At 68.9% G+C, this 54,478-nt stretch carries 54 protein-coding genes (2 of these 54 cut by a window edge); 19 read left to right on the top strand and 35 right to left on the bottom strand.

Annotated features, from left to right (window positions below; translation table 11 throughout):
* The 3 genes in view from AC0IWM_RS04030 to AC0IWM_RS04020 are tightly spaced (at most 9 nt apart) and all read right to left on the bottom strand, a layout consistent with a single transcriptional unit that may run on beyond the window.
* Nucleotides 1–99 carry the 5' portion of a molybdopterin-binding protein gene (locus tag AC0IWM_RS04030; protein WP_471753191.1) on the bottom strand. Its footprint begins 927 nt before the window's first position, so the window shows 99 of its 1,026 coding nt (coding positions 1–99); it begins with the start codon at nucleotides 97–99; its stop codon lies off the left edge, out of view.
* Complete coding sequence (locus AC0IWM_RS04025; RefSeq protein WP_471753190.1) at nucleotides 96–797, bottom strand: XdhC family protein; 702 nt, start codon at nucleotides 795–797, stop codon at nucleotides 96–98. Before AC0IWM_RS04025 ends, AC0IWM_RS04030 begins: the two co-directional genes overlap by 4 nt.
* A 9-nt stretch (nucleotides 798–806) precedes the next feature.
* The gene (locus tag AC0IWM_RS04020; RefSeq protein ID WP_056466075.1) at nucleotides 807–1,130 is read right to left on the bottom strand and encodes an XdhC family protein; all 324 of its coding nucleotides are present in this window, start codon (nucleotides 1,128–1,130) and stop codon (nucleotides 807–809) included.
* 197 nt (nucleotides 1,131–1,327) lie between these two features.
* Here AC0IWM_RS04020 and AC0IWM_RS04015 point away from each other — a divergent pair, with 197 nt between their 5' ends.
* The 4 genes from AC0IWM_RS04015 to AC0IWM_RS04000 all read left to right on the top strand — a co-directional run bounded on the left by AC0IWM_RS04015 (nucleotide 1,328) and on the right by AC0IWM_RS04000 (nucleotide 3,942).
* Nucleotides 1,328–2,500 (top strand): branched-chain amino acid ABC transporter substrate-binding protein, encoded by a 1,173-nt coding sequence (locus tag AC0IWM_RS04015; RefSeq protein ID WP_471753189.1) that lies wholly within the window; start codon nucleotides 1,328–1,330, stop codon nucleotides 2,498–2,500.
* A 326-nt stretch (nucleotides 2,501–2,826) separates the two neighbouring features.
* Nucleotides 2,827–3,099 carry a translation initiation factor IF-1 gene (gene infA, locus AC0IWM_RS04010; RefSeq protein WP_055947419.1) on the top strand — a complete coding sequence of 91 codons (273 nt, stop codon included), beginning with the start codon at nucleotides 2,827–2,829 and terminating at the stop codon, nucleotides 3,097–3,099.
* Nucleotides 3,100–3,304: 205 nt separating this feature from the next.
* Complete coding sequence (locus AC0IWM_RS04005; protein ID WP_471753188.1) at nucleotides 3,305–3,631, top strand: type II toxin-antitoxin system RelE/ParE family toxin; 327 nt, start codon at nucleotides 3,305–3,307, stop codon at nucleotides 3,629–3,631.
* An 11-nt stretch (nucleotides 3,632–3,642) separates the two neighbouring features.
* Entirely contained in the window at nucleotides 3,643–3,942 is a 300-nt protein-coding gene (locus AC0IWM_RS04000) for a helix-turn-helix domain-containing protein (protein WP_471753187.1), read from the top strand.
* Nucleotides 3,943–3,978: 36 nt separating this feature from the next.
* Here the strand turns inward: AC0IWM_RS04000 and parC are convergent, their stop codons facing one another.
* Both parC and recO read right to left on the bottom strand, forming a co-directional pair.
* Nucleotides 3,979–6,228: a DNA topoisomerase IV subunit A gene (gene parC, locus AC0IWM_RS03995; RefSeq protein ID WP_471753186.1), complete on the bottom strand. Its 2,250-nt coding sequence runs from the start codon at nucleotides 6,226–6,228 to the stop codon at nucleotides 3,979–3,981.
* A 53-nt stretch (nucleotides 6,229–6,281) separates the two neighbouring features.
* Complete coding sequence (recO, locus tag AC0IWM_RS03990) at nucleotides 6,282–7,022, bottom strand: DNA repair protein RecO (protein ID WP_471753185.1); 741 nt, start codon at nucleotides 7,020–7,022, stop codon at nucleotides 6,282–6,284.
* A gap of 130 nt (nucleotides 7,023–7,152) precedes the next feature.
* Between recO and AC0IWM_RS03985 the strand changes: the two genes are divergently transcribed.
* From AC0IWM_RS03985 to AC0IWM_RS03975, 3 genes are all read left to right on the top strand, one after another.
* Nucleotides 7,153–7,575, top strand: a complete 423-nt coding sequence (locus AC0IWM_RS03985; RefSeq protein ID WP_471753184.1) for a hypothetical protein — start codon at nucleotides 7,153–7,155, stop codon at nucleotides 7,573–7,575.
* A gap of 178 nt (nucleotides 7,576–7,753) precedes the next feature.
* Complete coding sequence (locus AC0IWM_RS03980) at nucleotides 7,754–8,380, top strand: gamma-glutamylcyclotransferase (protein WP_471753183.1); 627 nt, start codon at nucleotides 7,754–7,756, stop codon at nucleotides 8,378–8,380.
* 383 nt (nucleotides 8,381–8,763) lie between these two features.
* The gene (locus tag AC0IWM_RS03975) at nucleotides 8,764–10,761 is read left to right on the top strand and encodes a methyl-accepting chemotaxis protein (protein ID WP_471753182.1); all 1,998 of its coding nucleotides are present in this window, start codon (nucleotides 8,764–8,766) and stop codon (nucleotides 10,759–10,761) included.
* Nucleotides 10,762–10,839: 78 nt separating this feature from the next.
* On the opposite strand, the gene dnaE is transcribed toward AC0IWM_RS03975, so the two are convergent.
* The 22 genes from dnaE to AC0IWM_RS03865 form a co-directional block, all read right to left on the bottom strand.
* Entirely contained in the window at nucleotides 10,840–14,349 is a 3,510-nt protein-coding gene (gene dnaE / locus AC0IWM_RS03970) for a DNA polymerase III subunit alpha (RefSeq protein WP_471753181.1), read from the bottom strand.
* A gap of 409 nt (nucleotides 14,350–14,758) precedes the next feature.
* Nucleotides 14,759–15,484 (bottom strand): ABC transporter ATP-binding protein, encoded by a 726-nt coding sequence (locus AC0IWM_RS03965; protein WP_471753180.1) that lies wholly within the window; start codon nucleotides 15,482–15,484, stop codon nucleotides 14,759–14,761.
* A 13-nt stretch (nucleotides 15,485–15,497) separates the two neighbouring features.
* The gene (locus AC0IWM_RS03960) at nucleotides 15,498–16,802 is read right to left on the bottom strand and encodes a lipoprotein-releasing ABC transporter permease subunit (RefSeq protein WP_471753179.1); all 1,305 of its coding nucleotides are present in this window, start codon (nucleotides 16,800–16,802) and stop codon (nucleotides 15,498–15,500) included.
* 8 nt (nucleotides 16,803–16,810) lie between these two features.
* A complete protein-coding gene (proS, locus tag AC0IWM_RS03955) occupies nucleotides 16,811–18,136 on the bottom strand; it encodes a proline--tRNA ligase (RefSeq protein WP_471753178.1) in 1,326 nt (441 codons plus the stop codon).
* A 718-nt stretch (nucleotides 18,137–18,854) separates the two neighbouring features.
* Nucleotides 18,855–19,190, bottom strand: coding sequence for a DUF1467 family protein (locus tag AC0IWM_RS03950; RefSeq protein ID WP_471753177.1), 336 nt, complete (start codon nucleotides 19,188–19,190; stop codon nucleotides 18,855–18,857).
* 5 nt (nucleotides 19,191–19,195) lie between these two features.
* Entirely contained in the window at nucleotides 19,196–19,600 is a 405-nt protein-coding gene (gene mce, locus AC0IWM_RS03945; RefSeq protein ID WP_056466035.1) for a methylmalonyl-CoA epimerase, read from the bottom strand.
* Nucleotides 19,601–19,897: 297 nt separating this feature from the next.
* On the bottom strand, nucleotides 19,898–21,571 hold the full coding sequence (locus AC0IWM_RS03940) for a ribonuclease J (protein ID WP_471753176.1): 1,674 nt from the start codon (nucleotides 21,569–21,571) through the stop codon (nucleotides 19,898–19,900).
* A 14-nt stretch (nucleotides 21,572–21,585) separates the two neighbouring features.
* On the bottom strand, nucleotides 21,586–22,365 hold the full coding sequence (locus AC0IWM_RS03935) for a biotin--[acetyl-CoA-carboxylase] ligase (RefSeq protein WP_471753175.1): 780 nt from the start codon (nucleotides 22,363–22,365) through the stop codon (nucleotides 21,586–21,588).
* A 4-nt stretch (nucleotides 22,366–22,369) separates the two neighbouring features.
* Nucleotides 22,370–23,812, bottom strand: coding sequence for an NADH-quinone oxidoreductase subunit NuoN (nuoN, locus tag AC0IWM_RS03930; protein WP_056466028.1), 1,443 nt, complete (start codon nucleotides 23,810–23,812; stop codon nucleotides 22,370–22,372).
* Nucleotides 23,813–23,824: 12 nt separating this feature from the next.
* The gene (locus AC0IWM_RS03925) at nucleotides 23,825–25,348 is read right to left on the bottom strand and encodes an NADH-quinone oxidoreductase subunit M (protein ID WP_471753174.1); all 1,524 of its coding nucleotides are present in this window, start codon (nucleotides 25,346–25,348) and stop codon (nucleotides 23,825–23,827) included.
* A gap of 31 nt (nucleotides 25,349–25,379) precedes the next feature.
* Entirely contained in the window at nucleotides 25,380–27,503 is a 2,124-nt protein-coding gene (gene nuoL / locus AC0IWM_RS03920; protein WP_471753173.1) for an NADH-quinone oxidoreductase subunit L, read from the bottom strand.
* Between the two features lie 149 nt (nucleotides 27,504–27,652).
* Entirely contained in the window at nucleotides 27,653–27,958 is a 306-nt protein-coding gene (nuoK, locus tag AC0IWM_RS03915; protein ID WP_055947368.1) for an NADH-quinone oxidoreductase subunit NuoK, read from the bottom strand.
* 43 nt (nucleotides 27,959–28,001) lie between these two features.
* Nucleotides 28,002–28,622, bottom strand: coding sequence for an NADH-quinone oxidoreductase subunit J (locus AC0IWM_RS03910; RefSeq protein WP_471753172.1), 621 nt, complete (start codon nucleotides 28,620–28,622; stop codon nucleotides 28,002–28,004).
* A 182-nt stretch (nucleotides 28,623–28,804) separates the two neighbouring features.
* Complete coding sequence (gene nuoI, locus AC0IWM_RS03905) at nucleotides 28,805–29,293, bottom strand: NADH-quinone oxidoreductase subunit NuoI (protein WP_055947361.1); 489 nt, start codon at nucleotides 29,291–29,293, stop codon at nucleotides 28,805–28,807.
* A gap of 24 nt (nucleotides 29,294–29,317) precedes the next feature.
* The gene (gene nuoH / locus AC0IWM_RS03900; protein WP_447677799.1) at nucleotides 29,318–30,340 is read right to left on the bottom strand and encodes an NADH-quinone oxidoreductase subunit NuoH; all 1,023 of its coding nucleotides are present in this window, start codon (nucleotides 30,338–30,340) and stop codon (nucleotides 29,318–29,320) included.
* Nucleotides 30,341–30,352: 12 nt separating this feature from the next.
* Nucleotides 30,353–32,434, bottom strand: a complete 2,082-nt coding sequence (gene nuoG, locus AC0IWM_RS03895) for an NADH-quinone oxidoreductase subunit NuoG (RefSeq protein ID WP_471753171.1) — start codon at nucleotides 32,432–32,434, stop codon at nucleotides 30,353–30,355.
* Between the two features lie 45 nt (nucleotides 32,435–32,479).
* Nucleotides 32,480–33,781 carry an NADH-quinone oxidoreductase subunit NuoF gene (gene nuoF, locus AC0IWM_RS03890; protein ID WP_447677801.1) on the bottom strand — a complete coding sequence of 434 codons (1,302 nt, stop codon included), beginning with the start codon at nucleotides 33,779–33,781 and terminating at the stop codon, nucleotides 32,480–32,482.
* Nucleotide 33,782: 1 nt separating this feature from the next.
* Nucleotides 33,783–34,883: an NADH-quinone oxidoreductase subunit NuoE gene (gene nuoE / locus AC0IWM_RS03885; protein ID WP_471753170.1), complete on the bottom strand. Its 1,101-nt coding sequence runs from the start codon at nucleotides 34,881–34,883 to the stop codon at nucleotides 33,783–33,785.
* A gap of 19 nt (nucleotides 34,884–34,902) precedes the next feature.
* The gene (locus tag AC0IWM_RS03880) at nucleotides 34,903–36,093 is read right to left on the bottom strand and encodes an NADH-quinone oxidoreductase subunit D (RefSeq protein WP_471753169.1); all 1,191 of its coding nucleotides are present in this window, start codon (nucleotides 36,091–36,093) and stop codon (nucleotides 34,903–34,905) included.
* Between the two features lie 16 nt (nucleotides 36,094–36,109).
* Nucleotides 36,110–36,757, bottom strand: a complete 648-nt coding sequence (locus AC0IWM_RS03875) for an NADH-quinone oxidoreductase subunit C (RefSeq protein WP_471753168.1) — start codon at nucleotides 36,755–36,757, stop codon at nucleotides 36,110–36,112.
* 15 nt (nucleotides 36,758–36,772) lie between these two features.
* Nucleotides 36,773–37,360 (bottom strand): NuoB/complex I 20 kDa subunit family protein, encoded by a 588-nt coding sequence (locus AC0IWM_RS03870; protein ID WP_056465993.1) that lies wholly within the window; start codon nucleotides 37,358–37,360, stop codon nucleotides 36,773–36,775.
* Nucleotides 37,361–37,420: 60 nt separating this feature from the next.
* Nucleotides 37,421–37,786, bottom strand: coding sequence for an NADH-quinone oxidoreductase subunit A (locus AC0IWM_RS03865; protein WP_056465990.1), 366 nt, complete (start codon nucleotides 37,784–37,786; stop codon nucleotides 37,421–37,423).
* A 425-nt stretch (nucleotides 37,787–38,211) separates the two neighbouring features.
* On the opposite strand from AC0IWM_RS03865, the gene AC0IWM_RS03860 reads away from it, so the two are divergent.
* Together AC0IWM_RS03860 and AC0IWM_RS03855 are read left to right on the top strand one after the other, a co-directional pair.
* Nucleotides 38,212–39,345 carry a glycosyltransferase family 4 protein gene (locus AC0IWM_RS03860; protein ID WP_471753167.1) on the top strand — a complete coding sequence of 378 codons (1,134 nt, stop codon included), beginning with the start codon at nucleotides 38,212–38,214 and terminating at the stop codon, nucleotides 39,343–39,345.
* A gap of 162 nt (nucleotides 39,346–39,507) precedes the next feature.
* Nucleotides 39,508–41,853 (top strand): amylo-alpha-1,6-glucosidase, encoded by a 2,346-nt coding sequence (locus AC0IWM_RS03855; RefSeq protein WP_471753166.1) that lies wholly within the window; start codon nucleotides 39,508–39,510, stop codon nucleotides 41,851–41,853.
* 145 nt (nucleotides 41,854–41,998) lie between these two features.
* Here AC0IWM_RS03855 and infC read toward each other — a convergent pair whose 3' ends face one another.
* Together infC and AC0IWM_RS03845 are read right to left on the bottom strand one after the other, a co-directional pair.
* Entirely contained in the window at nucleotides 41,999–42,520 is a 522-nt protein-coding gene (infC, locus tag AC0IWM_RS03850; protein WP_238280755.1) for a translation initiation factor IF-3, read from the bottom strand.
* A gap of 186 nt (nucleotides 42,521–42,706) precedes the next feature.
* Entirely contained in the window at nucleotides 42,707–43,939 is a 1,233-nt protein-coding gene (locus tag AC0IWM_RS03845) for a glycosyltransferase family 4 protein (RefSeq protein ID WP_471753165.1), read from the bottom strand.
* A gap of 183 nt (nucleotides 43,940–44,122) precedes the next feature.
* Here AC0IWM_RS03845 and AC0IWM_RS03840 point away from each other — a divergent pair, with 183 nt between their 5' ends.
* Nucleotides 44,123–44,914, top strand: a complete 792-nt coding sequence (locus tag AC0IWM_RS03840; RefSeq protein ID WP_471753164.1) for an alpha/beta hydrolase — start codon at nucleotides 44,123–44,125, stop codon at nucleotides 44,912–44,914.
* Here the strand turns inward: AC0IWM_RS03840 and AC0IWM_RS03835 are convergent.
* Nucleotides 44,901–45,185 (bottom strand): BQ00720 family protein, encoded by a 285-nt coding sequence (locus AC0IWM_RS03835; protein WP_471753163.1) that lies wholly within the window; start codon nucleotides 45,183–45,185, stop codon nucleotides 44,901–44,903. The two genes, AC0IWM_RS03840 and AC0IWM_RS03835, sit on opposite strands and share 14 nt — an antisense overlap.
* A 75-nt stretch (nucleotides 45,186–45,260) precedes the next feature.
* Nucleotides 45,261–45,698, bottom strand: coding sequence for an Hsp20 family protein (locus AC0IWM_RS03830; protein ID WP_056214570.1), 438 nt, complete (start codon nucleotides 45,696–45,698; stop codon nucleotides 45,261–45,263).
* Nucleotides 45,699–46,267: 569 nt separating this feature from the next.
* On the opposite strand from AC0IWM_RS03830, the gene AC0IWM_RS03825 reads away from it, so the two are divergent.
* The 7 genes from AC0IWM_RS03825 (at nucleotide 46,268) to AC0IWM_RS03795 (ending at nucleotide 50,416) form a co-directional block, all read left to right on the top strand.
* Complete coding sequence (locus AC0IWM_RS03825) at nucleotides 46,268–46,669, top strand: Tat pathway signal protein (RefSeq protein ID WP_471753501.1); 402 nt, start codon at nucleotides 46,268–46,270, stop codon at nucleotides 46,667–46,669.
* 67 nt (nucleotides 46,670–46,736) lie between these two features.
* On the top strand, nucleotides 46,737–47,429 hold the full coding sequence (locus tag AC0IWM_RS03820; protein WP_471753162.1) for a MotA/TolQ/ExbB proton channel family protein: 693 nt from the start codon (nucleotides 46,737–46,739) through the stop codon (nucleotides 47,427–47,429).
* Between the two features lie 133 nt (nucleotides 47,430–47,562).
* On the top strand, nucleotides 47,563–48,057 hold the full coding sequence (gene tolR, locus AC0IWM_RS03815) for a protein TolR (RefSeq protein ID WP_471753161.1): 495 nt from the start codon (nucleotides 47,563–47,565) through the stop codon (nucleotides 48,055–48,057).
* 3 nt (nucleotides 48,058–48,060) lie between these two features.
* The gene (locus AC0IWM_RS03810; RefSeq protein WP_471753160.1) at nucleotides 48,061–49,161 is read left to right on the top strand and encodes a TonB family protein; all 1,101 of its coding nucleotides are present in this window, start codon (nucleotides 48,061–48,063) and stop codon (nucleotides 49,159–49,161) included.
* Nucleotides 49,162–49,183: 22 nt separating this feature from the next.
* On the top strand, nucleotides 49,184–49,714 hold the full coding sequence (locus AC0IWM_RS03805) for a metallophosphoesterase family protein (protein ID WP_471753159.1): 531 nt from the start codon (nucleotides 49,184–49,186) through the stop codon (nucleotides 49,712–49,714).
* Nucleotides 49,715–49,871: 157 nt separating this feature from the next.
* Nucleotides 49,872–50,183, top strand: coding sequence for a hypothetical protein (locus AC0IWM_RS03800; protein ID WP_471753158.1), 312 nt, complete (start codon nucleotides 49,872–49,874; stop codon nucleotides 50,181–50,183).
* Nucleotides 50,184–50,275: 92 nt separating this feature from the next.
* Complete coding sequence (locus AC0IWM_RS03795; RefSeq protein ID WP_200929990.1) at nucleotides 50,276–50,416, top strand: hypothetical protein; 141 nt, start codon at nucleotides 50,276–50,278, stop codon at nucleotides 50,414–50,416.
* 19 nt (nucleotides 50,417–50,435) lie between these two features.
* Here the strand turns inward: AC0IWM_RS03795 and AC0IWM_RS03790 are convergent, their stop codons facing one another.
* Nucleotides 50,436–50,681, bottom strand: a complete 246-nt coding sequence (locus tag AC0IWM_RS03790; protein ID WP_056465956.1) for a hypothetical protein — start codon at nucleotides 50,679–50,681, stop codon at nucleotides 50,436–50,438.
* Between the two features lie 171 nt (nucleotides 50,682–50,852).
* On the opposite strand from AC0IWM_RS03790, the gene flaF reads away from it, so the two are divergent.
* Entirely contained in the window at nucleotides 50,853–51,212 is a 360-nt protein-coding gene (gene flaF / locus AC0IWM_RS03785; protein ID WP_055947312.1) for a flagellar biosynthesis regulator FlaF, read from the top strand.
* 95 nt (nucleotides 51,213–51,307) lie between these two features.
* Here the strand turns inward: flaF and AC0IWM_RS03780 are convergent, their stop codons facing one another.
* On the bottom strand, nucleotides 51,308–51,715 hold the full coding sequence (locus AC0IWM_RS03780) for a flagellar biosynthesis repressor FlbT (RefSeq protein WP_056465953.1): 408 nt from the start codon (nucleotides 51,713–51,715) through the stop codon (nucleotides 51,308–51,310).
* Between the two features lie 244 nt (nucleotides 51,716–51,959).
* Here AC0IWM_RS03780 and AC0IWM_RS03775 point away from each other — a divergent pair, with 244 nt between their 5' ends.
* The gene (locus AC0IWM_RS03775; protein ID WP_471753157.1) at nucleotides 51,960–53,624 is read left to right on the top strand and encodes a flagellin N-terminal helical domain-containing protein; all 1,665 of its coding nucleotides are present in this window, start codon (nucleotides 51,960–51,962) and stop codon (nucleotides 53,622–53,624) included.
* 117 nt (nucleotides 53,625–53,741) lie between these two features.
* On the opposite strand, the gene AC0IWM_RS03770 is transcribed toward AC0IWM_RS03775, so the two are convergent.
* Both AC0IWM_RS03770 and modC read right to left on the bottom strand, forming a co-directional pair.
* Complete coding sequence (locus tag AC0IWM_RS03770; protein ID WP_471753156.1) at nucleotides 53,742–54,137, bottom strand: hypothetical protein; 396 nt, start codon at nucleotides 54,135–54,137, stop codon at nucleotides 53,742–53,744.
* Nucleotides 54,138–54,285: 148 nt separating this feature from the next.
* Nucleotides 54,286–54,478, bottom strand: the 3' portion of a protein-coding gene (gene modC / locus AC0IWM_RS03765) for a molybdenum ABC transporter ATP-binding protein (RefSeq protein ID WP_471753154.1). It continues 917 nt past the right edge of the window; the window shows 193 of its 1,110 coding nt (coding positions 918–1,110); the start codon falls outside the window, past its right edge; the stop codon is at nucleotides 54,286–54,288.

Below are 54,478 nucleotides of genomic sequence, written 5' to 3'. Positions count from 1 at the left end.
GATCACCCGGCCCTTGCGCAGGGTCACGTCGTGGGACCGCACCGTATGGGCGGCGATCAGACCGGCGGCCTCGCCGGTGGGGACGGCGCCGAACTTCACGGGGCGGCTCCGGCACGGGGGGTACGCTGCGCGGCGATGATCTGCGCCAGGATCGAGACGGCGATCTCGGCCGGGCTGACGGCCTGGATGGGCAGGCCGATCGGTGCCGCGATCCGCCCGATCTCGGCCTCCGAGAACCCGGCCTGGGTGAGACGGGCGACGCGGGCCGCGTGGGTTTTGCGCGAGCCGAGGGCGCCGACGTAGAAGCAGCCGGCCCGGAGCGCCGCCGCCAGGGCGGGGTCGTCGATCTTCGGATCGTGGGTCAGGGCCGCCACCGCGCAGTAGCGATCGAGGGGCGGGACCGGCCCCGCCAGGGCGTCGTCCGGCCATTCGGCGACGAGATCGATGCCGGGGAAGCGCTCCGGCGTCGCGAAGGCGGTGCGCGGATCGATGACGGTGACGGCCAGGTCGAGGGTACGCGCCATCGGGCACAGGGCCTGGCTGATATGCACGGCGCCGATGACCACCAGCCGCACCGGGGGCGCCTGCACGGTGAGGAAGACGGAGCGCCCGCCCGCCTCGGCGAGGCCGCTCTTGCCGGAGGCGAGATGGCGGGCGAGGAGGTCGGCCAGGGGGTCGCCGGCGATCTCGGCCTCGCGCACCACGCGCTGCACCCCGCCGTCGAGCTCCGTCACCAGGATGGCGGCCCGGCGCGCGGCGCGCTCGGCATTGAGGACCGCGAGGGTTTCGAGCTGCATGGCGCCGACTCAGGCCACGGGCTCGACGAAGACGCGGATGCGCCCGCCGCAGGACAGGCCGACCCGCCAGGCGGTCTCGTCGGCCACGCCGAATTCGATCACCCGCGCCTGGCCGTCGGCGATCGCCTCCAGGCCTTCGGTGATCACCGCGCCCTCGACGCAGCCGCCGGAGACAGAACCGAGGAAATTGCCCTCGCCGTCGACCACGAGATGGCTGCCCACCGGCCGCGGCGCCGAGCCCCAGGTCTCGATGACGGTGGCGAGCGCCACCGCGCGACCCTCGCGCCGCCAGGCTTCGGCCGCGCCGAGGATGTCGTTGTCGGTGGAAAGCATGGCCCTGACGAACTCCGGCGCGGGCTCGGACCCGCTGCGTGGAACATGGATGGAAACCCGGGAGAAGTAGGTAAGGTCCCGCGCAGCCGCGGCAATGCGAGCCTCATGGGGCCGACATCCGGGGCGTGACTTCCCGCACCGGCCGGGCACCCCTATCGTGGGGCCACGTCACCTGCCTCGATGGACCCCGCGCCCCGATGCCCAGCCTCCGTGCCACCGCCTGTGCCCTCGCTCTCGCCGGCCTGCTGATGGGTTCGACGGCCGGCTCCGTGGAGGCCCAGGTCCGGATCGGGCTGTCGGCCCCGCTGACCGGCCCGGATGCCGCCTTCGGAGAGGGGCTGCGGCTCGGGGCCGAGCGGGCGGTGGCCGATCTCAACCGGGGCGGTGGCGTCAACGGGCAGCGCCTCGTCCTCGTGGTGGCCGACGATGCCGGCGACGGCAAGCAGGGCCTGGTCGTCGCCCGGCGGTTCGCCGCCGAGCGGGTCGGCCTCGTCGTCGGCCCCTTCGGTGCGGGCGTCGCGGCCCTGGCCATGCCGGTCTACGAGGAGGCCGGCATCGTCGCCGTGACGCCGGGCACCGGCTATCCCGGGCTGACGGCCAAGGGCCTGTGGAACGTGTTCCGCACCGTGCCGAACGAGGCCGAGCAGGGGCGGCTCGCCGGCGCCTACCTCCTCGGCCGTCATGGCGGCCAGCGCATCGGCCTCGTGCACGACAAGAGCCCGTTCGGGCGCGGCCTCGCGGAGGGCGTGAGCCGCGCCCTGAAGGCCGCCGGCCAGCCGGAGGCCGCCTTCGAGGCCCTGACCCGCGGCGAGCGGGACGTCTCCGGGCTGGCCGCGCGCCTGAAGCGGGCGCGGGTCGAGGTCGTGTATTTCGGGGGGCTCGCTCCGGATGCCGCCGTGCTCCTGCGCGGCCTGCGCGACGCCGGCGTAACCGCGCCCCTGGTGGGCAGCGACGGCCTCCTCGACCCGGCCTTCCCGCAGGCGGCCGGCCCGGCGGCCGAGGGCACGGTGATGACCCTGACGCCCGAGCCGCCCAGGCTCTCCGAGTCGAAGCTGCCCGAGCCCAGGCTGCCCGACGGGAAGGCCGCCAGGGTGCCGCGCACCCCGGAGGCGAACGCCGTGGCCGCCCAGGCCTACGCGGCCGTCGAGGTCCTGCGCCAGGGCATCCTCGGCGCCGGATCGGGGGACGGCCGGGCGGTAGCCGCCTACCTGCACCAGGGCCGTTCCCTGCGGACGATCCTCGGCGACCTCGCCTACGATGCCAGGGGCGACCTCAAGCCCGATCCCCGCCGCCCGGCCACCATCCTGCAGGCCTGGAAGCGGACCCCGGACGGGCGGATCGACTACGTCGGCAACGACGTCACGCCCTGACGGGGCGCCGCGGCCGTCGGCGGCACGGCCGGAGGCGGACCGCGGCGATCTCGCGGGCCGCGATGTGCGAAAGCGCGCGCCGAATCCTGGTCTTTCCGAAACCTTGTCGAATCCTCGCCGAATCCTCGCGCGGATTGTGCCGGCTTGCTCACCGGTCCGAATCGGGAAAAGCTTGCTTCCGGCCGGCCCGGACATTATGTCGGGGCAACGCTCGCCGGTGTTGCGCATCCGATGGGATCGGACCCGCCGCCCGCCGCGTTTTGCCGAACGGCTTCGTTTTGTGTCCCGGGTCGCCCCTTTTCAGGCCGTCCGGCTGGAGAGTGTGGATGGCGAAAGAAGAGTTGATGCAGTTCGACGGTCTCGTGATCGAGATCCTGCCGGACGCGCGCTACCGCGTGCAGCTCGATCAGGGCCACGAGATCGTGGCCTACACGGCCGGCAAGATGAAGAAGAACCGCATCAAGACTCTGGCCGGCGACCGTGTCACCGTCGAGATGTCTCCCTACGACCTGGAGAAGGGCCGCCTCGTGTTCCGGCACAAGGACGAGCGCTCCGCCGGTCCGCGTCCGCCGATGCGCGGCCAGTTCCGCCGCCGCTGACCCGAGCGGCGCGACTGGACTTCCCAAATCGCAATGATCCAGGCGCGGCAAGGCTTTCTACGCGGCAAGACTCGGTTCCCCGGGCCTTGCCGTCCGTGTTTGGCGCGGACGGCAACGGGCCTGCAGTCGCATGGCGGACGTTCACCGGAGCCCGCGGCCGATACCTTGCCGTTGACCCACGTGCGCCAACGGCGCAGTCTGAGGTATGGCGAGCGCCCTTCATACGGTCATCGAGACCGAGATCTACCTGCGCTCCGCCGAACGCGTGATGACCGAGGCCGAGCGCAGCGCGGTCGTGAATTTCTTCGCGGCGCATCCGCAGGCGGGTGATGCGATCCCGGGGACTGGTGGCCTTCGGAAGGTTCGTGTTCCCTTGGCAGGACGTGGCAAGCGCGGCGGCGCCCGCGTGATCTCGTACTTCGTCGGCCCCAAGGGCGTGTACCTGCTCCTGGCCTACGCGAAGAATGACCAGGGCGACCTGACACCCGATCAGGCCCGCACCCTTGCCCGTCTCGTCGAGACCTTGTTCTAAGGAGTAGAGCGATGGACGAAGCGATGTTCGCCGAGTTGACGCTGAGCCTGACGCAGGCGGCCGCCCATGCGCGCGGGGATATCGCAGCCGGGTGCGCCATCCACGTTCCGCAGGACATCGACGTCGCCGCGATCCGAAAGGCGACCGATCTCTCGCAGGATGCCTTCGCCCGTCGGATCGGTGTCGCCGTCGGCACCCTGCGGAACTGGGAACAGCGCCGGCGCCAGCCCGAAGGACCGGCCCGCGTGCTGCTGGCGCTCCTTCAGCGCAATCCTCGCCTCGTCGAGGAAACCCTAGGCCAGGCGACCTGAGGTCCACGTCCCAGGCGCCTGGGGCGACCGCTCCGCCTACTTCCCGAACCGCTCGAATTTCGGGAAGCTCCGGGTCATCAGCGTGCCGGCCTCGGCCCGGTGGCCGATCCACTTCTCCAGGATGCCCGCATTGGCGAGCCGCGCCTCGCCGCCCGCTTCGCGCCAGGGCAGGCCCTCGGCCAGGGCGAAGACGTGGGCGTCGGTGAGGGTGGTCTGGCGGCAGCGCTGCAGGCGGACGCCCTTGCCGCGCACCATCTCGGGCAATTCGCTCAACGGGAAGACCAGCATCAACCGGTCGGCGCTGCACACCGCCACGTGGTCGCCCGCCGCCGGCACCAGCACGGCCGCGGTGGCCGGTGCGTCGAGGCCCATGATGCCCTTGCCCTTGCGGGTGTTGGCGACCAGCGCGTCGGCCGGCGCCAGGAAGCCGCGCCCGTCCGTGGCCGCCAGGAGGACCTTCGCCCCGGGCTGGTAGGGCATGGCCGCCACGATCTCGGTGCCGTCGTCGAAATCCACCATCAGGCGGATCGGGTCGCCGAAGCCGCGCCCGCCCGGCAGCTTGGCGGCCTCCAGGGTGAACACCTTGCCGTTCGAGGCCAGCACCAGGATCTTGGCCGTGGTCTCGCTCGGAAAGGCGAGCTTGAGGCCGTCATCGCCCTTGAAGGCGACGCCGGACAGGTCGGCGACATGGCCCTTGAGCGCCCGGATCCAGCCCTTGTTCGAGACGATCACGGTGATCGGCTCGCGCTCCACCATGGCGGCGGTGAAGTCGATGCCGGCCGTATCGGGCGGGTTCTCCAGGGTGGTGCGCCGGGCGCCGATCTTGGTCTCGGGGCCGAAGGTCTTCTTCACCGCGCGGATCTGCTTGGTGATGTCGGCCCATTGCAGCTTGTCGGAGCCGAGCAGGCCCTCGATCCCCTCCTTCTCCAGGGTCAGCGCGTCGAGCTCGCGTTTCATCTCCATCTCCTCGAGCTTGCGCAGGGAGCGCAGGCGCGTGTCGAGGATGGCGTTGGCCTGGATCTCGGTGAGCTCGAAGCGCTTCATCAGGGCGGGCTTTGGCTCGTCCTCCTCGCGGATGATGCGGATCACCTCGTCGAGGTCGAGATAGACGATGAGCAGGCCGCCGAGGATCTCCAGGCGGCGGTCGATCTGGCCGAGGCGGTGGCGCGAGCGGCGCTGGAGCACGACGCGGCGGTGGTCGAGCCACTCGCGCAGGGCCTCGGCGAGGCCGATGACCCGGGGCACGAGCCCGCCCACCAGCACGTTCATGTTGAGCGAGATGCGCGATTCGAGCTCGGTGAGCCGGAACAGCGATTCCATCAGGATGACCGGGTCGACGTTGCGGGCGCGCGGCTCAAGAACGATGCGCACGTCCTCGGCCGATTCGTCGCGCACGTCGGCCAGGAGCGGCAGCTTGCGCTCCTGCAGCAGCTCCGCGAGCTTCTCGATCAGGCGCGCCTTCTGCACGCCGTAGGGGATCTCCGTGACCACGATGGTCCAGGTCCCGCGCCCGAGATCCTCCTTGGCCCAGCGCGCCCGCACGCGAAAGCCGCCGCGCCCGGTGCGGTAGGCCTCGGTGATCGATTCGGCGCTGTCGATCAGGATGCCGCCGGTGGGGAAGTCCGGTCCCTTCACGAAGGTGAGGAGCTGGGCGGAGGTCGCCTCCGGATGGGTGATGAGGTAGAGCGCCGCGTCGCAGAGCTCGGCCGCGTTGTGGGGTGGGATCGAGGTCGCCATGCCGACCGCGATGCCCTGGCTGCCGTTGGCGAGCAGGTTCGGGAAGGCGGCGGGGAGCACCACCGGCTCCTCCTCCTGCCCGTCGTAGTTCGGGCGGAAATCCACCGAATCGTCGTCGAGGCCTTCGAGGAGGAGGCGCGCCACCTCCGTCATCCGGGCCTCGGTGTAGCGCTGGGCGGCGGCGTTATCGCCGTCGATGTTGCCGAAATTGCCCTGGCCGTCGACGAGCGGGTAGCGCTGCGCGAAATCCTGCGCCATGCGCACCAGGGCGTCGTAGGCCGCCGTGTCGCCGTGCGGGTGATACTTGCCGATGACGTCGCCGACGATGCGGGCGCATTTCTTGAAGGCCGAGGTCGGGTCGAGCTTCAGGAGCCGCATGGCGAACAGGATGCGGCGATGGACCGGCTTCAGCCCGTCGCGGGCATCGGGCAGCGCCCGGTGCATGATCGTCGAGAGCGCGTAGGCGAGGTAGCGATCCTCCAGCGCGGTCTTCAGCTCGACGCTCTCGATGCCATCGGGATTCGATGGCGGCTCGAAGGGCTGGCCCATCACGAACTCCCGGGCCGCAACCGACCCAAATCAGAACAAAGCACGAACAGAATTTAGGCGTTCCGCGTGCCCAATGCAACGAAGCGTGCGCGCTCCTCGGGCACGGGGATCGCGCGCGGTCCCCAGATGTGCTGATCGAGGAAATACCCCGTCAAGGTAAACCCCTCGGTAACGTCTCGGGCGTCCGGAGTCATCGGCAGCCCCGCGCCGGGCGGGCGGGCGCGCAGGAAGTCCGGCAGCGCCAGCAGCCTGTCGCGATAGGGCTCGCCGGCCGAGGCGCTCACCGCCCGCCCGCTGCGGGGCGAGACGTAGATCAGGGCGTCGTTGCCCCCCGTGGCGGCGCAGGCCGCGAGGTCGAGCCCGAAGCCGAGCTCGGCCAGGATGGCGAGCTCGAAGCGCACCATCAGCGGCGGGGCGATGTCGGGGTCGTGCAGGTGCGCGACGAGGAGGCCGGCGGCCTCGAACAGCTCGGGATGGGGCTCGCGCTCGGGCAGCAGGCGGAGCAGGCCGGCGAGGTGGCTCATGCCGTAGAGGGCGAGCCCGGAGCCCATCAGCCGGGCGGCGACGGATTCCACCGGCTCGACCGCGAAGGCGCCCAGGCTCTCGTCGAGGCGCGCCCGCCAGGTGGCCTGCACCCGATTGCCGGCCTGGAGCACCGGCTGCATCCGGCGCGAGCGGCCGCCATGCACGAGCCCGAGATGGCGGCCGTGCTCCCGGGTCAGGAGTTCGAGGATGACGCTGGTCTCGCCCTGGCGGCGCAGGCCGAGAACCAGGGCCTCGTCGGTCCATTGCATGGCCGTGTCTTACGGCGCCCGCCGGGCGATGCAAACGCGACGCGATGGCTTCGGTTGCATGCTGAGCGCCGTTCCCGCCCTGCGAGAATCCGGCTAGGCTCGATGCGACGCCGAATCGAGGTCGCCCGCAATGTCCTTTCCCGTGCCCGCACGCCGCGGCACCCGCGCTCGGGCCCTCGCCGCCCTGGTGCCCCTCGTCCTCGCCGGCTGCAGCCCCCGTACGCCGGTCCCGACGCCCGCCGCGACCGCCCCGATCCGGGAGCGCCTCGCCGCCCTCGCGCTGAGCCGGACCGAGTTCGGTTCGGTTTCGCTGATCCCGGTCCGCTTCGTGCAGAGTCGGGTCTCCGGGCCCTTCCTCGACGAGGGACGCACCCTCTACTGCGTGTCGAGCCGGATGCGGGGCCGCACCTTCGGCAAGGCGGAGCGGGTCAAGATCGTCATCCAGGAGAAGGCCGGAATCCTGACCGTCATCGACGAGGACAAGGAAGCCTGCGACTACCACCGCACCGAGCCGCTGCCCGAACTCGAGGCGATGGCCGCCGCCAAGACCTGAAGGCCAAGACCCGAAAGCCAAGACCCGAAAGCCAAGACCCGAAAGCCGGCGCGGGAGACCGCCGCCACGGCGTGTCGGATCTCGCGAGGGGCCACGTCTTGAGGGGCCACGTCTTGAGGGGCCACGTCTTGAGGGGCCACGTCTTGCGCCCCGGGCCGCCCGGTGGTTCGCTGCGACCATGCCGGACCCGTCCCTCGACCTGACCCTCGACCTGATCGCCCGCGCCCATCCCACGCCGGTGGCGGACGACGCCACCGCCCTGGCCCTGATGACCGATGCCGAGCTGGCGCCGGGCCTCGCGGCCGCCTTCGCCGCCCGGCCGCTGCCGGCGGAGGGGCTCTGGGTGTTCGGCTACGGCTCGCTGATCTGGCGGCCGGAATTCACCTATTCGGAGCGCCGGGTCGGCACCGTCCACGGCTACCACCGGCGCTTCTGCCTCCTGCAGCGGCGCTTCCGCGGCAGCGTCGACCATCCCGGCCTGGTCCTCGCCCTCGACGCAGGCGAGTCCTGCGACGGGGTCGCCTTCCGGCTCACCGGCGACGAGGCCGCCGAGACCCTGCTGCCGGTCTGGCGCCGCGAGATGCGGGGCAACGGATACATCGGCCGCTGGGTGACGGTGGAGACGGCCGCAGGCCCGATCCAGGCGCTCACCTTCGTGGTGAACCCGGACAGCGACCGCTATACCGGCCCGATCTCGGACGCCGCGATCGCCGACCGGATCGCCTCCGGCGCCGGCCATCTCGGTCCCAGCGCCGAGTACCTGTTCCGCACGGTCTCCGCCTGCCTCGCGGAAGGGATCCGCTGACCGCACCTGCTGACCCTGCAGCGGATGGTGGCCGAGCGGCTCCGAGCGCGGCTCCCTGCCGGAGAACCGGTGGGGGCGCCCGGCTCCTGAGATCCGGGCGTTCGGACCGGCCCGGCAACCGCGGACGGGATCCCGAGCGAAACCGCCGTGAACGCCGGATCCCGGCGGGTCGCGGGGCGGGTCACGCGCGACGCCGCAGGCCCTGACCTCGGATCGTCCTGAGGCGACGCTTCGCGAGACTATGTGCGTCGCGGCAGGATATTGAATGAACTAAATCAGCTCAACATGCCTGCAGAGAGAGGTTCGTCTCTGATTTCATACTTATTTATCCGTTTGCGCATACAGGTGAGAGGGCAAACTATTCCCCCGATCGGACCACGTCGATGAAACTCGGTATCCGCGCTCGCCTCTATGCAGGTTTCGGCAGTCTGATCGTCATCACCGGCGGGATCGGCGTCACCTCTCAGTATCAGCTCGGCTCCGTCACGGAGGATTATGCGCGGCTCACCCGCCTCGAGGAGGGGGCACGCAACGTCTTCTCGGTGAACGGCCTCGGAGAACGCCTCTCCGGCCAGGCCCTGGAGTTCCAGGCGCACCAGAAGCCCGATCAGGTCGGCCAGATGGAGCAGACGCGCCAAGCCATCACCACCCTCCTTCAGCGGCAGGTCGACATCGCCGTCTCCGACGAGCGCCGCGCGATCTATGCCGGCATGCGCGACGAGTCCGCGGCCCTGAAGGACGATATCCAGCGCCTCGGCCAGGCCGGCCAGGCCCTGGCCGAGAGCAAGGCCAAGCTGTTCAAGACCGGAGACGAGCTGACCCGCGCGACCGGCCTGCTGATCACCGGCATCCGGCAGGGCGGATCGGCGGCGCTGGTCACCCAGGCGGCGAACGTCGACAGCGCGGTGCTGCTGATGCGGGTCGCGAACTGGCGTTTCCTGGCCACCCGCGACCCGCAGGGTCCGGCGACCTTCGCGGCGAACAGCCTCAAGGCCGATGCCGCCCTCAAGGCCCTGCGGGATCTCGATACCGGCGGCGAGTTCGCGCGGCCGATCCGCCAGCTTCAGGACACGGTCGGCGCCTATATCGGCGCCTTCAATGCCGCCGCCGCCGCGCTGGAGTCGATGCGGACCGCCTACGACGACAACCTCAAGCCGCATGCGACGACCCTGATGCAGACCGGGCTGAGCGTCCGGGCCAAGATCGAGGTGGCGGTCACCGAGATCACCGCCGCCACGCAGGCGAGCGTCGACCGCGCCCGCACCCTGCAGATGGGCCTCGTCGCCCTCGCACTGGCGCTCGGCGGCGCCCTCGCCTTCCTGATCGCGCGCAGCATCATCGGTCCGATCTCCGGCATGACGGGGGCGATGAGCCGGCTCGCCGCCGGCGAGACGGCGGTCACCGTGCCCTCGCAGGATGCGGTGGACGAGATGGGCCAGATGGCCAAGGCCGTCGACGTGTTCCGCCAGAACGCCATCGCGCGCATCGACCTGGAGGCGCAGCAGGTCGCCGCGCAATCGGCGCGCCAGCGCCGGGCCGACCGGGTCGACGGGCTCGTCCGGAGCTTCGAGCACACCATCTCGGGTGCGATCGGCATCGTCACCTCCGCGGCGACCGAACTCGACGCGACGGCGCGCTCGATGACCGAGGTGGCGGCGAGCACCAACGGCCAGGCCGTCGCCTCCAGCGCCGCCGCCGAGGAGACCTCGGCGAACGTACAGACCGTGGCGGCGGCCGCCGAGGAGATGGTCGCCTCCCTGCAGGAGATCGAGCGCCAGGTTCAGCAATCCAATGCGGCCGCCGGGGCCGCCGCCCGCGACGCGGAGGCGACGGACGTCGCCATGGGCAGCCTGATGCAGGCCGCCGACCGCATCGGCGAGGCCGTGACGATGATCTCCAGCATCGCCGGGCAGACGAACCTGCTGGCGCTGAACGCCACCATCGAGGCCGCCCGGGCCGGCGAGGCGGGCCGCGGCTTCGCGGTGGTCGCGGCGGAGGTCAAGGAACTCGCCGGCCAGACCGCGCGGGCCACCGACCAGATCGGCGGCCAGATCACGGCGATCCAGCAGGCCACGGCCCAGGCCGTCTCGGCGATCCGCCAGATCGGTCAGACCATCGTCTCCGTGAACGCGATCACCGAGAGCATCGCCGCGACGGTGGTGGAGCAGACCGCGGCCACCGGCGAGATCTCGCGCAACGCGGCCGAGGCGGCGCGCGGGACCCAGGACGTCTCGATGAACGTGGCCCGGGTCCTGGCCTCCTCCGGCGAGACCGGTTCGGCGGCCCAGCAGGTGCTGATGGCGGCGGGCGAACTCTCGGTCCAGTCGGTGAACGTGCGCCAGGAGGTCGAAGGGTTCCTCGCGGCGATCCGCGCGGCCTGAGGCACCGCGTCGGTCGGGTTCTGTCCCCGGCCGACGCGCCCGTCCGGAAAGTCCGGGCGCCCGCCTCGGGACGGCGCCTCAGTTCACCTCGACCTGCACCACCCCCGGCACGGCCCGGAGCGCCCCGGCGATCTGGGGCGTGGCCTGGTAGCGGCCCGGCAGCTTGACCTCGACCTCGCGGGCGCCGTCGAGGAGCAGGATGAGGGAGACCTCGCCCTCGCCGCGCACCTGAAGGCGCTGCTGCACGCTGGGGATCGGGCGCTCGTCGCGCAGGTAGACGCGCATGCCCTTCTGGTGGCGGGCCACCGCCACGTCGAGGGGCTCGGCGGTCATGATGCGGGCGCGCACGTCCTCGCCCTCCAGGTTGGCCTGGAGCTGGAGCACCAGGGGGCGCCCCGGCTCCAGGATCTCGCGGTACTGGCCGAGGCCTTCCGAGAAGATGATCGCCTCGAAATGCCCGGTCTGGTCCGAGAGGATGACGATGCCGAGCTTGTTGCCGGTCTTGGTCCGGCGCTCCGAGCGGTCGAGGACCGAGGCCGCGACGCGGCCCACGCTGGTGGTGCCGGCCCGCACCGCCCGGCAGAACTCGGCCCAGGTCTGGACCCGCAGCTTGCCGAGGAGGTCGCCGTACTCGTCCAGCGGATGGCCCGAGAGGAAGAATCCGATCGCGTCGTATTCCTTCTTCAGCTTGTCGGCCATCGGCCAGGGATCGTAGGGCGGCACCCGCAGGGTGACGTCCGCGGCGGTGATCCCGCCGAACATGTCGTCGATGCCGGTGCTGGCCGCCTCCGCGGCCCCCTGGGCGAGCTTCATCATCGGCTCGATGGCGGCGCAGGCCCGGGCGCGATCCGGCTCGATGGTGTCCATGGCCCCGGCCGCCACGAGGTTCTCCAGGGTGCGCTTGTTGAGCATGCGCGGGTTGAGGCGGCGCGCGAGGCAGGCGAGATCCTTGAAGGGCCTGTCGCCCCGGGCCTCGATCAGGGCCTCGACCGCGCCCCGGCCCACGCCCTTGATCGCCGCCAGCGCGTAGTGGATGCAGCCGTCCCGCACCTCGAAGCCGACGCCCGAGGTGTTGATCGAGGGCGGCTCGACGGTGATCTTCAGCCGCTGGGCGTCCTGGCGGAACTCGGCGAGCTTGTCGGTGACGTCGATGTCGAGCTGCATCGCGGCGGCCAGGAACTCCACCGGATGGTTCGCCTTCAGGTAGGCGGTCTGGTAGGTCAGCAGGGCGTAGGCGGCGGCGTGTGACTTGTTGAAGCCGTAATCGGCGAACTTGGCGAGCAGGTCGAAGATCTCGTTGGCCTTGGCCTTGGTGAGGTCGCGCTCGACGCAGCCCTTCACGAAGCGGTCGCGCTGGGCGTCCATCTCGGCCTTGATCTTCTTGCCCATGGCGCGGCGGAGCATGTCGGCCTCGCCGAGCGAGTAGCCGGCGAGCACCTTGGCCACCTCCATCACCTGTTCCTGGTAGACGATGATGCCGAAGGTCTCCTTGAGGATCGGCTCCAGCTTCTCGTGCGGGTACCAGCTCGCCTCGTTGCCGGCATCGCGCCCGAGCTTGCGCTCGCAATAGACCGGGATGTTGGCCATCGGGCCCGGGCGGTAGAGCGCCACCAGGGCGATGATGTCCTCGAAGCGGTCGGCCTGCATCTCGACCAGCGCCTTGCGCATGCCGGCCGATTCCACCTGGAACACGCCCACCGTCTCGCCGCGCTTCATCGGCGCGTAGGTCGCCGCATCGTCGAGGGGCAGCGAGGCCAGGTCGACGATGATGCCGCGCTTGGCCAGGAAGTCGGTGCAGCAGCGCAGCAGGGTCAGCGTCTTGAGGCCGAGGAAGTCGAACTTCACGAGGCCCGCGGCCTCGACCCACTTCATGTTGAACTGGGTCACCCGCATGCCGGTCTTCGGATCGCGGTAGAGCGGCACCAGCTGCTCCAGCGGTCGGTCGCCGATGACGACGCCGGCGGCGTGGGTCGAGGCGTGCCGGTGCAGGCCCTCGAGCTTCTTCGAGATCTCCATGAGGCGGGCGACGATCGGCTCCTCCTCGATCGCCTGCTGCAGCTTCGGCTCGCCCTCGATGGCCTGGACCAGGGTGACGGGGTTGGCCGGGTTCTGCGGTACGAGCTTGGTAAGCTTGTCGACCTGCCCGTAGGGCATCTCCAGGACGCGGCCGACGTCGCGCAGCACGCCGCGGGCCAGCAGGGTGCCGAAGGTGATGATCTGCGCCACCTGCCGCTCGCCGTAGCGCTGCTGCACGTACTGGATCACGCGCTCGCGGCCCTCGACGCAGAAGTCGATGTCGAAATCCGGCATCGAGACGCGCTCGGGGTTGAGGAAGCGCTCGAAGAGCAGGCCGAAGCGGAGCGGGTCGAGATCGGTGATGAGGAGCGACCAGGCCACCAGGGAGCCGGCGCCGGAGCCGCGGCCCGGACCCACCGGGATGTCGTGGTCCTTGGCCCACTTGATGAAGTCCGACACGATCAGGAAGTAGCCGGGAAACTTCATGCCCACGATGACGTCGAGCTCGAAGGCGAGGCGGTCGCGGTAGACCTGCTCGGACATGCCCGGCGCGGTGCCGTGCTGGGCGAGGCGCAGTTCGAGGCCGGCCTCCGCCTGCCGGCGCAGCTCCGCCGGCTCGTCGAGGGGCGGCGCCGCCGCGACGGCGGGAACGGCCTCGGGCGCGGCGGCGTCGAGGGCGGCGACGACGCCGAAATTCGGCAGGATCGGCTTGCGGGTGCGCACGCGGTAGGCGCAGCGCATGGCGATCTCGACGGTGGCGTTCAGGGCGTCCGGCAGGTCGGCGAAGAGCGCGGCCATCTCGGCCCGGGTCTTGAAGCCGTGGCGCGGGGTCAGCCTGCGGCGGCGGTCGTCCGAGACGAGGCGGCCATCCGCGATGGCCAGCAGCGCGTCGTGGGCGTCGTAGTCGCCCTCGCGGGCGAAGAACGGCTCGTTGGCCGCCACCACCGAGAGGCCGTGGCCGTCGGCGAGCCGCAGCAATTCCCGCTCGACCACGCGCTCGTCGGCGAGGCCGTGGCGCAGGATCTCCACGTAGAGGGTGTCCTCGCCGAAGGCCGCGCGCAGCTGCGCCAGGCGGCCGGCGGCGAGCTCGGCCCGGCCCATCCTGAGGGCGCTGTCGAGGGGTCCCGTGGAGCCGCCGGTCAGGGCGATCAGGCCGGCGCTCGACTCGGCGAGCGCCTGGACGGTGACCCGGGGCGCGTCGCCCAGAGCGACGTCGAAATAGGCCCGGCTCGCCAGCCGCAGCAGGTTGCCGTAGCCGGTCTCGTCCTGGGCCAGCAGCACGACGTTGGCGCAGGACGCCTGTGCCTGCCCGATGCGCGCCATCGGGTCGGGCGCCTCGAAGGCCACGGTGAGCTGGAGGCCGGGGATCGGCTGGATGCCAGCGCCGGCGGCCTTCTCGGAGAATTCCAGCGCGCCGAACAGGTTGTTGGTGTCGGTGAGCGCCAGCGCCGGCTGCCGGTCGGCCAGGGCGGCCTTCACGATGTCGCCGACCTTCAGGGCCCCTTCGAGCAGGGAGAACGACGAATGGACGTGGAGGTGGACGTAAGCCGGGTCTTTGAGGATGCGCGCCATCCCTGCACCAGAGCGCCTCGCCGTGAAGGAATCCATGCCGGACCGCCGGCCGCCCGCGGTTTGGCTGTGGAGAGTTCCGGTCTGTGCCCGGACCGCAACGCTATCGCAAGGGCGCCAATGCGACAGCCCAGGCGGCGATGGACACCGCCAGGAGCCCGAAGGCCATGAACTCGACCGCACCCGTCAGGATCATCCGCTTGAACATGGGCCTCGCCTTTCGTTGACGTCCCGAGTTTTGTTCTTGTTTTGTTCTATGTAAAGCGAAAGTCTTCGAGCTTCTGAATCGTAGTTAAGGCTTGGTCAATATCGTCGACTTGGCCCAGGATCACAGATCGGCCCAGAACGCTCAAACAAGGCGTCGGACTCTCGATCACCAGAGATCGTCCGCGTGGAGCGCCCATCCGCCCCGTCAGGGCAGTTGCTCGATCAGCCCGTCCCGGATCGTCACCCGCCGGTCCATGCGGGCGGCCAGATCCATGTTGTGGGTGGCCACGAGGGCGGCGAGGCCGGAGGCGCGCACCAGCGAGACCAAGATGCCGAAGACGTGGGCGGCGGTGTGCGGGTCGAGATTGCCGGTGGGCTCGTCGGCGAGCAGCAGGCGGGGTCCGTTGGCCACCGCGCGGGCGATGGCGACGCGCTGCTGCTCGCCGCCCGAGAGCTCGGCCGGACGGTGCAGGAGGCGCTCCTTCAGGCCGAGGAAGCCGAGGAGCTCGCTCGCCCGCGCCCGCGCCTCGCGCTGCGAGAGCCCGCGGATGAGCTGCGGCATGACCACGTTCTCCAGGGCCGAGAACTCCGGCAGGAGATGGTGGAACTGGTAGACGAAGCCCATCTCCTCGCGGCGCAGGCGGGTGCGCTCGGCATCCACCATCGCGGCGGTCGGGCTGCCGCCCACGTAGATCTCGCCGCCATCGGGCCGCTCCAGCAGGCCGGCGAGGTGCAGGAGCGTGCTCTTGCCGGCGCCCGAGGGCGCCACCAGGGCGACGAGTTCGCCCGGCCAGATCGCGAAATCCGCCCGACGCAGGATCTCGAGGGCGCCGGCCCCTTCGCCGGCCCCTTGCGCGTAGCGCCGCTCCACCTTGGCGAAGAACAGGGCCGGGACCGGCTGCGCGCCGGGCGCCTCGGCTTTCGTGGTCATGGATGTTCGGGCCTCAGCCGTAGCGCAGGGCCTGCACCGGATCGAGCCGGGCGGCGCGCCACGAGGGATACAGCGTCGCGATCAGCGACAGGGCGATGGAGGTGACGACCACCACGGTGATCTCGTTGGCGTTCATCTCGGCCGGGATCTCGGCGAGGAAACGCACGGTGGGGTCCCAGGCGGAGGGGAACAGCACCCGCTGGATGCCCTTGATGTTCATCGTGATCAGGATGCCGAGCGCCAGGCCGCTCAGGGTGCCGACCACGCCGATCAGCGCGCCGTTGATCAGGAACACCCGCATGATGGTGCCGGGCGTCGCCCCCATGGTGCGCAGGATGGCGATGTCGCTCGACTTGTCGCGCACCAGCAGGATCAGCCCCGAGATGATGTTCAGGGTCGCCACCACGACGATCAGGCTGAGGATCAGGAACATCACGTTCCGCTCCACCTCCAGGGCGCCGAAGAAGGTTCGGTTGCGCTGGCGCCAGTCGGTGAGGAGAACCGGTCGCTCGGCCGCCATCTCGAGGTCGGGCCGCATCGCGCCCACCGCCTCGGCATTGTCGAGGTAGATCTCGATCAGGCTGACATCGGCGTCCCGGTTGAAGAAGGCCTGGGACTCGGTGAGCGGCATGAACACGAAGGTCGAGTCGAACTCGGTCATGCCGATCTCGAAGATCGCCTTGATGGTGTAGCCCTTGGTGCGCGGCGCCGTGCCGAAGGGGGTCGAGGCGCCCTTCGGCGTCAGCAGGTTGATCTGGTCGCCGGCCTGGACGCCGAGGGATTCGGCCAGGCGCCGGCCGATGGCGACGCCCGAGCCGTCGTCGAAGCCCTCCAGGCTGCCGCCCTTGATGTTGCTCGCGATGGCGCCGATCTTGTCGAGGTCCTCGCCCCGGATGCCGCGGACCAGCACGCCGCTGCCGGCGCCGCCATAGGGCGACGAGGCGAAGGCCTGTCCTTCCACCAGGGGGATCGCGGCCCGGACCCCGGCGACCTTCGACAGGCGCTCGGAGAGGTCGGAATAATCGGTGAAGAGCTTGTCGATCGGGGCGACGAAGACGTGGCCATTGATGCCGATGATCTTCGACAGGAGCTCCGTGCGGAAGCCGTTCATCACCGAGAGCACGATGATCAGCGTGGCGACGCCGAGGGCGATGCCGAGGAGCGAGAAGAACGCCACCACGGAGACGCCGCCGCCCCGGCGCCGGGCCCGCAGGTAGCGCCCGGCGATGATCCACTCGAACCCGGCGAAGGGTGGCGTGCTTCCGCGCCGGAAGCGGGCGCGAAGGCCCGCGAGCCTGTCCGTCAGGGTCGCCACCATGGGGGGCCTCAGAGCCGCTTCAGGCGGGCGAGAAGGTCGATCGGGGCGACGCTCTCCCGCTCGCCGCCGGCCCGGCGCTTCAGCTCGACCTTGCCCTCCGCGAGGCCGCGCGGTCCGACGATGACCTGCCAGGGCAGGCCGATGAGGTCGGCCGTGGCGAACTTGGCGCCCGGCCGCTCGTCGCGGTCGTCGTAGAGCACGCTGAGGCCGGCCGCCTCCAGGGTGGCCTGGATCTCGCCGCAGGCGGCGTCGGTGGCGGCATCGCCGGTCTTGAGGTTGATCAGGGCCACGTCGAAGGGCGCCACCGCGTCGGGCCAGATGATGCCGGCCTCGTCGTGGCTCGCCTCGATGATCGCCGCCACGAGGCGGCTCGGGCCGATCCCGTAGGAGCCCATGTGGACCGGGCGCTCGACGCCGTCGGGACCGGTGACCTTGGCGCCCATGGGCTCGGAATACTTGGTGCCGAAGTAGAAAATGTGCCCGACCTCGATGCCGCGCGCGGCCATCTGCTTGTCGCCCTGCACCTCAGCGAAGGCCGCCGGCTCGTGCATCTCGGAGGTGGCGGCGTAGAGCGAGGTCCAGCGGTCGACGGTGCCCTGGAGGGCGGCGACGTCCTCGAAATCGGTGGTGATCGGGGGGATCTCGAAGTCGAGATACTGGCTGTCGCAGTAGACCTCGCTCTCACCGGTCTGGGCCAGGATGATGAACTCGTGGCTGAGGTCGCCGCCGATCGGACCCGTATCGGCCCGCATCGGGATCGCCTTCAGGCCGAGGCCCGCGAAGGTGCGCAGGTAGGCCACGAACATCCGGTTGTAGGCGTGGCGGGCGGCGGCCTGGTCGATGTCGAAGGAATAGGCGTCCTTCATCAGGAACTCGCGCGAGCGCATGGTGCCGAAGCGCGGCCGGACCTCGTCGCGGAACTTCCAGGAGATCTGGTAGAGGTTCTTGGGCAGGTCCTTGTAGGAGCGCACGCTGCCGCGGAAGATCTCGGTGACGACCTCCTCGGCGGTGGGGCCGAACAGCATCTCGCGGTCGTGGCGGTCGGCGATGCGGAGCATCTCCTTGCCGTAGGCCTCGTAGCGGCCGGATTCCCGCCAGAGCTCGGCCGACTGGATCGTCGGCATCAGGATCTCGATGGCCCCCGCCCGGTCCTGCTCCTCGCGGATCACCGCGCAGACCTTGTTCAGGACGCGCAGGCCGAGCGGCAGCCACGCATAGATGCCGGCCGCCTCCTGGCGCACGAGCCCGGCGCGCAGCATGAGGCGGTGGGAGACGATCTCGGCCTCCTTGGGCGTCTCGCGCAAGGTCGGCAGGAAGTAGCGGGAGAGACGCATGGAAGGCCCTGGAAACAGCGCGCCAGCGGGTCGGCGGCGCGCCCCGGCACACAACACATTGCATCGGGAAAACACAAGCGCGGACGGGTGACATGGGTCCGCAGCGTGGCGTTTCGTCTCCGAAGTCGCGGCTCGGTCGCGCGAAAGCTTGCCCGCCATTCCGGTAGAAAAGCGCAGGAATGTCTCACGAGGCAGGTGACAATGAGAATTGTTGTTCCTATAAGCGCGTCCGTGATGATCGCGCCGCCAAGCAGTGGCGCCACACGGTCCGAGTCTCGGGAGGAATTTCAGCCGCCACGCCGTCAGCAATGCGTGAGACAATCGAGGCTGAGCGAACGACCATCTTCATAAAAGCAAGGCTTAGGCCTTGCTTTTTTTATGGCTGAACGCTTGCGCGGGGCTGTGGCCGACTCGCGGCGCCCCGGCTCGATGCCCTCGACGTGTGATGTGCAGGTGTGCCCTCGCCCACCCGGCCTTTCCAATCCTCGTCTGGGCGTCTGAACGAGCGACCTTCTGATAAACGCGTAACGAAGGTCGCGCGACGGCGGAGGCGAGACACGCGGCGACTCCCTCTCCTGTCAGGAGAGGGGACCCGTGCCGCCCACGAGATATCGGAATCCGGTCGCCCCAGACGGGGCCGTGTCACGCTGCAAGGTCTGAACCCCGTGGCCCGGGGGCCCCGTCCAACCGCGCCGACCGGCGCAAGGCTCTCGTCGCCCTAAAGCCCCGCCAGCTCGAAGACCTGAACCGCCACCAGGAAGACGACGCTCGCCAGGACGGAGGTGAGGATCGCCTTCTCGCGCAGGCGGGGGGCGGCGGGCGCCCCCGGATCCTGGCCGGGCACGATCCGCTCCGGGTCGGTCTCCACCTGGTTGCGCAGAGGCAGGATGACGAAGAGCAGGGTCCACCAGACCACGAAGTAGAGGGCGAGCGCGCCGAACACGGTGAGCTTGAACAGGCCCACCGCGAGCACGACCACCGCGACGAGCACCACCACCATCACCGCCAGGGTGCGCAGGGTGGAGGCCGCCAGGGTCTGGAGGATGGCGCTCATCCGGGTCAGACCTGCTCCAGCTCGACCAGCGTGCCGAGGAAGTCCTTGGGATGCAGGAACAGCACGGGCTTGCCGTGGGCGCCGATCTTCGGCTCGCCGCTGCCGAGGACGCGGGCGCCCTGGGCCTTCAGCTGGTCACGGGCCGCGATGATGTCGTCGACCTCGTAGCAGACGTGGTGGACGCCGCCATTGGGATTGCGCTCGACGAAGCTCTCGATGGGCGAGCCCTCGCCCAGCGGCGACATCAGCTCGACCTTGCTGTTGGGCAGGTTGACGAACACCACGGTCACGCCGTGCTCGGGCTGCGGCAGCGGCTCGGTCACGGTGGCGCCGAGGGTGTCCCGGTAGATGGCGCAGGCGGCGTCGAGATCGCGGACCGCGATGGCGACATGGTTCAGGCGTCCGATCATGGTTTGCTCCCTTTCCTTCCGAAACCGTACCGCCACCCCTCCCCCGTCGAACCGGGCGATGTTCGACGGCATCGCGGTGTCATTCCGGGGCGCCGCAGGCGAGCCTGGACCCGCAGGGGCGCGCCAGCGGCGTGCGATCCAGAACCGCCGACGGTGGAACGTCCTGCAGCACCGGCGTGTCTGGATCCCGGGCTCCGCTGCGCGGCCCCGGGATGACGGCGCGCTGCGCGAGGGCGTCTCACGCAACACGCCGTATCGAGCGGCGTCTCTCCCCCGCGGAGGGGGAGGGTTCGGTCGCTAAACCTCGACCACCTGGACGTGGCAGGCGGGCTTCTTGCCCCAGACCTCGTTGACCCCCGAGCGGATCGCGCGGTCGACGGCCTTCTCGACGCCCTCGGCGTCCTTGCGCTTCTGCTTCGACAGGCCCGAGAGCGTGCGCGACACGCACTCCACGACGACGTCGAGCATCGCCTGGCCGTTGCGGCCGCGATTGGGCAGGCCGATGATGTCGATCGCGGGCTCGCCCAGGATCTCGCCCTGGACGTCGATGGCGATGGCCACCGAGACGAGGCCGGCCTGCGAGAGCTTGCGGCGCTCGGGAATGGCCCGGTCCTTGGCGTCGATCAGGACGTTCCCGTCCTTGAACAGGCGCCCGGCCTTGACGTGGTCGACGATCTCCGGCGTGCCGGGCGCGAGGCGCACGACGCTGCCGTTGCGGGCCTTGACGATGTTCGGCACGCCCTGGGCCCGGGCGAAGCGCGCGTGCTCGTCGAGGTGCAGGGCCTCGCCGTGGACGGGGATCGCCGTCTGCGGACGGGTCCAGGCATACATCTCCGCCATCTCGTCGCGCCGGGGATGGCCCGAGACGTGGACGAGCTTCGTGCGGTCGGTGACCACCTCGATGCCGGCATTGATGAGGTCGTTGATGATCGCCCCGACCGCCCGCTCGTTGCCGGGGATCGCCCGCGACGAGAAGATGACGCGGTCGCCCGCCGCCAGGGTGATGTCGGGATGGTCGTCGCGCGAGACCCGGGCGAGCGCGGCGCGCTCCTCGCCCTGCGAGCCCGTGAGCAGGGCCACGACCTTGTCGCGCGGCAGGTAGCCGTAGCTGTCCGACGAGCGGAATTCCGGCAGGCCGTCGAGGAATCCGCATTCGCGGGCGACCGCGATGACGCGGTCCATGGCGCGGCCGACGGCGATCACCTCGCGTCCGCAGGCCTGGGCGGCCTCCGCCACCGCGCGCATGCGGGCGACGTTGGAGGCGAAGGTCGTCACCGCGACCCGGTGGGGCGCGTCGGCGATGAGCTCGCGCAGGGTGGCGGCGACCTCGGCCTCGCTCGGGGAGCGCCCCTCGCGCACGACATTGGTCGAATCGCTGATCATCGCCAGGATGCCCTCGTCGCCGAGCGCCCGGAAGGCGCTCTCCGAGGTCACGTCGCCGAGGATCGGGGTCGGGTCGAGCTTCCAGTCGCCGGTATGCAGCACGAGGCCGTGCGGCGTGCGGATGGCGACCGCGTTCGACTCGGGGATCGAGTGCGAGACGGGGACGTACTCGATCTCGAACGGGCCGACCTGGACCCGGCGGCCGGCCTGGATCTCCTTCAGGATGACCTTGGGCGCGCCCGGCTCGCTGAGGCGGCGGGCTTCCAGCAGGTTCTTGGCGAAGCGCGTCGCGTAGACGGGCGCCTTCAGCTTGGGCCACAGCTCGCCGATCGCGCCGATATGGTCCTCGTGCGCGTGGGTGATGAAGATGGCCAGGAGGTCGTCCTTGCGCTCCTCGATGAAGCTCAGATCCGGGAACATCAGGTCGATGCCGGGGAATCCCTCCTCGCCGGCGAAGCCCATGCCGCAATCGACCATGATCCACTTGCGCCGCTTCGGGGGGCCGAAGCCGTAGAGCGCCGCGTTCATGCCGATCTCGCCCACGCCGCCGAGCGGCACGAAGACGAGTTCGTCTTGTCCTGTCGTCATTGTCCGTCCAAACCTCAAGCCGCCGTCGCGGCCGTTCCCAGATGCACCTCGCCCGCCGTCACGGTCCGTCGCGTCCCATCCTCCGATCGGACCACGAGCCGCCCCGCCTCGTCGATCGTCTCGAAAATTCCGTGTACGAGGGTGTCGCCTGTCCGCACCGAAACCGGCGCGCCGATCCCGGCCGCGTCAGCGATCCAGCGCTCGCGGATCCTCGAGAATCCGCGGCCACACTCCCAGAGTCGCGCAGCGTCGACGATTCCGTCCGTCAGGGAGACGAACAGATCCTCGGCGCGCGTGTCGTACTGCATCTGCCTGAGGCACGTGGCGCGATAAGGCAAGCCCTGTGGCGCCGCCGCGACATTGACACCGAAGCCCATCACCACCGCGCGGCGCCCGCCGGGGCGATTCTCGGCCTCCAGCAGGAGCCCCGCCAGCTTGGCGCCCGAGGCCAGCACGTCGTTCGGCCATTTGAGCCGGCACCCGGCGACGCCGCAGGCCGCGAGGGCCGAGGCCAGGGCGATCCCGGCGACGAAGCCGAGGGTCGGCACCAGGCCGGGCTCGACGTCCTCCACGGGCCAGAGCAGGCTGGCCGTCAGGTTTCCAGGCTCGGAGAGCCAGGCGTTGCCCCGGCGGCCCCGGCCGGCCTCCTGCCGGTGCGCCACCACCCAGAGCGGCCCGGCCTCGCCGGCGCGAAAGCGCTCCAGCGCCTCGGTGTTGGTGGAGCCGAGGCGGTCGTGGACGTGGAGGCGGTGTCCCTCCCCCCGCGCCAGGGTGCCGAGCGCGTAGCCGCCCAAGGACCTAGAACAGCGACTTGGCGGCGGCGCCGGCGGCCCCGACGAGAGGACCCGGGACGATCCCGAGCAGCACCACGACCAGGCTCGCCAGGGCGAGGACGATGCGGGGACCCGGGGCCATCGGCTCGTAGGCCGCCACCGGCTCGTCGAAATACATCACCTTGACGACGCGCAGGTAGTAGAACGCTCCCACCACGCTGGTGACGACGCCGATGACCGCCAGGGTCACGAGGCCGGATTGGATGGCGGCGAGGAAGACGTAGTACTTGGCGAAGAACCCGGCCAGCGGCGGGATGCCGGCCAGCGAGAACATCATCGCGGCCAGGCAGAAGGCCATCACCGGATGGGTGCGCGACAGGCCGGCGAGGTCGTCGACGGTCTCGAACATCTGGCCGCCGCGCCGCAGCGACAGCAGCACCGCGAAGGCCCCCAGCGTCATCGCCAGGTAGATGATCATGTAGACCACCACGCCGCTGACGCCCGCCTGCGAACCGGCCGCGAGGCCGACCAAGGCGTAGCCGACATTGCCGATCGAGGAATAGGCCATCAGGCGCTTGAGCGAGCGCTGGCCGATGGCGGCGAAGGAGCCGAGCGCCATGGAGGCGATCGCCACGAAGACGATGATCTGCTGCCAGACCGCGGTCACGTCCGGGAAGGCGCCGATGAAGATCCGTACCGTCATCGCCATGGCGGCCATCTTGGGCGCGGAGGCGAAGAAGGCGGTCACCGGCGTCGGCGAGCCCTCGTAGACGTCGGGCGTCCACATGTGGAACGGCACGGCGGCGAGCTTGAAGGCGACGCCGGCCGCCACGAAGACGATGCCGAGCACGATGCCGAAGCCCGCCGTGCCGTCGAGGGCCGCGACGATGCCGGGGAACGAGACCGTGCCGGTGAAGCCGTAGACCAGGGAGGCGCCGTACAGGAGCATGCCCGAGGAGAGCGCGCCGAGGACGAAGTACTTCAGCCCGGCTTCCGTGGATTTCAGGTTGTCCCGGTGGAAGGCCGCGATGACGTAGGCGGCGAGGGATTGCAGCTCCAGGCCGAGATAGAGCGCGATCAGGTCGTTGGCCGAGGCCATGACCATCATGCCGATGGTGCAGAGGAGCAGCAGGATCGGGAACTCGAACCGGTCGATGCGCTCGCGCTGGAAGTAGTCGCGCGCGAGCAGGATCGAGGCCGCCGAGCCCAGCAGGATCAGCGCCTTCATCACCTTCGAGAAGTTGTCGACGATGAAGGAGCCGTTCAGGGTGGTGACCTTGGCCCCCGACTGGGACATGACCGCGAACAGCGCGACGACCAGCAGGATCAGCGCGCCGACATTGACGCCCTCGGCGGAGCGCTCGCCCCGGAACGCTCCGTAGAGGATCAGCACCAGCACGCCGATGCTGAGGATCAGCTCCGGCAGGGCGGGCCCGAGCGCGGGCATGACGATCTGAGCGGCGTTCATCGGGTCAAGCCTTCAGCGCGACGCGGGCGGCAGGGTGGCCGCGGCGGTCTGCGTGTTCGAGAGCGCGGTCCGCATGCTTTGCATCAACGCTTCCGTCGAGGGCGCGAAAGTGTCGAGCACGGGGGCCGGGTGGACGCCGTAGTAGATCGTCAGCGCGACGAGCGGCGCGATGATGATCTTCTCGCGCAGGTCGAGATCCAGGATGCCCTGGAGGCTGGGCTTCTCGAGCTTGCCGTAGATCACCCGGGCGTAGAGCCAGAGGGCGTAGCCGGCCGACAGGATGATGCCGAAGACCGAGAAGAACGCCACCGTCGGGTTGGCCCGGAAGGCCCCCATCATGGCGAGGAACTCGCCGACGAAGCCGGAGGTGCCGGGCAGGCCGACATTGGCCATGGTGAAGACCATCATGGCCGCCGCGTAGAGCGGCATCCGCTTCACCAGGCCGCCATAGGCCGCGATCTCGCGGGTGTGCATCCGGTCGTAGACCACGCCGACGCAGACGAAGAGCGCGCCGGAGACGATGCCGTGCGAGATCATCAGGAAGAGCGCGCCCTGGATGCCCTGCTCGTTCATGGTGAACAGGCCGAGCGTCACGAAGCCCATATGCGCCACCGAGGAATAGGCGATGAGCTTCTTGATGTCGGTCTGCATCAGCGCGATCAGCGAGGTGAAGATGATCGCGATCACCGAGAGGGCGAACACCATCGGGGCGAAGGCGTGGCTCGCATCCGGGAACATCGGCAGCGAGATCCGGATGAAGCCGTAGCCGCCCATCTTCAGGAGGATGCCCGCCAGGATCACCGAGCCGGCGGTGGGCGCCTCCACGTGCGCGTCGGGCAGCCAGGTATGGACCGGCCACATCGGCATCTTCACCGCGAAGGAGGCGAAGAAGGCCAGCCAGAGCCAGGTCTGCATCTCCACGGGGAAGCGGGTGTGCAGCAGGGTCGGGATGTCGGTGGTGCCGGCGTGCCAGTACATCGCCATGATGGCGAGCAGCATCAGCACCGAGCCGAGCAGGGTGTAGAGGAAGAACTTGAAGCTGGCGTAGATGCGCCGCTTGCCGCCCCAGATGCCGATGATGAGGAACATCGGGATCAGGCCGGCCTCGAAGAACAGGTAGAACAGCACCAGGTCGAGGGCGCAGAACACACCGATCATCGTCGTCTCGAGGACGAGGAAGGCGACGAAGTACTCCTTCACCCGGGTGTTCACCGAGAGCCACGAGGCGCCGATGCAGAACGGCATCAGGAAGGTGGTCAGCAGGATCAGCGGCATCGAGAAGCCGTCGACGCCGAGCTTGAACCGGGTGGCCTCGCTCAGCCAGGCATGGGTCTCGACGAGCTGGAAGCTCGCGGTGGTCGCGTCGTAGCGGCCCCAGGCCACCAGCGAGAGCAGGAAGGTGGCCAGCGTGGTGATGAGCGCGGCCCAGCGGGCGTTGCGCTTCGAGGCCTCCGTCTCCTCGCCCAGGGTGAGGATGAAGGCCGCGCCGCAGAGCGGCACGATCAGGAGGCCGGAGAGGATGCCGAGGCCGAACATTAGCGGGCGCTCCGATGCGTGACAGCGGCCATCAATGGGCGACCTTGGGCAAGCCGGTCAGCATGTACCAGCTGATGAGGGCGGCGACGCCGACGAGCATGACGAAGGCGTAGTGGTAGACGTAGCCGGTCTGGAAGCGGACCACGCCGCGGGTCACGTCGAGGACGCGGGTTGCGATGCCGTCCGGCCCCATGCCGTCGATGACGCGGCCATCGGCCTCCTTCCAGAGGAACTTGCCGAAATCCTTGGCCGGACGGACGAAGATCCGGTCGTAGAGCTCGTCGAAGTACCACTTGTTGAGCAGGAACCGGTACAGGCTCGGCTGCTGCGCGGCGAGCTGGCCCGGCAGTTCGGGCCGGCGGATGTACATCCAGTAGGCCAGCACGAAGCCGATCAGCATCATGATGAAGGGCGAATAGGCCACCAGCGCCGGCACCGCGTGGATGTCGTGCATGATGTGGTTGTCGGGGCCGTGTCCCAGGGCGTGGCCCCAGAACGATTCCATGCCCTCGCCGATGAAGCGGTTCTTGAAGATCAGGCCGGCGAAGAGCGCGCCGAAGGCCAGGATGCCGAGCGGGATCGTCATCACCAGCGGGCTCTCATGCGGCAGGATCGCATGCGGGGTGTGCGCATGGTCGTGGTGCTCGATGGCGCTGTGCGAGGCCGGCTCGACGTCGTGGCCCTTGTCGTCGTGGGCGACGCCCTCGTGGTGCCCCGGCGCGCCGTCGGCCTGGGCCGCGGTCGCCGGATGCGCGGCGGCCCCGGCATGCGCCACCGCGTGGTCGTCGTGGTGCGCCCCGTGGCCGGCCCAGCGGGCGGGGCCCTCGAAGGTCATGAAGAACAGGCGCCAGGAGTAGAACGAGGTCATCAGCGCGGCGACGACCGTGCACAGGAAGGCCAGCGTGTGGCCCGGCCGGGTCGAGGCGTAGGCCGCCTCGATGATCGCGTCCTTGGAATAGTAGCCGGCGGTGAAGGGGAAGCCGATCAGCGCCAGGGTGCCGATGGTCATCATCGCCGAGGTGAAGGGGATGTAGCGGCGCAGATTCCCCATGTTCCGCATGTCCTGCTCGTGGTGCATCGCGTGGATGACCGAGCCGGCCCCGAGGAACAGCAGCGCCTTGAAGAAGGCGTGCGTGAAGAGGTGGAACACGGCGGCCGAGTAGGCGCCGACGCCGAGCGCCACGAACATGTAGCCGAGCTGCGAGCAGGTCGAGTAGGCGATGACGCGCTTGATGTCGTTCTGCACGAGGCCGATCGTGGCCGCGAAGAACGCCGTGATGCCGCCGATGACCGTGACCACGACGAGGGCGTTGGGCGCGAGCTCGAACAGCGGCGACAGGCGCGCCACCATGAACACGCCGGCCGTCACCATGGTGGCGGCGTGGATCAGCGCCGAGACCGGGGTCGGGCCTTCCATCGCGTCGGGCAGCCAGGTGTGCAGCAGGAACTGGGCCGACTTGCCCATGGCGCCCATGAACAGCAGCAGGCAGGCGAGCGTCAGCGCGCTCCAGTCGTAGCCGAGGAAGTGGAAGGTCGCGTCCTTGATCTCGGGCGCCCGGGCGAAGATGCCGTCGAAGGCGATGGAGCCCGTGAGCACGAAGACGAGGAAGATGCCCAGCGAGAAGCCGAAATCGCCGACGCGGTTGACGATGAAGGCTTTCATGGCGGCGGCGTTGGCCGAGGGCTTCTCGTACCAGAACCCGATCAGCAGGTAGGAGGCGAGGCCGACGCCCTCCCAGCCGAAGAACATCTGCACGAGGTTGTCGGCCGTCACCAGCATCAGCATGGCGAAGGTGAAGAGCGAAAGGTAGGCGAAGAAGCGCGGCCGGTGCGGGTCCTCCGCCATGTAGCCGATGGAGTAGAGGTGCACGAGGGTCGAGACCGAGGTCACCACCACCAGCATGATCACCGTCAGGGTGTCGACGCGGAAGGCCCAGTCGACCACGAGGTCGCCGGCGGTGAACCAGGTCGCGACCTGCACCCGGGTGGCGTGCTCGGTGCCGGGCACCTCGAGGAAGGCGCCCCAGGACAGCAGCGCCGAGAAGGCGAGGAGGCCGGTGGTGATGCCCTCGCTGAGCTTCGGGCCGAGCTGGCGGCCGAACAGGCCGGCGAGCAGCGCACCGACGAGCGGGAGGAAGACGATCGCGTGATACATCGCTGGCTTGTCCGGCCTCCTGGGGTGCGCCCGGCCCCCGCGCGACGCGCAGGGGAGCCGGGGCGGCGCCCTGTGGGGTTCGTGTCACCGCCCTGGCGGCGCGAGGACCGCGCCGCCGGGCGTCGAAGGGTGTTCGCCTCGGGTCCCGATCAGCCCTTCATCATGTTGACGTCCTCGACCGCGATCGAACCGCGGTTTCGGAAGAACACGACGAGGATGGCGAGGCCGATGGCCGCCTCCGCCGCCGCCACGGTCAGCACGAACAGGGCGAAGACCTGTCCGGTGATGTCGTTGAGGTGGGTGGAGAAGGCGACGAGGTTGATGTTCACCGCGAGCAGGATGAGCTCGACGGACATCAGGATGACGATGACGTTCTTGCGGTTCACGAAGATGCCGAGCACGCCGAGCGTGAACAGGATCGCGGCGACCGTCAGGTAATGGCTCAGGCCGATCATCGGATGACGCTCCCGCTCTCTGCCGTTCGAGGTCCGCCGGCCATCAGACTTCCACGCCCTGGCGGGAGGGCACCTTGCGGGTCTCCACCGCCATGCCCTGGGTCCGCGCGTTCTGGACGTTGATGTTCTGGCGCTTGACGCCGGGGCGGTCGCGCAGGGTCAGCACGATGGCGCCGATCATCGCGACCAGCAGGATCAGGCCGGCGAGTTGGAAGAAGAAGACGTAGTCCGTGTAGAGCACCCGGCCGAGCGCCTGGGTGTTCGTCACCGACTCGGCGCTGGCGACCGGCCCGAGTGGGGCCTGCACGAGGCCCGGATCGATGGTCCAGGAGCCGACCACGAGCAGCAGCTCGATCAGGAACACCGCGCCGATCAGCGCGCCGATGGGCAGGTATTGCTGGAAGCCCTGGCGCAGCTGCGCGAAATCCACGTCGAGCATCATCACGACGAACAGGAACAGCACCGCGACGGCGCCCACGTAGACGACCACGAGGATCATCGCCAGGAACTCGGCGCCCATCATCACGAACAGCCCGGCGGCGTTCACGAAGGCCAGGATGAGGAAGAGCACGGAGGCCACGGGATTGCGCGAGGCGATCACCATGAAGCCCGAGGCGATGGTCACACCTGCGAACAGGTAGAAGAAGGCAGCGGCTGCGCTCATGCGATTCTAGAGATCAGCCGTCCCGAGGACGGCCCCTTCTGCCGAAATTGTGCCACGGCCCACCGGCCGCCCGTCTATAGAACCCACCCCTGCGGTGCACAACCGCCTCGGCGGTGTCCGGCCGGCTCCGTGGGCACGGAATCGGCCGGCTGTCTCATCCGCACCCGGCGAACGCCGTCCGCTCAGCGGTAGGGCGCGTCCACGGCGAGGTTGCGCGCGATCTCGCGCTCCCAGCGGTCGCCGTTCAGGAGGAGCTTCTCCTTGTCGTAGAGCAGCTCCTCGCGGGTCTCGACCGAGAACTCGAAGTTCGGCCCCTCCACGATCGCGTCCACCGGGCAGGCCTCCTGGCACATGCCGCAATAGATGCACTTGACCATGTCGAGGTCGTAGCGGGTCGTGCGCCGGGTGCCGTCGTTGCGGCGCGGGCCGGCCTCGATGGTGATGGCCTGCGCGGGGCAGATCGCCTCGCAGAGCTTGCACGCGATGCAGCGCTCTTCGCCGTTGGGATAGCGGCGCAGGGCGTGCTCCCCCCGGAAGCGCGGGCCGCGATGGCCCATCTCGAAGGGGTAGTTGATCGTGGCCTTCGGCTTGAAGAAGTACTTCATGGCCAGGACGAACCCGGACGCGAACTCCTTGAGCAGCAGACCCTTAGCGACCTGATCGAGCTTCATGGCTCGGATCTCCGTGAGGGGTTGTCAGGCGCCCGGCGCGAGGCCGGTGAGCTTGAGGACAAAGGCGACGACGATGACCGAGACGAGCGAGAGCGGCAGGAACACCTTCCAGCCGAGGCGCATGAGCTGGTCATAGCGGTAGCGCGGCACCATGGCCTTCACCATGGCGATCATGAAGAACAGGAAGCTGGCCTTGAGGGCGAACCAGATCAGGCCCGGCACCCAGGTGAAGGGCGCGAACGGGATCGGCGAGAGCCAGCCGCCGAGGAACAGCACCGTCCCGAGGGCGCACATGGTCATGATGGCCACGTACTCGCCGAGCATGAAGAGCAGGTACGGCGTCGAGGAATACTCGACCATGTAGCCGGCCACGAGCTCCGATTCGGCCTCCGGCAGGTCGAAGGGCGGGCGGTTCGTCTCGGCCAGCGCCGAGACGAAGAACACCACGAACATCGGGAACAGCCAGAGCCAGTACCAGCCCAGGATGCCCAGGGACGTGTCCTGCGCCATGACGATGCGCGAGAGGTTCAGGGAGCCGGCGCAGAGCAGGACGCAGATGATGACGAAGCCGAGGGAGACTTCGTAGGAGATCATCTGCGCGGCCGAGCGCAGGGCGCCCAGGAAGGCGTATTTCGAGTTCGAGGCCCAGCCGCCCATGAGGACGCCGTACACGCCGAGCGACGAGATCGCGAAGATGTAGGTGATGCCGACGTTGAGGTCGGCGATGGCCCAGCCCTCGGCCAGGGGAATCACCGCCCAGGCGGCCAGCGCCAGGGTGGCGAAGACCAGGGGGGCCAGCAGGAACAGCGCCTTGTTGGCGCCGGCCGGGATGACCGGCTCCTTCAGGACGAACTTCAGGAGATCGGCGAAGGACTGGAACAGGCCCCAGGGCCCGACCACGTTCGGGCCGCGCCGGAGCTGCACCGCCGCCCAGATCTTGCGGTCGGCGAGCAGGGCGTAGGCGATGAAGACCAGCAGCAGTGCCAGGAGCACGAAGCTCTTGAGCGCCAGCAGCAGGACGGTGCCGAGGATTTCCCAGAAGGTCATCGCAGGAGATCCTTATTCGGCCGCTTCGAGGCCGCGCACCCGCGCGAGGCTCGAACATTCGGCGAGCACGCGCGAGGCGCGGGCGATCGCGTTGCTGAGGTAGAAGTCCGGCACCGCCGCCGCGAAGGCGGTCCGCGTCGGTTCGCCGCTCAAGGCCGACAGCCGCTCCACCGCGGCCACCACGTCGCTCGGCGCGATGGCGTCGAGGGTGGCCAAGTGCGGATGCTCGGCGTAGAGCGCCCGGCGCAGGGCTCCCAGCGAATCGAACGGCAGGCGCTTGCCCAGCACGTCGGACAGGGCGCGCAGGATCGCCCAGTCCTCTCGGCCGTCGCCCGGCGGGAAGCCGGCTCGGTTGGTGGTCTGCACCCGGCCCTCGAGGTTGACGTAGGTCGCGCTCTTCTCGGTATAGGCGGCTCCCGGCAGCACGACGTCGGCGCGCGTGGCGCCCTGGTCGCCGTGGGTGCCCTGGTAGATCACGAAGGCGCCCGGTCCCACCGCGACCTCGTCGGCACCCAGGTTGTATACCACGTCGAGGGAGCCCCCCTGCGCGATCCCCGCGAAGTCGAGACCGCCCTCCCCCGGCACGAAGCCGAGGTCGAGGGCGCCGACCCGGGCGGCCGCGGTCTGGAGCACGCCGAAGCCGTTCCATTCCGGCGTGACCGCGCCGATGTCCCGGGCGAGCCTCGCCGCCGCGGCGAGGATCGCGGAGCCGTCGGGCCGGGCGAGCGCACCGGTGCCGACGATGATCAGCGGCCGGCTCGCGGCCTTCAGCGCCTCGGCGAAGCTGTGCTGACCGGAGGCCAGGTCGGCCAGGGTCTCCGGTCCGGCACCCAGATAGGTGTGTGGATAGGTTAGGTCGACGGGCTCGCCGATCAGGCCGACCGCCAGTGGACCCATGCGCCAGCGCTTGCGGATGCGCACGTTGAGGAGCGAGGCCTCCAGGCGCGGGTTGGTGCCCACGAGCAGGATGGCGTCCGCCTCCTCGATCCCGGCGATGCCGGTGCCGAGGGTGTAGGCGGCCCGGCCCCAGGCCGGGTCGATCGCCTCGCCGGCCTGACGGCAATCGAGGTTCGTCACCCCGAGGGCGGTCATCAGCGCCTTGAGGGCGTAGATCTCCTCCACGCCCGGAAGGTCACCCACCACCGCGCCGATGCGCTTCGGGTCTGTGCCCTTCACCCGGGCGGCGATGGCGGCAAACGCCTCTCCCCAGGAGGCGGGGCGCAGGCGGCCGTTCTCGCGCAGGTAGGGCCGGTCGAGGCGCTGGGTGCGCAAGCCGTCCACGGCGTGGCGGGTCTTGTCGGAGATCCACTCCTCGTTGATTCCCTCATGCACGCGCGGCTCGATCTGCATGACCTCGCGGCCGCGGGCATCGACCCGGATGGCGCAGCCGACCGCATCCATCACGTCGACGGATTCGGTCTTCGACAGCTCCCAGGGCCGGACCTCGTAGCTCTGCGGCTTGTGGACGAGGGCGCCCACGGGGCAGAGATCGGCGACGTTGCCCTGAAGCTCGGACCCCATGGCGGATTCGAGGTAGCTCGTGATCTCCATGTCCTCGCCGCGCCCGATGGCGCCGAGGTCCGGCACCCCGGCCACCTCTGCCAGGAAGCGGACGCAGCGGGTGCAATGGATGCAGCGGTTCATGGCGGTCCGCACCAGCGGGCCGATATACTTCTCCTCGACGGCGCGCTTGTTCTCGCCGTAGCGGGTCGAGTCGACGCCGTAGGCCATCGCCTGGTCCTGCAGGTCGCAATGGCCGCCCTGGTCGCAGATCGGGCAATCGAGCGGGTGGTTGATGAGGAGGAACTCCATCACCCCTTCGCGGGCCTTCTTGGTCTGACCCGAGCGCGTCAGCACCTCCGGCGGCTCGCCATTGGGCCCCGGCCGGCAATCCTTCACCGCATAGGCGCAGGAGGCCACCGGCTTCGGCGCGCCCTTGAGCTCCACGAGGCACATCCGGCAATTGCCCGCGATGGACAGCCGCTCGTGGAAGCAGAAGCGCGGGATTTCCGCGCCTGCGGCCTCGCAGGCCTGGAGCAGCGTGTACTCCGCCGGAACATCGACCTCGGTGCCGTCGACGACGATCTTGGTCATGCGTGGGTCTCGGTCTCGAAACTTAAGGACGGGGCGAGGGGCGGATCACTCCGCCGCCATCGGCACCGGATCGGAATGCGGGTTGGCGCTGTAGCGGTCGATGCGCTTCTCGATCTCGGGGCGGAAGTGCCGGATCAGGCCCTGGATCGGCCACGCCGCCGCGTCGCCGAGCGCGCAGATGGTATGACCCTCGATCTGCTTCGTGACATCGAGGAGCATGTCGATCTCGCGGCGCTGCGCCCGGCCCTCCGCCATGCGCAGCATCACGCGCCACATCCAGCCCGTGCCCTCGCGGCACGGCGTGCATTGGCCGCAGGACTCGTGCTTGTAGAAATAGGCGATGCGCGCGATCGCCGAGACGATGTCGGTGGACCGGTCGAGGACGATCACCGCCGCCGTGCCGAGGCCGGAGCCGAGGTTCTTCAGGGTGTCGAAGTCCATCTTGGCGTCGATGATCTGCTCGGCCGGGACCAGAGGCACCGAGGAGCCGCCGGGAATGGAGCAGAGGAGGTTGTCCCAGCCGCCGCGCATGCCGCCGCAATGCTTGTCGACGAGCTCCCGGAAGGTGATCCCGAGCTCCTCCTCGACGTTGCAGGGCTTGTTGACGTGACCCGAGACGCAGAACAGCTTGGTGCCGGTGTTGTTCTTGCCGCCGAGGCCCGCGAACCAGGCGCCGCCCCGGCGCAGAATCGTGCCCGCGACCGCAATCGACTCGACGTTGTTGACCGTCGTGGGGCAGCCGTAGAGGCCCATATTGGCCGGGAACGGGGGCTTCAGGCGCGGCATGCCCTTCTTGCCTTCGAGGCTCTCCAGCAACGCCGTCTCCTCGCCGCAGATATAAGCGCCGGCGCCGTGGTGCACGTAGATGTCGAAGGGATAGCCGTGGACGTTGTCTTTGCCGACGAGGCGGGCTTCGTAGGCCTCGTCCACCGCGCGCTGGAGCGCGTGCTTCTCGGCGACGTACTCGCCGCGGATGTAGATGTAGCAGGCATGCGCGGCCATCGCGAAGGAGGCCAGCATGCAGCCCTCGATCAGGAGGTGCGGATCGTGCCGCATGATCTCCCGGTCCTTGCAGGTGCCCGGCTCGGATTCATCGGCATTGACGACGAGGTAGTGCGGGCGCCCGTCCGACTTCTTGGGCATGAACGACCACTTGAGCCCGGTGGGGAACCCGGCGCCGCCGCGGCCGCGCAGGCCCGACTGCTTCATCTCGTCGATGATCCAGTCGCGGCCCATTTCGAGGAGGAACTTGGTCCCGTCCCACGCCCCCCGCTGCTTGGCGGCGTCCAGCCCCGGGGAGTGCAGGCCGTAGAGGTTCGTGAAGATGCGATCCTGATCGGCGAGCATGTCAGTTCCCCTTCTTTGGGGCGGGAGACCGGGGTGTCGCGGCCTTCGTCGCCGACGCCTTGGCCGGTGCCTTCGGACCCGCAGGCTTCGTGACGGCGGCATCCGGGCTGGCGCCCGAAGCGGCCGGCTGCGGCGGCGGCTCGTTGCGTGGCAGGTCGGACTGGGTGCCCGCTTCCGCGCCGGCGGCTTCCGCCTTCGCGATCGTCACCGGCGCGGGCGCCGTCGGCACCGCCGGCTGCGCGGTCGAACCCGTGCCGTCCGCGGCATTCGCATTGTCGTCCGGTTTCACCGGGGTCTCGCCGGCCGCGGCCCGCTGGGCGGGCGCATCGGTCGCCGGCGTCTCGACCGCCCGACCGGCATCGGGACGAGCCGGCTTCGGCTCGGCCGCGGCGCGCCGCTCGGACGACGCCGCCTCGGCCTTGCCCTGCTCGCTGCCCTCCTCGGCCTCCTTCTCCTCGAAGCGCTTGCGCCAGGCCCCGACCCGCGAGCCGTCGAACAGGGTGGCGTCGGTGAGGGTGTCGGCGCCGCCCAGCGGCTCGGACGAGGTCCGCCCGACCTGCGATCCGACCTTGACGGGCCGGCCTGCGGCGAGGTCGTCCATCAGCTTCCCGAGGAGATCGGGGGTCAGGTCCTCGTAGTAATCCTGGTTGATCTGCGCCATCGGCGCATTGCAGCAGGCGCCCAGGCACTCGACCTCGAGCCAGGAGAAGTTGCCGTCGGCACTGACATGGCCCGGCGCGCCGAGGCGGTGGTGCAGGTAGTCCTTCAGCTCGCGCGCGCCGCAGGAATCGCACGGCACGGTCCCGCAGAGCTGGATCCAGAACTTGCCCACCGGCTCCAGGGCGAACATCGTGTAGAAGGTCGCGACTTCGAGCACGCGGATATGCGGCATGCCGAGTTCGTCGGCGACGGCCTCGATGGCCTTCTGCGGCAGCCAGCCGCCGTTCTGCTCCTGCGCCTTCCAGAGCAGCGGGATCACCGCCGAGGCCTGGCGGCCCTCGGGGTACTTCTCGATCTGACCCTTCGCCCATTCGGCGTTCTCGGAGGAGAACGCGAAGGCGGCGGGCTGCTCGGCGGCGGGGGCGAGTCTGCGGTTGGCCATCAGTTTCGAACCTTGATCCTCACCGGTCCACTTCGCCGAACACGATGTCCAGCGTGCCCAGCACGCAGGACACGTCGGCCAGCATGTGGCCGCGGCACATCCAGTCCATCGCCTGCAGGTGGGCGAAGCCCGGCGCGCGGATCTTGCAGCGGTAGGGTTTGTTGGTGCCGTCGGCGACGAGATAGACGCCGAACTCGCCCTTGGGCGCCTCGACCGCGGCGTAGACTTCGCCGGCCGGCACGTGGAAGCCCTCGGTGTAGAGTTTGAAGTGATGAATCAGCGCTTCCATCGAGCGCTTCATCTCGCGGCGCGGCGGCGGCGCGATCTTGCCGTCCGTGGCCGAAATCGGGCCCTGGCCGCCCGGCTCGCGCAGCTTGATGCAGCACTGCTTCATGATCTTGGCCGATTCGCGCATCTCTTCCATGCGGATGACCTGGCGATCGTAGGTGTCGCCGTTCTTCCCCACGGGGATGTCGAACTCCATCTCCTCATAGGCCTCGTAGGGCTGCGACTTGCGCAGGTCCCACGGGATGCCCGAGCCGCGCACCATCACGCCGGAGAAGCCCCAGGCCATCGCCTCGTCCACGGTGACGATGCCGATGTCGACGTTGCGCTGCTTGAAGATGCGGTTGCCCATGACGAGGTTGTCGAGGTCGTCGACCACCTGCAGGAACGGGTCGATGAAGGCTTCGATGTCGTCGATCAGCGCGGGCGGCAGGTCCTGGTGGACGCCACCGGGCCGGAAGTAGTTGGCGTGGAGGCGGGCGCCGGACGCGCGCTCGTAGAAGATCATCAGCTTCTCGCGCTCCTCGAAGCCCCAGAGCGGCGGCGTCAGGGCGCCGACATCCATGGCCTGCGTGGTGACGTTGAGAAGGTGGGAGAGAATGCGGCCGATCTCGCAGAACAGCGTCCGGATGAGCTGCGCCCGCCGCGGCACTTCGAGCCCGAGCAGCTTCTCGATGCCGAGGCAGAAGGCGTGCTCCTGGTTCATCGGCGAGACGTAGTCGAGGCGGTCGAAGTAGGGCGTCGCCTGGAGGTAGGTCTTGTGCTCGATCAGCTTCTCGGTGCCGCGATGCAGGAGGCCGATATGCGGATCGACGCGCTCGACGATCTCGCCGTCGAGTTCAAGCACGAGGCGCAGCACGCCGTGCGCCGCCGGGTGCTGGGGTCCGAAGTTGATCGCGAAGTTGCGGATGTTGTGCTCGGTCATGGCCTCGCTCCGCCGCTCAGGCCGACGTCTTCTCGTCGCCCGGGAGCACGTATTCGGTGCCCTCCCACGGCGAGAGGAAGTCGAAGTTTCGGAATTCCTGGGTGAGCTTCACCGGCTCGTAGACCACGCGGGCCTCGTCCTGGTCGTAGCGGACCTCGACGAACCCCGTCAGCGGAAAATCCTTGCGCAGGGGATGCCCCTCGAAGCCGTAATCGGTGAGCAGCCGGCGCAGGTCCGGATGCCCCGAGAACAGGATACCGTAGAGATCGTAGGCCTCGCGCTCGAACCAATTCGCCGCCGGGAAGACCTCGATCACGGAGGGCACCGGCGTCTGGTCGTCGGTCTGTACCTTCACGCGGATGCGGGCGTTATGGCGCAGCGAGAGGAGGTGATAGACCACATCGAAGCGCTTCTCGCGGGCCGGGTAGTCGGCCCCGCAGATGTCGATGAAGCAGCGGAAGGCACAGGCCGGGTCGTCGCGCAGGTAGGTCAGGGCGTAGACGATGTCGCTGGCCTGAACCACGAGGGTGAGTTCGCCGAACGCGATGGTGCTCGAGACGATCGCGGGACCGAGCGCTCCGGCGACATGATCGCCGATCCGCTGGAGGGCACCGATGCCGGAATCCGGTGCGGTGTGGGCGAGGATGCTGATGCCGTTGGTCATGCCGGGCGTCCTTCCTCAGCGCTCGATCGTGCCGGTGCGGCGGATCTTCTTCTGAAGCAGGAGCACGCCGTAGAGCAGCGCCTCGGCGGTGGGCGGACAGCCCGGAACGTAGATGTCCACCGGCACCACCCGGTCGCAGCCGCGGACCACCGAGTAGGAATAGTGATAGTACCCGCCGCCGTTGGCGCAGGACCCCATGGAGATGACGTAGCGCGGCTCCGGCATCTGGTCATAGACCTTGCGCAGGGCGGGGGCCATCTTGTTGGTGAGCGTGCCGGCGACGATCATCACGTCGGATTGGCGCGGGCTCCCGCGCGGCGCGAAGCCGAAGCGCTCGCAATCGTAGCGCGGCATCGACATCTGCATCATCTCGACGGCGCAGCAGGCGAGGCCGAAGGTCATCCACATCAGCGAGCCGGTGCGGGCCCAGTTGATGAGATCGTCCGTCGAGGTGACGAGGAAGCCGCGGTCGGCGAGTTCGTTGTTGATCGACAGGAAGGTCGGATCGTCGGCGCCGATCGGCAGCCCCGTGTTGGGATCGATGATCCCCTTGGGGGCCGGCGCGATCGCCGGGGCGCGGGAGAGGTCGGGGCTGAAGGCCATCGGTTTCTCGGGATCAGGCTTCGGACAGGCAGGCTTCGTCGGCAGCGCGATTCGGCGGCGCTAATCCCATTCGAGGGCACCCTTGCGCCACTCGTAGACGAACCCGACGGTCAGAACGCCGAGGAAGGCCATCATCGACCACATGCCGAACCAACCGAGCTCCCCGAAGGTGATCGCCCACGGAAACAGGAATGCGACTTCGAGATCGAAGATGATGAACAGGATCGCGACGAGGTAGAAGCGCACATCGAACTTCATGCGCGCGTCGTCGAAGGCGTTGAAGCCGCACTCGTAAGCCGACAGCTTCTCGGGATCGGGGCTGTTGTAGGCGACCAGGAAGGGCGCGACCAGCAGAGCCGCGGCAATGAACACCGAGACGCCGATAAAGACGATGAGGGGCAGATAGTCTGCCATCAGGCCGGACATGCGGGACCTCTCGTGTTCGCGGACGATTGCGACGCCTTCGGCGCCGACGGCCACGTGGAATTGCTCCAATGCCAGACTGCGCAGGCGCGAGGCTTAGACGACCCCCTGGAGTGAAACAAGGGCATCGTGCGTCGCACAAAATCGGCCATGCGCCCCAGGTAGTTCTTCCCCTCTTGCGCACAACACGACGGATGCGCGCAGGCAGCATCGCGGCCGGGTTCTTGCAAGCCCTGCCATAGGCTTGTCTGGCATGCCAGGCAGCACGGATCACGGGGATATCGGGGACATCCCGGACCATCTGTCAGAGGGCGCTGGCGATCGCGGCGGAGCGGGAACCATAACCTTGGCCGTCTGTTTCGTTCATGTCCCACTCAGGCCGGATCGCGTTAGGTCGGCGCAACATTCGACCTCATAGGAGACGCTTCGTGCGCATTGCCCAGATTGCTCCGCTCTCGGAGGCCGTACCCCCGAAGTTCTATGGCGGGACCGAGCGCGTGGTGTCGTGGATCACCGAGGAACTGGTCCGCCAGGGTCACGACGTCACGCTGTTCGCCAGCGGCGATTCGGAAACCTCCGCCAAGCTGGCGGCCTGCACGCCGGAGGGCCTGCGGCTCCTCGGCTACCGGGATCACACCGCGAGCCACCTCGCGATGCTCCACCACGTGCACAAGCGGGCGCACGAGTTCGACATCCTGCACTTCCACATCGATCTGCTGCAGTACCCGATGTTCGAGGACCTGAACCACAAGTGCCTCACGACGATGCACGGACGCCTCGACGTGCCGGACTTCATGCCCGTCTACCGCACCTTCACGGGCATGCCCCTGGTGTCGATCTCGGACAACCAGCGCGATCCGATGCCCGAGAACGTCAACTGGCTCTCGACCATCCACCACGGTCTTCCGGCCCAGAACTGCCCCTTCTACCCGGAATCGAAGGGCGGTTATCTGGCCTTCCTCGGCCGCATCTCGCCGGAGAAGCGCCCGGACCGGGCCATCGAGATGGCGATCCGCTCCGGCGTTCCGCTGAAGATCGCCGCGAAGGTCGACAAGGCCGACCAAGATTACTGGGACGAGGTCATCGAGCCGATGATCCACCATCCCCTCGTCGAGTTCATCGGTGAGATCAATGAGGAGCAGAAGAAGGACTTCCTCGGCAACGCCCTCGCCCTCGCCTTCCCGATCGACTGGCCGGAGCCCTTCGGCCTCGTGATGATCGAGGCGATGTCGGCCGGCACCCCGGTGATCGCCTTCCGCAACGGCTCCGTGCCGGAAGTCATCGCCGACGGCGTCTCGGGCGTCCTGTGCGACTCGATGGACGACGCGGTGGCAGCGGTTCACACGGTCAAGGCGATGAGCCGCGCCGGCGTGCGCAGGCACTTCGAGGGCAACTTCACCGCCGAGTGCATGGTGCGCAAGTACGTGGCCGCCTACGAGCGGCTGCTCGCCGGCGCGAACTCGGTGATCAAGCTGCCGCATGCCGGCGCGTTCTCCTCGCATTACGGCGAGATGAACGGGTCCGCCCTGCCTCAGATCTCCGTCGCCGCCATGCCGGCCTGATCAGGGCCGAGCCGGGCTCCGCCCGGCATCGGTTTTGCTCGCCGCCGGACTGGCTTGGCGCCGCAAGATTGCCGCACTACCTCTGCCACTGAGGGCCGCCGCGCCGCATCATGCGACCGGCGGCCCTTTTGATTCGACCCCCCATTTCGGAGACGCTCAGGCATGGCAGCGGATACACTGAAGGCGACCTCCGAAACCGCGGCCGGGACGGCCGCGACCGAGACGCGGATCCCCCGCGGTTTCCAGGATGCCGACGAAGTCCTGCCGCAGTACCACATCGAGGCGCAGACCTCCCTGGTCGAGCGTCCGCTGCGCTCGCTGAAGTACGGCGAGGCCTTCGCGGTGCTCGACAGCTACGGCGATATCGGCGTGCTCCCCGGTCCCGAGGGCCTCTACTTCCAGGACACCCGCTACCTCTCGCGCCTGCACGTCACCATCGAGGATCAGCGCCCGCTGCTGTTGTCTTCCGTGATGCAGGACGACAACGGCGCGCTCAGCGTCGACATGACGACGCCCGACATCCGCATCGATGCCCATGACGAGACCACGATTCCCCGCGAGCTGATCGCGATCGAGCGCACCAAGTTCCTGTTCAAGGGCGCCTGCTACGACCGAATCGGCCTGCGCAACTACGATTCCCGGCACTGGCACCTGAAAATCGCGGTCACCTTCGATGCGGATTTCCGCGATCTCTTCGAAGTGCGCGGCATGGATCGCCCGGTGCGCGGCAAGCGCAGCGTTCAGGTGGCGAGCGAGTCCGAGGTCCAGTTCCGCTATGCCGGCCTCGACGAGGTCGTGCGCACGACGAGCCTGCATTTCGGGCCGAAGCCGAAGCACATCGAGCCGGGCCGGGCCGAGTTCGTCGTCTCCCTGCCGCCGGGCGGCCGCGCCTCGCTGTTCCTCCGGGCGGTCTTCGAATCCCACCGTGCCTTCACGAGCGCCCCGGCCGCCGAGCGGGTCGGCGAGGATGCGGCCGCCGGCCTGTCGCGCGCCGCCGGCAGCTCCGCCGCCCCGCGCCATCCCAAGGGCCTGGCCGAGGGCGTCATCTTTGCGCGGGCCTACCGCGATTCGCGCCGCGACCTGCGGCAGCTCACCGCCGGCATCACCACGATCATCTCGTCGAACGACCAGTTCAACGAGGCGGCCTGCCGCGCCACGGCCGACCTCTACATGCTCGCGAGCCGCACCCCCGAGGGGATCTACCCCTTCGCCGGCATTCCCTGGTACTCCACGGTGTTCGGGCGCGACGGCATCATCACCGCCATGATGGCGCTCTGGATCGATCCGAATTTCGGCAAGGGCGTCCTGCGCTACCTCGCCTCGACCCAGGCCAAGGCCGTCGACCCGGCCGCCGACGCGCAGCCCGGCAAGGTGCTGCACGAGACGCGGCGCGGCGAGATGGCCATGCTCGGCGAAGTGCCGTTCCGGCATTACTACGGCACCATCGACGGCACGCCGCTCTTCGTGATGCTGGCTTGGGAATACTACGCCGTCACCGGCGACCTCGAGACCATCTCGGCGATCTGGCCGGCCCTGGAACTCGCCCTCACCTGGATGGACAAGTACGGCGACCGGGACGGCGACGGCTTCGTCGAGTATGCCCGCGACACCGACAAGGGCCTTGAGAACCAGGGCTGGAAGGACAGCCACGACTCGATCTTCCACACCGACGGCAACCTCGCCAAGGGACCGATCGCACTTTGTGAGGTTCAGGGCTACGTCTATGCCGCCAAGAACGGGGCGGCCAAGCTCGCCTCGCTCCTGGGTCACGACGATCTCGCGCAACGTCTCGGCAAGGAGGCGAAGGTCCTGCGCGAGAACTTCGACAAGGCGTTCTGGTGCGAGGCGATCGGCACCTACGCCCTGGCCCTCGACGGCGAGAAGCGGCAATGCGCCGTGCGCTCGTCCAATGCCGGCCACGCGCTCTTCACCGGCATCGCCCTGCCGGAGCGGGCGGCGAGCGTCGCCGCCAACCTCCTGTCGAAGGACGGCTTCAACGGCTGGGGCGTGCGCACGATCGCCCGCGGCGAGGCGCGCTACAATCCGATGTCGTACCACAACGGCTCGATCTGGCCGCACGACAACGCGCTCATCGCCCTCGGATTGGCGCGCTACGACCTGAAGCCGGAAGCCTCGCGCATCTTCGAGGGGATGTTCGACACGGCTCTCTACCAGGATCAGAAGCGCCTGCCGGAGCTGTTCTGCGGCTTCATGCGGCGGCATCAGCGCGGTCCCGTCTCCTACCCTGTGGCCTGCTCGCCGCAGGCCTGGGCAGCGGCCGCACCCTTCGCCTTCCTGGCGGCCTGCCTCGGTCTGGAGATCGACCACGACCGCAACCGGGTGCGCTTCCGCAATCCGACCCTGCCGCCTTTCCTCGACGGCGTCTCGATCTTCAACCTGAAGATCGGCACCTCACGGGTGGACCTGCGCCTGCAGCGCTACGGAGAGGACGTGACGGTCAACGTGCTCCGGCGGACGGGCGACGCGCAGATCTCACTGTTGAAGTAGACCCTCGCGGAGCGGGCAGCGCCTCGTCGCGGGCGCTGCCCTGGAAGACCGGCGCCGACTCGGCCATCGGTCGTCGCAAACGAAAAACACCGCCTTCCCGGGAGGAAGACGGTGCGTTCGCCGCATCAGAACGTCAGCGCGCGACTCAGCGCGGCGCCAGGATCATGATCATCTGCCGGCCCTCGAGCATGGGCTCGCTCTCGACCTTGGCGATCTCCTGGGTCTCGTTCTTCACCCGCTCGAGCAGGCGCAGGCCGATATCCTGGTGTGCCATCTCGCGACCCCGGAAGCGCAGGGTCACCTTGACCTTGTCGCCCTCCTCGAAGAACCGGATCACGGCCTTCATCTTGGTGTCGTAGTCGTGCTTGTCGATGCCGGGGCGGAGCTTGATCTCCTTGACCTCGACCGTCTTCTGCTTCTTGCGCGCTTCGTTCTGCTTCTTCTGTTCGTTGAAGCGGAAGCGGCCGTAATCGAGAAGCTTACAGACGGGAGGGACGGAGTTCGGTGCGATCTCGACGAGGTCGAGGCCCGCTTCCTCGGCCATGGCGATGGCGTCGAAGAAGGCGACGACGCCACGGTTCTGTCCGGTGTCGTCGATGAGCTGCACTTCGCGAACGCCGCGGATGTCCCGGTTGGCGCGCGGCCCGTCCTTCTGCGGGGCCGGCATAGCTCTCATTGGTCTACGAATGGCTTTGATCTCCTAGTGAAACGACGAAACGGCAGCCTGCGAACCCAAACCCCGTTTGGGGTCGATCCTGGCCACCCATCGCTCGCGAAATTCGGTGCGACACCTTGGCTGAACTCTCGTGCAAGTCAACACGGTCGTCGCGGTTTGGTTCATTGGACGCAGCGATCAACCCCGCGGAACCACCGCCCGGCCGGCGATGAGGTCGGCGTAGACGGCGAGCGTGTCGCCGACCATGCCTTCCAGGGAGAAGTGCGCCTCGACATGGGCCCGGCCGCGCCGGGTCATGGCATCGCGCGCACTGGCTCCGAGGGACAAGGCCTCCGTCAGCGCGTCGGCCAGGGCGCGGGCATCGCCGGGCGGCACCCGCCACCCCGTGCGCTGGGCCGGCGGAACCTCCGGGGGCGCCAGCACCGTCTCCGGCACGGCACCGAGATCCGAGACCACCACCGGCGTGCCCAAGGCCTGCGCCTCCACCGCAGAGCGTCCGAAGGCTTCGGGCTCAACGGATGGGACCGCGACGACGGAGGCCGCCCGGAAGGCGGCCGGCATGTCGGTGCAGTGCCCGACCCGGTGCACGATGGCCTGAAGGCTGCGTGCCGCGATCAACGCGTCGAGCTCGCGTTCGTAGCCGATGCGTCCCTGCGGATCGCCGGCGAGCACGATGGCGACGTCGGTGACGCCGCGGTCGCGCATCAGTGCCGCCGCCTCGATCAGGACGCGCTGGCCCTTCCAGCCCGTGAGGCGCGCGGCGAGCAGCACCACCCGCTCGTGCGGGGCGACGCCCCAGGCGCGGCGCAGGGCCTCCACGCGGGACGGGAGAACCGCCGCGGGCGTGAACTGGGCGAGATCTGTGCCGCGATGGATCACCCGCACCCGGTCGCCCGCCTGTTCCGGGTGCAGGGCACGGATCAGGTCGGCCGTGTAATGCGAATTGGCGATGACCACGTCGCCGCGCGCCATCACGGAGTTGTAGAGGACCTTCACGCCCGTCCGGCCGGAATAGCTTCCGTGATAGGTGGTTACGAAGGGCAGCTTCAGCCGCCGCGCCGCACCGAGGGCGACCCAGGCCGGCGCCCGCGAGCGCGCGTGGACGATCTGCACGCCCTCGCGTCGGCACAGGCGCGCGAGGCGACCCACGTTCAGGGCCATCTTGAGGGGGTTCTTCGAGGCCGCGGGAAACGGCAGCCAGATCCCGCCCTTGGCCTGCAGCTCGCCGATCAGGCGGCCGCCCTCCGTGGCCACCAGTGCCCGGGCGCCGGCCGCCGCCAGGGCAGCGGCGACGTCGACGGTGGTGCGCTCGGCGCCGCCGGCATCGAGTTCCGGGACGATCTGCAGGATGGTCGCCCCGGCGAGGGGCGCCCGCTCACTCGGGAAACTGCCGCGTCCGTCGCCGTTCATGACGGGCAAGCCGGAATGGCCCAGGGCCGGGGGAAGAGGCTCGAGCTGCTCACCCGAGGCGAACGGAGTCCGTCTTGCGTTTCGGTCATGGCCGTGAGCTTGAACGCCGCGCTTTACGGCCCGGTAAACGAAATGCGAAGGCGATGCATTCAGTTCGATGCATCCCAGGGCGAGGGTTAACGAATGACGTCTGCGCAGGGCGAGGCTCCGGACTTCATCGAGGCCGGCACGGGAGCCGCGGCACGCCGAATCGCGGTGCGGCGGAGGATGGGAGCCGGTCCGCCCCTGGTCTGGCTCGGAGGTTTCCGCTCCGACATGGGCGCCACGAAGGCGATGGCCCTCGATGCCTGGGCCGCGCGCGAGGGCCGCGCCCTGGTGCGCTTCGACTATTCGGGGCACGGCGAGTCGGGGGGCGTGTTCGCCGAGGCCACGATCTCGACCTGGCTCGCCGATGCGCAGGCGGTGATCGCCGCGCATGCGCCGGAACGCCCGATCCTGGTGGGATCGTCGATGGGCGGCTGGATCGCCTGCCTCGTGGCGCGCGCTCTCGCGCGACAGGGTCGGCCGGCCCCCTCGGGCCTCCTCCTCATCGCACCGGCCCTGGATTTCACCCAGAGCCTCCTGTGGGATCGGTTTCCGCCGGAGATCCGGGCGCAGATCGAGCGGGACGGGGCCTGGTTCCGTCCGAGCGCCTACGATCCGAGTCCGGTACCGATCACGCACGCCCTGATCGAGGACGGGCGAAGCCACTGCCTCCTGGGAGGCGCCTTCGATCCCGGCTGCCCCGTCCACATCCTGCAGGGCATGGACGACCCGGACGTGCCCTACACCCACGCGCTCCGGGTGGTGGAGAGCCTGCCGAAGGCCGGCACAATCCTCACCCTCATCGCCGATGGCGACCACCGCCTGTCGCGACCGCAGGATCTCGCGCGGCTCCTGGCGGCGGTGGCCGATCTTCCGCCTAGTGCAGGCTGACCGTGTAGAGATCGTTGGCGGCCGCGTTGGCCACCACGGCATCCCGCGAATCGGCGAGCAGGATCGGGGCTCCGCTGGCGGAGAGGAGCGCGAACAGGTCGAGCCCGGGGGTCAGGTCGGGCGCCTGCGGGAAGATGCGCTTCACCTCGTCCGAGCGGATGGCGCGCACGTAGGCGATGTGCCCCTCGCCGAGGGCCGCGAGATCGGCCACATTGAACTCCGCCGGGTCGAGATCGGCCCGGGTGAGCGGATTGGTGTTGAACTCGGTCATGGACTGCCCTCCTTCTTGGCAGAGCGGTACACCGGGACCCTGCCCGGCGGTCGATGTGGCGTCGAAGCCCCGGGGTCAGGCCTCGTCACGGGACGCGATGGCGATCTTGCGCACGATCCGGTCCGGCTCGGGCCGGGTCAGGTCGATGGACAGCAGGCCGTTCGACAGGTCGGCACCCATCACCTCCATGCCGTCCGCGAGCAGGAAGGCGCGCTGGAACTGACGCGCCGCGATGCCGCGGTGCAGGAACTGCCGGGTCTTGTCATCGACCTGCCGGCCCCGCACGACGAGCTGGCTCTCCTCCAGCATCACGTCGAGCTGGTCGCGGGTGAACCCTGCCACCGCCAGCGTGATGCGAAGCCGCTCCGGCTGGTGCTCGGTGCGCGCCAGACGCTCGATGTTGTAGGGCGGATACCCGTCGTTGGCGGCCTTCGACACCCGATCGAGGGCCTGTTCGATCTCATCGAACCCGAGGAGAAAGGGATGTCCGAACGGTGAGGGTCGAGTCGTCACGAACGCATGTCCTTCCAGCGAAGCCCGAAACAGTGTTTCATGAGGCACTTCGGTGATCGGGGCCCGCCTGGGCAGCACCCCTCCCGGCGATGTCTCGCCGGTCCTCGCGATATGGAGACCGCTCCCGGGTGCATCAAGGGTTCGACCTCTCGGGCGCATGGCCCCGTTAGCCCCTGAGACCTCAGGTGTTTTCGGCAATCCGGCCCGGGACCGTTCGGCAGAGGACAAGCTTAGCCGCATCCAGGCCCCAAGTAACAGTTTGGAATTCCTCTGATATTCGGCCCTGCGCTTGATCTGCGGCCGGGTCCTCGGATATGCCCACCCCGCATCAGTCAGCGCCCGGATCGTGGTTCTCGGACCGCGCCCCTCGGCATTGGCGAACCCGAATCGGGGCTGGGCGGACTGTCGCGACATCGCGTCGGAACAGGCCTCGTCCGGGAACCGGAACAGCGTCGCGGCTGGCGGCGAAGACCTTTGGCGGAGTGCGCGGCGTGATCGGAGAACGGCCCTTGCGGAGGAATCGGTTCATCGTGGCGCGGCCCGGCGCCTCCGTCCTCGCGGCCCTGACGATGCTCGGGGGCCTGGCCGCGACGGCCGGCGCGCAGGACGGCAAGGCCGCGGCCCCGCCCCTGAAGCTCGAACTGAACCGCCTGGAGCCCGCCGGCGACGCCTGCCGGACCTACCTCGTCGTGGACAACAGCCGCGGTCCGGCCCTGAAGTCCCTGAAGGTCGACCTCTTCGCGTTCGACCCGGAGGGCATCGCCCAGAAGCGCCTCTCCGTGGAACTCGGACCGGTGCAGGACCGCAAGACCATGGTCCGCCTCTTCGACTTCCCCGGCATCGCCTGCCCGAAGATCAGCCGCCTGCTCCTCAACGACGTCCTCGCCTGCGAGGGCGGCGAGGCCAGCCGCGAGACCTGCCTCGATCGCATCGAGACCGAGAGCAAGACGCCCGCCGCCTTCGTGCGCTGATCGGCGCACCCGAAACCCGACGACGCCGTCCGCACGCCGAACACCGCCCCCATCGAGAGAGACCGCCATGGATCCGACCGCCGCACCGGCCGAAGTCGCCCACGACTTTTCCTTCATCGGACTGTTCCTGCAGGCCGATCCGATCGTGAAGGGCGTGATGATCCTGCTCGTGGTCGCCTCGATCGCGTGCTGGACGGTAGTGTTCGAGAAGATCGTGCGGATCGCCGCCGCCAAGCGTCAGGCCAAGGCCTTCGACGTGCTGGTGCGCTCGGGCGGGGCGCTCGAATCCTCGGGCGGCGGCATCGACGCCCAGATCACGGGTGCGGCCGTCGAGGCCTGGCGCGACCAGGATTCCAGCGAGACCCGGGCCGAGCGTCGCGACCGTATCGAGCGCGCCATGCGCGCGACGCTCACCAGCCGGATCAAGCGCCTCCAGACCGGCCTGCCGCTCCTGGCCACCGCCGGCTCGACCGCGCCGTTCATCGGCCTGTTCGGCACGGTCTGGGGTATCATGAACTCCTTCTCGTCGATCGCGAAGAGCCAGGACACCTCGCTGGCCGTGGTGGCGCCGGGCATCGCCGAGGCGCTGTTCGCCACCGCCATCGGCCTCATCGTCGCGATCCCGGCGGTGATGGCCTACAACAAGCTCATCAACGATGTCGGCCGGGTCCAGTCGAGCTTCGTCTCCACCATCGGCATCCTCGGCAACCGCCTCGCCCGCGACCGCACCGTGCATGGGCGCGCCGCCGCCGCCGAGTGACCGTTCCGTCCTGACCGGGACCCGCTTCACCGAGACCTGATTCGGCGCCGCGCGAGCGCCGATTCCCGACAGCAACCTGTGCGGCGGACCGGCCTGATCGCCGTCCGCCCTGGCCCCGGAGGGCCGCTCCACGATGGCAATGGGTTCGATCCGCGCCGGCGGCGGCGACGACGAGGATGGCCTCGACGCGGCGCCGATGTCCGAGATCAACGTCACCCCGATGGTCGACGTGATGCTCGTGCTGCTGATCATCTTCATGGTGGCCGCCCCGCTGATGACCACGGGCGTGCCGGTGCAGCTGCCCAAGACCACCGCCCAGAAGGTCGCCCAGGCCAAGAAGCCGCTGGAGATCTCCATCGACAAGGACGGCAAGCCCTACCTCGCCAAGGAGGAGCTGACCCCGGACGCGATCATGCCGCGCCTGCGTGCCCTGGCGGCCCAGGATCCCACCCAGGTGATGCTGGTGCGCGGCGACCGCGACGTGCCCTACGGCAAGATCATGGAGGTGATGGGCCTCGTCGGTCAGGCCGGCTTCACCAAGGTCTCGCTGATCGCCCAGTCGCCCGGCGGGGCGCTGCCGTCGGCGCCGGCCGCCGCTCCGGCCCCCGCCAGCGGAACGCCGCAGTAATCCATGAACGCCCTGCATCCCAACAGCGCCTTCGTGACGACCGCCGAGCCGGAGCAGCGCGGCCCGTCCGGCCTCACCGCCGCCTTCCTCGCCGCCCTCGCCCTGCACGTCGCGGCGCTCGTCGGTATGGCGCTGTTCGGCACGGCGCCGACCACACCCCCGGGTGAGAACATCGTCACGATCGATCTCGCGCCGCAGATGACGGAGGCGAACACCCAGGCGCCGGCCGAACAGGCGGCACAGGCGCCGGCCCCGCCCGAGGCGAACCCGGTGGAGACGCCGGAGGCCGTTCCGGTGACGAAGCCCCTGGAGACCACCGAGGTGGCGCCCCCCGAGGCGACCGTCCCGCCGCCGCCGGACGCGACGCCGGTCGCGCCCGAGGCCACCACCATGGCCGAGCCGCCGGAGGCGCCGGTCACGCCACCCGTGGAAGCGGTGGCCGAGCCGCCGCCCGAGGACCAGGTGATCACCTCGACTGCGCCGGAGGCCCCGGCCCTCGCGCCGCCCCCGCCGACGGTCGCCGAGGCGCCGAAGCCCGTGGAGGTGGAGAAGCCGAAGCCCGACATGGCCAAGATTCTCGAGGCCAAACGCGAGGCCAAGCGGAAGGCCGACCGCGAGGCGCGCCTGAAGGCCGAGCAGGAAGAGCGCCGCGAGGCGATCGCCGAGGCCCGGCGCGAGGCGGCCAAGGAGGCCAAGGCGAAGGCCGCCAAGGAAGCCGCCCGCCGGGCGTCGGCCGCAGCGAGCGAGGGTCGTGCCCAGCAGAACTCGGCTTCCGCCTCGCGCCAGAGCAGCGCCGGCGCCGCCGCCGGAGGGAACGACCCGAACGCCCTTCGGGCCTGGCAGGGCATGCTGAGTTCGGCGATCCGGGGCCGGATGAACGCGAACGCGGCGGCCGGAACCAGCGGCGGTGTCGCCGTCGTCCGGTTCACCGTGTCCCGCTCCGGCCAGGTCCTGAGTTCGGGCCTGGCCAGCAGCAGCGGCGTCGGCGCCATCGACAGCGCTGCCCTGGCGACGGTGCGCGGCTCCCTGCCGCCTGCCCCGGCCGGCATCTCGCTGAGCAGCCTCGCCGTCACCGTGCCCCTGCGCTTCAGCCCCGGCCGCTGATCGCGGCCGACGGTAGGCGGCCATGGCCGTGTGGTTCACCAGCGACACGCATTTCGGCGATCCGCGCATCCTGCGGATCGACAAGCGGCCCTATCCGGACCTCGCGGCCCACGATGCCGGGCTGATCGCCGCCTGGAACGCCGTGGTGGCACCCGAGGACGAGGTCTGGCATCTGGGCGACTTCGCCCTCGGCCCCTCCGAGGCCCGCCTCACCGAGATCCTGGCGGCCCTGCCGGGCGTCAAGCACCTCATCGCCGGCAACAATGACGGGCCCGGAACGCTGCGGGCCCCCGGCTGGGCCTCGGTCTCGCACTATGCCGAGGTCACCGTGGAGGCACGCCGCCTCGTGCTCTGCCACTATGCCTTCCGGACCTGGAACGGGATCGGGCGCGGCGCCCTCAACCTGCATGGGCACTCGCACAACAAGCTGAAGCCGATCCCCCGGCAATACGACGTCGGCGTCGACGCACAGGGAGCGGCCCCCGTCTCCCTCGCGGCGATCCTGGTCTCGCGCCGGCGACGGACGGCACCGCACAAAACCGTGGAACCTTAGCGGCGGGTTTGCCGTTTCCGGAACCTGAACGCGAGATGAGCGCCATCGTCCAACACAATATTGGAGATGTCGGTCGTGATCTTGCGGACACTTTCGAACGCTCGATGAATTCTGTTCACCGGCCGCACGCCCAGTGTCCCCATCTTCAGGTGTCCCAATGCGTCAATCGCTACGACTTCCCCTCGCCGCAGCACTGCTTGTAAGCTTCGTGGCCCCTGCCCTCGCGGCACCGGCCTGCCTCGATGCCCAGCGCAAGGTCGATGAAGCCAACGCCCTGCGCTACCAGTTCCGCCAGGAGGCCCGGCTCGGCAATCACGACCGCGTCTGCGACACCCTCGACGAGATCGGCGACCGCTACGCCGATGCACGTGACGCGTTCGAGGATTGCGGCGCGGGCGTCATCGCCATCGACCTGCGCAGCGAGTCGCGAGCCCTGCGCGACGCCAAGCGCGTCCATCGCTGCGACTGATCGCGTGCGGGCCCGCACGCCCGCCCGCCACGCTTCGTTTCACTGTGAACTCACACGCGGCCGATGATTCGCCGCCGCCAAGGTCAGCCATCATGAACACCATCGCCGCCCTCGACCTGAAGAGCACGGATCGCAGCCTGTCCACCGGACCGTCCTTCGCCGCCGCCCTCTGCGGTTTCGTCAGCACCACCGTGGCGACCACGATGGTGATGTTCCTGATCAGCAGCATCTGAGACGCGGGCGCGCGCCGTCTCAGGGGGCGACGAACCAGAACCGGCGCTTCGAGAACAGCATGTCCGGCTGGCCGACCGCCGTGCCCGGCCGGCAGCCCGGATCGGGGCGCGGTGCCTCCGGCGACTTCGCCGCCGGCATCATCAGGGCGCTGGAGACGGGAAACAGGCCGAGCTTGGCCTGAACGGCCGGCTGGCGGACGGCGGAGATCGTGACGAGTCCGACCAGCAACCCGCCCGCGACCGTACCGAGAACGAAATTCATCATGTGGTGGAATCCGGCATCCCGCGCGTGATCCGCGCGGACGCCCGCTCTCCCTCGTCGCATATCCCGGCATGATTACGGCACGGACCGATCTTACGATCCCTTAACAATCGAAGGCCTAAGGTCTCCTCCGCGCCCCGAATCAGGTCTGCGCCGTTGAAGGAGGAACCAGCGATGTCGTACGGCGCCAGCGCCTATGCCCGGGTTGCACAGACCGCGTTGTCGCCGCGCGAAGCGGAAGCCGCCGTGCTGATCAAGGCCGCGACCCGCCTCCAGGCGATCCAGACCGACTGGACCAATCAGGCACCCGCCCTGAACGAGGCGCTGAACTTCAACCAGAAGGTCTGGACCATCATCGCCGGGGCCGCCACCGCGCCCGAGAGCCCGCTGCCGATCGAGATCAAGAACAACATCGCCGAGCTCTCGACCTTCGTCTTCAAGCGGATGATCGACACGCTGATCGAGCCGAGCGCCGAGAAGCTCTCCGCCCTCATCAGCATCAACCAGAACATCGCCGCCGGCCTGCGCATGTAAGGCGCTCGCAACGCGCGCGACGACAGGGCCGAAATCGAGAGAGCCCGCCGCTTCCCAGCGGCGGGCTCTCTCGTTTCATCGAACCTCTCAGCACCTCACCCCTCGGACGCAGCGGGGGGCGCCAGCCGCTCGGCCAGCGACTGCTCGTACTGGATCAGCTCCTTGCAGCGCTTCAGCGCGCGGTAGAGATCGCGTTCGGCGATGAAGTCGTGGATGTCGCGCAGGTAGGGCGCCATGCTGGGCGCCGCCGCGATGAGCGCATTGGCCTGGGTGATGAACAGGTCTTCCGCCTCCGGCGTGACCTCGGCGAGGTACATCACCGTCAGCGTCACGTAGAGGCGCTTGCAGGCGGTATCGGCCTCGCTCTCCAGGATGATGTCGCTCTCCCGCAGGAACTTCGTCACGGTCTCGATGACGAAGCTGGAGCGGCGGGACCCGTTGCGGATCGCCGTGCCCCCGATCAGCAGACGCTCGAACGGCTTGAGCTCGATCTTCAGGGGCATGGCGATACTCGTTCCGGACCTCACCGGCACATTCACCGATCTTGGTTAACAAGACCTCAACGGCGCGTTCGGCCCGGACAACCAACGCTCTGAAGAAAAAGGGACTTTTTCCAAATCGACCACAATCGACCGATCTTCGTAAGCTTTCGTTCGGTGCGCCTATTAAGTCGATCGCAAGGGATGGGTGGTCATGTGCACGGGCCTCCAAAAACGGAGGCGCACCGATCAGAATGGATCGAACACCATGTCCTCAGGCATCACCCTTACCGCCGCGACCCGCCAGAACCTGCTCTCGCTGCAGGGCACGGCCGATCTCCTCTCCAGCACCCAGAACCGCCTCTCCACCGGCAAGAAGGTCAACTCGGCCCTCGACGACCCGACGAGCTTCTTCACCTCGCAGTCGCTGTCCGGCCGCTCCGGCGATCTCGGCTCGCTCCTCAATGGCATCTCGAACGGCGTCCAGACCATCCAGGCCGCCAACCAGGGCATCACCTCGATCCAGAAGCTGGTCGATTCGGCCAAGTCCACCGCCAACCAGGCACTGGCCGACAAGAGCTCGGTCTCCAGCGGAACCCCGGCTACCGCCGCGATCCTAACGGCTGTTACCGGTTTCCAGGGTACGACAACCGCCGCTACCGATGGGACCCAAGATTTTTCGGGTACTCGAAACGCTACCTTCACCCTTGGTGACGGGACCAACACCACCACGATCACTCTCGATGCGACGACCTTGAGCGGCGTTACCAGTAACGTTTCCAAGGCAACCGCCGATGATGTCGTTAAGGCGATTAACAACCAACTTGCCAACGACACCACCAACCCTGCTGCTGTCACTGCCTCCAAGACCACTGACGGCCGTATCGTCTTCACCTCAACCGCGACGGGTTCGGCCGCCTCTGCGGTTGTCACCAACGCAGCTAGTAACGAAGTCGATATCGGGTTCGGCACGGCGGTCGCCGCCCAGACTGCCACGGGTGCTGCTGCCAAGAGCACAGCAACTGCTGCGATCGCAGTCGCCAACACGGCTGTAGCGACGACGCTTGATCTCTCTGGCGCCAACACGGCTGCGTTCAACATCCAGCTGGGCAGCGGCCCGACCAAGACCATCACGGTGGCGGCAGGTGCGACGCCGGCTGCAACCACGAAGACCGAGATCCTTGCCTCAATCAACAGCCAGCTTTCGTCGGACACCGGCTTCAAGGGTCAGGTTACTGCGAGCTTCGACGCCAACAACAAACTGACCTTCACCTCGACTGCGACCGGTTCGTCGCAGAAGATCACCATCGACAACTCGACCGGCGGTACCACTGACCTCGGCTTCGGCGTTGCCGGCACGACAACCAAGGCTGTCGTCGCCTCGGGCTCCGGTTCGGCCAGTGGCACGAACTCCACCCGAACTGCGCTGGCCAAGCAGTTCAACGACCTGTTGACCCAGATCACGCAGCAGGCCCAGGACTCCAGTTACAACGGCATCAACCTGCTTTCCCGCTCGGGCAGCGACCCGAGCGAGAACTCGCTGAAAGTCACCTTCAACGAGACCGGCTCTTCAAGCCTTACGATCGCCGGTGCGAAGCTCGATGCCGATGGTCTGGGTCTCAACTCGATCACCGGCGGCTTCCAGTCGGACGATGAGATCAACTCGGCCCTGAAGGCGATCACCACCGCCACCAGCCAGCTCCGCGCCCAGTCCTCGACCTTCGGCTCGAATCTCACCGTCGTGCAGAATCGTCAGGACTTCTCGAAGAACCTGATCAACATCCTCGACACCGGCTCGGCCAACCTGACGAACGCGGACCTCAACGAGGAAGCCGCCAACTCCCAGGCCCTGTCGACCCGCCAGTCGATCGGCATCTCGGCCCTCTCGCTCGCCAACACGGCGCAGCAGGGCATCCTGCAGCTCCTCCGCTAAGGACGAGCCCGCCGCCGGCCCCCGGGCCGGCGGTTCTCCTGTTTTCACAGACCGCAAAAGAGAAGGCCGGGGCTCAGCGCCCCGGCCTTCTTTTCGTTTCGGGATCGCCTTTGCGGTTCAGGCGGTGCGGTCGAGGGGGCGGGTGGCGGGCTTGGCGCGGGCCTCGGCGGCCTCCGCATAGGCCCGAGCCTTGAGCACCACCGGGTCGGGCAGCTGGATGACGACGTCCCCCGAATTCGGGTCGACCTCCTGGTAGACCACCGCCTTGGTGTCCTGGTCGATGCGGATGCGTGGCTCCATCGTGGCCTGCGCCGCCTTGGCGTTCTCCTCCGGGGCCGGCGCTCGCGCGATCCCGGACCGGGGATCGGAGCCCTGGTCCCGACCGCGGATATCGACCCGCACCGCAGGCGCGAGGGGTGCCGGGGCCTGGACCGGCTGGACGGGCGGAATCGGCGCCGGCGTCGCGCCGGTGACGCGGGTCGGCGGCGTGACGCCTAAGCTGGTGATGGACATGGCACGCTCCTGATCGCGGCTCTTGCATTCCGCCACCAGACAAGACGCGCGGCGTGAATGCGATCTTAAGGAATCGGTCCGGCCGGGCCCTTCTTGGTGCGCATGCTCAAGCCGATGCCAAGGCGATGCATCGAATTTTAACGACCCCTCAGATCTCGACCGCAGCCGCGCGCCCCATGCCATGGGGATCGAAGGCGACGCTCTTGACGATGGCGAAGACCGGCCGGCCGGGCACGAGGCCGAGCTCGTGGACGGAGGCGCGCGTCAGGCGCGCGGAGAGAACGGCGCCGCCGCAATCCACTTCCACCAGCACCGTGCCCTCCGCCTGAACGTGCAGGGCG

It is taken from the genome of Methylobacterium sp. AC433, from assembly GCF_979253015.1.
This window is presented reverse-complemented; position numbering and strand designations above follow the sequence as displayed.

What these genes read in the sequence shown, in the direction of transcription:
- tolR (WP_471753161.1), top strand. Translation starts at nt 47,563, where the DNA reads ATGGCAATGGGTTCGATCCGCGCCGGCGGCGGCGACGACGAGGATGGC.
- AC0IWM_RS04025 (WP_471753190.1), bottom strand. Translation starts at nt 797, where the DNA reads ATGCAGCTCGAAACCCTCGCGGTCCTCAATGCCGAGCGCGCCGCGCGC.
- AC0IWM_RS03805 (WP_471753159.1), top strand. Translation starts at nt 49,184, where the DNA reads ATGGCCGTGTGGTTCACCAGCGACACGCATTTCGGCGATCCGCGCATC.
- infC (WP_238280755.1), bottom strand. Translation starts at nt 42,520, where the DNA reads ATGCCGGCCCCGCAGAAGGACGGGCCGCGCGCCAACCGGGACATCCGC.
- AC0IWM_RS03985 (WP_471753184.1), top strand. Translation starts at nt 7,153, where the DNA reads ATGTCCTTTCCCGTGCCCGCACGCCGCGGCACCCGCGCTCGGGCCCTC.
- infA (WP_055947419.1), top strand. Translation starts at nt 2,827, where the DNA reads ATGGCGAAAGAAGAGTTGATGCAGTTCGACGGTCTCGTGATCGAGATC.
- parC (WP_471753186.1), bottom strand. Translation starts at nt 6,228, where the DNA reads ATGGGCCAGCCCTTCGAGCCGCCATCGAATCCCGATGGCATCGAGAGC.
- AC0IWM_RS03820 (WP_471753162.1), top strand. Translation starts at nt 46,737, where the DNA reads ATGGATCCGACCGCCGCACCGGCCGAAGTCGCCCACGACTTTTCCTTC.
- AC0IWM_RS03775 (WP_471753157.1), top strand. Translation starts at nt 51,960, where the DNA reads ATGTCCTCAGGCATCACCCTTACCGCCGCGACCCGCCAGAACCTGCTC.
- AC0IWM_RS03790 (WP_056465956.1), bottom strand. Translation starts at nt 50,681, where the DNA reads ATGATGAATTTCGTTCTCGGTACGGTCGCGGGCGGGTTGCTGGTCGGA.
- AC0IWM_RS03925 (WP_471753174.1), bottom strand. Translation starts at nt 25,348, where the DNA reads ATGTTCGGCCTCGGCATCCTCTCCGGCCTCCTGATCGTGCCGCTCTGC.
- AC0IWM_RS04020 (WP_056466075.1), bottom strand. Translation starts at nt 1,130, where the DNA reads ATGCTTTCCACCGACAACGACATCCTCGGCGCGGCCGAAGCCTGGCGG.
- nuoF (WP_447677801.1), bottom strand. Translation starts at nt 33,781, where the DNA reads ATGCTCGCCGATCAGGATCGCATCTTCACGAACCTCTACGGCCTGCAC.
- nuoI (WP_055947361.1), bottom strand. Translation starts at nt 29,293, where the DNA reads ATGAAGCTCGATCAGGTCGCTAAGGGTCTGCTGCTCAAGGAGTTCGCG.
- AC0IWM_RS03950 (WP_471753177.1), bottom strand. Translation starts at nt 19,190, where the DNA reads ATGAGCGCCATCCTCCAGACCCTGGCGGCCTCCACCCTGCGCACCCTG.
- AC0IWM_RS04000 (WP_471753187.1), top strand. Translation starts at nt 3,643, where the DNA reads ATGGACGAAGCGATGTTCGCCGAGTTGACGCTGAGCCTGACGCAGGCG.
- AC0IWM_RS03840 (WP_471753164.1), top strand. Translation starts at nt 44,123, where the DNA reads ATGACGTCTGCGCAGGGCGAGGCTCCGGACTTCATCGAGGCCGGCACG.
- nuoG (WP_471753171.1), bottom strand. Translation starts at nt 32,434, where the DNA reads ATGACCAAGATCGTCGTCGACGGCACCGAGGTCGATGTTCCGGCGGAG.
- AC0IWM_RS03980 (WP_471753183.1), top strand. Translation starts at nt 7,754, where the DNA reads ATGCCGGACCCGTCCCTCGACCTGACCCTCGACCTGATCGCCCGCGCC.
- AC0IWM_RS03810 (WP_471753160.1), top strand. Translation starts at nt 48,061, where the DNA reads ATGAACGCCCTGCATCCCAACAGCGCCTTCGTGACGACCGCCGAGCCG.
- AC0IWM_RS03940 (WP_471753176.1), bottom strand. Translation starts at nt 21,571, where the DNA reads ATGACGACAGGACAAGACGAACTCGTCTTCGTGCCGCTCGGCGGCGTG.
- AC0IWM_RS04005 (WP_471753188.1), top strand. Translation starts at nt 3,305, where the DNA reads ATGGCGAGCGCCCTTCATACGGTCATCGAGACCGAGATCTACCTGCGC.
- AC0IWM_RS03965 (WP_471753180.1), bottom strand. Translation starts at nt 15,484, where the DNA reads ATGACCACGAAAGCCGAGGCGCCCGGCGCGCAGCCGGTCCCGGCCCTG.
- nuoL (WP_471753173.1), bottom strand. Translation starts at nt 27,503, where the DNA reads ATGTATCACGCGATCGTCTTCCTCCCGCTCGTCGGTGCGCTGCTCGCC.
- nuoK (WP_055947368.1), bottom strand. Translation starts at nt 27,958, where the DNA reads ATGATCGGCCTGAGCCATTACCTGACGGTCGCCGCGATCCTGTTCACG.
- AC0IWM_RS03780 (WP_056465953.1), bottom strand. Translation starts at nt 51,715, where the DNA reads ATGCCCCTGAAGATCGAGCTCAAGCCGTTCGAGCGTCTGCTGATCGGG.
- AC0IWM_RS03960 (WP_471753179.1), bottom strand. Translation starts at nt 16,802, where the DNA reads ATGGTGGCGACCCTGACGGACAGGCTCGCGGGCCTTCGCGCCCGCTTC.
- flaF (WP_055947312.1), top strand. Translation starts at nt 50,853, where the DNA reads ATGTCGTACGGCGCCAGCGCCTATGCCCGGGTTGCACAGACCGCGTTG.
- AC0IWM_RS03865 (WP_056465990.1), bottom strand. Translation starts at nt 37,786, where the DNA reads ATGTCCGGCCTGATGGCAGACTATCTGCCCCTCATCGTCTTTATCGGC.
- AC0IWM_RS03770 (WP_471753156.1), bottom strand. Translation starts at nt 54,137, where the DNA reads ATGTCCATCACCAGCTTAGGCGTCACGCCGCCGACCCGCGTCACCGGC.
- AC0IWM_RS03800 (WP_471753158.1), top strand. Translation starts at nt 49,872, where the DNA reads ATGCGTCAATCGCTACGACTTCCCCTCGCCGCAGCACTGCTTGTAAGC.
- nuoH (WP_447677799.1), bottom strand. Translation starts at nt 30,340, where the DNA reads ATGACCTTCTGGGAAATCCTCGGCACCGTCCTGCTGCTGGCGCTCAAG.
- AC0IWM_RS03845 (WP_471753165.1), bottom strand. Translation starts at nt 43,939, where the DNA reads ATGAACGGCGACGGACGCGGCAGTTTCCCGAGTGAGCGGGCGCCCCTC.
- proS (WP_471753178.1), bottom strand. Translation starts at nt 18,136, where the DNA reads ATGCGTCTCTCCCGCTACTTCCTGCCGACCTTGCGCGAGACGCCCAAG.
- AC0IWM_RS03875 (WP_471753168.1), bottom strand. Translation starts at nt 36,757, where the DNA reads ATGACCAACGGCATCAGCATCCTCGCCCACACCGCACCGGATTCCGGC.
- AC0IWM_RS03870 (WP_056465993.1), bottom strand. Translation starts at nt 37,360, where the DNA reads ATGGCCTTCAGCCCCGACCTCTCCCGCGCCCCGGCGATCGCGCCGGCC.
- AC0IWM_RS03835 (WP_471753163.1), bottom strand. Translation starts at nt 45,185, where the DNA reads ATGACCGAGTTCAACACCAATCCGCTCACCCGGGCCGATCTCGACCCG.
- AC0IWM_RS03910 (WP_471753172.1), bottom strand. Translation starts at nt 28,622, where the DNA reads ATGAGCGCAGCCGCTGCCTTCTTCTACCTGTTCGCAGGTGTGACCATC.
- AC0IWM_RS03825 (WP_471753501.1), top strand. Translation starts at nt 46,268, where the DNA reads ATGCTCGGGGGCCTGGCCGCGACGGCCGGCGCGCAGGACGGCAAGGCC.
- AC0IWM_RS04015 (WP_471753189.1), top strand. Translation starts at nt 1,328, where the DNA reads ATGCCCAGCCTCCGTGCCACCGCCTGTGCCCTCGCTCTCGCCGGCCTG.
- recO (WP_471753185.1), bottom strand. Translation starts at nt 7,022, where the DNA reads ATGCAATGGACCGACGAGGCCCTGGTTCTCGGCCTGCGCCGCCAGGGC.
- mce (WP_056466035.1), bottom strand. Translation starts at nt 19,600, where the DNA reads ATGATCGGACGCCTGAACCATGTCGCCATCGCGGTCCGCGATCTCGAC.
- AC0IWM_RS03880 (WP_471753169.1), bottom strand. Translation starts at nt 36,093, where the DNA reads ATGACCGAGCACAACATCCGCAACTTCGCGATCAACTTCGGACCCCAG.
- AC0IWM_RS03975 (WP_471753182.1), top strand. Translation starts at nt 8,764, where the DNA reads ATGAAACTCGGTATCCGCGCTCGCCTCTATGCAGGTTTCGGCAGTCTG.
- AC0IWM_RS03855 (WP_471753166.1), top strand. Translation starts at nt 39,508, where the DNA reads ATGGCAGCGGATACACTGAAGGCGACCTCCGAAACCGCGGCCGGGACG.
- nuoN (WP_056466028.1), bottom strand. Translation starts at nt 23,812, where the DNA reads ATGAACGCCGCTCAGATCGTCATGCCCGCGCTCGGGCCCGCCCTGCCG.
- AC0IWM_RS03795 (WP_200929990.1), top strand. Translation starts at nt 50,276, where the DNA reads ATGAACACCATCGCCGCCCTCGACCTGAAGAGCACGGATCGCAGCCTG.
- nuoE (WP_471753170.1), bottom strand. Translation starts at nt 34,883, where the DNA reads ATGGCCAACCGCAGACTCGCCCCCGCCGCCGAGCAGCCCGCCGCCTTC.
- dnaE (WP_471753181.1), bottom strand. Translation starts at nt 14,349, where the DNA reads ATGGCGCGCATCCTCAAAGACCCGGCTTACGTCCACCTCCACGTCCAT.